Raw genomic sequence first — 57,671 nt, forward strand, 5'->3', positions numbered from 1 at the left:
AAAAGTTCGTCTGCTCTCGCTGACTTTTTTACACCTAAATTATTGTTTTTCTTTGTACTCTCAAAGTTTTTATCACTATATGAAATTTTTAATGTTTCACAACAACCATTATATTATACAACAACATTTTTTGGTTGTCAACACTTTTTTAAAAAATTTTTTATTAAATTTTTACAAAAAAAGTGACCCAGTTTTCACTGGGTCTTTATTATATCAGTTATTCGAGTGCTTGTCAATACTTTTTTTTAATGTTTTTTGTATAAAATCTTATATTTTTATAAATTAATGTAATTATTTTTATACATAACAAAATTGTGGTATAATAACTCTGTAATTAAATTTACAATAATATTTAATTTAGGAGGATATTATGAAAAAATTTATTAAGTTACTATCTTTAGCTTTAGTTATTACAATTTCAACTTCAGCTTGTTCAAATAAAGGCGTAAATCAAAATATCAAAAAGACTAATCAAGAAGCAGAAAGAATTGCGAAAGATTTAGAAAAGCAAGAAAAAGAGCTAGAAGATAAAGCAAAAAAGCAAAAAGAAATTGAAGAGCAAAAGAAAAACAAAGTAAAACAATATGAACAAGAAATAGAAAATGAAAAGAAGATTAGAGAAGAAGAAGCCGCTCAAGGTGTAACTGTTTCCAATAACAAAGATTATGACTGGTATATGGATCAAAATGTAACAGGAAAATATCACATGGATAATTGTGTTCCTACTTGTACCGCTATGATTTTAAAATTTTTAGATCCAAATAGTAATGATACTGGAGAATCTCTTAGAAATGAATATCTAGCAGATGGTAAAGGATGGATTCCTGATATAATGTTAGATGCATTAAAAAAGAGAAATATTAAATATGTAACATATAATTTTAAACGTGGAAATATGAGTGATATGCCAATAAGAAAATATGTTAAGGATGGTTATATTGGAATGTTTTTTGCAGATATGACTAAAATATCCGGAGCTCGTAATAATCCTTCAACTATCGGAAAGAGCCATAACGATCCACAAGTTGTTCGTCATACTTTTATTGTTAAGGGATATAAATATATAAATAATGAACTTTATTTTGAAGTATATGACCCTGACTCAGGATCTAGAAAATATAAAAATGGTCAACTTGTTGGAAAGGACAGATATTATAAAGCTAGTGAAGTTACAAATGCTATAGTTTGGCCTAACATCTTATTTTTCAAAAGCAAATAGTTAATTTGAAAATTTATTTTAAATAGTAGATAAGCCATTTAGAACGTTTCTAAATGGCTTTTTTTGTGAAACAACAAGGTTCCAGGTACCACCGATGTGAAGCATCCTAGAAAGTTGTAGTTCTTATTTTTATTCATTTATTTTAAATCTACTTTTTTAATATTCGGATTTTTAATATTTATAAAATCAAGTAAATTTTTTCTAAATTTATTTTCATCATCCGTTATATAAAATATATTATTATTGTTTTTCAACTCTTCATTTAATAGATTATTTTTTTCTAAATATCTTTTCATTTCTACTACTGTTTCTTTTGCAGGGTTTACCAAATTTATATTATCACCAACTATCAATTTTATTGTATTTTCTAATATAGGATAATGAGTACAACCCATAACTATAGTATCCACATCTTGAGATATCAATTCATCCAAATAAAATTCAGTCATATCCAATGCTATTTTCGAATCTGATAAACCATCTTCAACAATTGGTACAAATAAAGGACAAGCCTTTGAATAGACTGCATTTTCCAGATTTTCTTTTTTTATATTTTTTTCGTAAGCTCCACTTAAAACTGTGGCATTAGTTCCAATTACACCAATTTTTTTGTTTTTTGTTACAGCACTTGCCATTCTACTTCCGGGAACAATTACTCCTAGTATATACATATCAAACTTTTCTTTAAGCATTTCAAGTGCAACTGCTGAAACAGTATTACAAGCTATAATTAGAGCCTTTATATCCTTTTTGTTCAAAAATTCTATACATTCTTCAGAAAATCTTTTAATTGCCTCTTCACTTCTATTGCCATAAGGAACTCTAGCTGTATCTCCAAAATATACTATTTTTTCATTTGGAAGAACTTTCATCAATTCTTTTACAACGGTAAGTCCACCAATTCCAGAATCAAAAACTCCTATCGCTCTATTATCCATTCTATCTCTCCATTGTCTTTACTTTATAAGTATTTTTATACACTTTTTTAAAAAACTCATAAGCATCATTTATATCTTTATTATTAAATATCCCGAAAACAGTTGGTCCTGATCCACTCATAAGAGATTTAACACAATTAAATTCATACATTTTATCTTTGATATTTTTAATTTCAGGGCAATATGAAATTGACACTTCTTCCATTTCATTATATAAATTACTAAAAAATTCATCATATTTTCTATTTTTATATGTACTTATGAGTTTATCTACTCTTTCACTATTACCACTTGGAACTATTTTCGAATAAACATAAGGCGTTGAAATTTCAACTCCATTATTTACAATAAGAATATCTGTAGTCGGTAAACTTCCAAGAATTTCAAGTTCATCACCTATTCCCTTAGTTCTAGCAGTTTTACCAACAAGCAAATATGGAATATCAGCTCCTACTTTTCTTCCTATCTGTTTTCGATCTTCTAAACTCATTTTAAGTCCTAAAAGTTCATTAATCATCTCAATTACAACTGCAGAATTGCTACTTCCTCCTCCAATTCCCGCAGAAACTGGTATATTTTTATCAATATGTATTGAGAAATTTTCATTAAATTTATATTTTTCTTTCATAACATAATAAACTTTATAAACCAAATTTTTCTCATCTAAAGGAATTTCTTTAGAATTTGAGGTAATTTCAAATTTATCAGATATTTTAACTTCAACTTCATCATATAAATCTATCATTTGCATAATTCCATCTATATTATGATATCCATCTTCTCTTTTTTCAATTACATCTAAAGTTAAATTTATTTTTGCATAAGATTTCCTTTTCATAAAATCTCCTTTATATTATATAAATCCATAGTATACTTTTAGTTATTTTACCACAATTTTAATTAAAAGACAAAAATTTTAAGCTATCATGCTTTTACTATACCTTTTATTATAAAATGAGGTAAAAATTTAGAAGCTAAAAAAGAATTTTTTTTGAATATTTTTTCAAAAAAATTTATAAAAACTATTGACTTATTTTAAAAAGCGTGATATACTTTTGTTAAGTAAAATTTTAGCGCTTAGCATTAAAGATGTTTTACTTTAAAGAATAACATAACCTATATTACTCATTATAATTTCAATGAGTTACTCTCTCCAAATTGCGGTGTACCCCCAAATCACCGTAAAACTTAAAAGAAAGCTTAAAGCTTTCTTTTTTTGTTTAATTTATATAGTAAAAAAAGTTCTGTAAAAATGAGCTAAATCTCAAAACAGAACTTTTTTTATTTTATTCCCCCATCAATGCAGCTCCTAAAGCACCAGCAAATCTTCCTAATTCGTGCGTTTCAACTTTTTTACCTAATAATTTTTCTAAAAGCTCAACCATATAAGCATTATTCGAAAAGCCACCCGTTAAGAAATACAAATCCGCTTCATTTCTGAATTTTCTAGTTTGACCAACAACCTTATTTGCAATTGAGTGAACAACACCACTCGCTATATCTTCTTTTGCTCTACCTTGTCCCATAAGAGAAATAATTTCAGATTCTGCAAAAACAGTACAAGTTGAACTTATAGGAATTGGCGTTCCTACTTTGGATAATTCAAACATTTCATCCAAAGTAACTCCTAATCGATTACTCATAATCTCCAAAAATTTTCCTGTTCCTGCCGAACATTTATCATTCATTATAAAATCACTAACTAAACCATCTGTTATATTTATAATTTTTGTATCTTGTCCACCAATATCAATTACATCACAATCCCTTTTCAACAAATAAATTGCACCTTTGGAATGTGTAGTAATTTCTGTAACAACTCTATCTGCATACGGAACTGAAACTCTTCCATATCCAGTAGCTACAACGAATGAATTATCAACATCAAATCCATTCTCAACTAAATTATTGTAAATTTCTCCAGAAGTTTCTTTACTATTCCAACCTGATGGCATCAATATTTTATAAAGTATTTCATCTTTATCCTTATCATAAACAACAACTTTTGATGCCGTCGATCCTATATCTATTCCTATATTCATTATATCATCTCCAAAAACGCTTCAATTCTAGTTGAAACCTGTCCAACATCCGTCATAGAATAATCAGATTCTATATACATATAAGGCTTGCCTTTCTTCTCTGTTACAAACTTTTTAACTTTTGTAGATTCTACAGCAAATGTATGGCAAGCTTGAAGTACAATTTCTATAACTGCATCTACTTGATATTCATCTATCAACATATCCAAGTCCCTAAATCTCTTTTCATTAGGTGACATAACAGAACAACTTAAGTTAAGATATTTTTTTGCAATCGCGTCAATTGGATTATCCATATTTTCATCAATTAGTTCAAGTTTTTCACGAACACCAGAGCAATTTTCATAAACTACAATATCAGCTCCTGCTTCCTCAATTTTAGTCAATATTTTTTCACGAATTCCTCCTACCGGACAACCAGTAATTAAAATTCTTGGCCTTTTGCTCTTCTTACCTTTCAGTTCGTTTTCCCACATTTCGTAAACTTCTTTAGTTTTTTCAACAATACTTTTGTTTTTTTCTTCTCTATTAAAATTAAAACCAAAAGCATCTTGAGTTCCACTCATTGTAACTCCACTTAAAGGTGAGGGGTTTAGCTTTCCAAGTTCAAAAAAATTTCTTAAATTTTTTCTTTCCTGATTTCCCATCTTTATTGCATCCCAAAGTTTTTCTTCAGTTATTTCCACATCAAAAGTTTCTTCCAACTTTCTTTTTAATTTATAAATTTCATTAGTCCAGAGTTTCAATGATAACTCATCATTATTATTTTGGGGTAATTGCATTACATGAACATTTTTAAAATCTCCCATAAGTTCGTACATTTTTTTCTTTCCGTCACAAGTTGTTTCTCCAATTACAATATCAGAAAAATAAAAATATGGGCAAGTGTCGCTTACAGCAAAACCATAACTTGATTTTATGAGTGGGCAAAGATTCTTAGGCAAATCTCTTTCGGCGTATTTTATAGAATCTTCAGTTGTGGCACATAAGCTAACCGGAATGAGTCCGGCAGCATAAATCACTTCTTGAGGAGTGTATGTACAAAATATACCAGCAACCTTTTGACCAGATTCTTTCAATTCTTTCATCTTTAAAAAACCATTTTTTCTAGTTTCATTAAAATCCTCAAATTTACTAGGAAGTTTAATTTTAGTTGTTTCTTCTTTCATTTTAACTCCTTTCTAGTTTTATAAGTATACATAAAAGCAACTACTTAGATTATATATTATTTGCTTTAAAATGTTAAATTATTTTTTCTTATTAAATAATCATTATTCATAAGATAAATCTATTATAAGCAAAAAAGACAAGTCGCTGACAAACTCATCTCTTTTGCTTATAGGGAACATTATATAATCAAACTATCGTCAATATAAATATCAACTTAAATTAAGTTGTAAAGTTAAGAACATCTAAAATATGCTTTCTATGTTCTATAAACTCATCACTATTTCTATTTCTAGGATATTCCATATCTATCTTTATATCTTCCTTTATAACTCCAGGTCTTGGTGCCATAACAATAACTCTAGTTCCAAGATAAATTGCCTCGTCCACATCATGTGTTACAAGCATAAACATCATATTTTTATTACTTTTCCACATTTCTATTAGTTCATGCTGAATATTCATTCTTGTAAAAGCATCCAAAGCACCCAAAGGTTCATCTAGCAAGAAAACTTCAGGCTCAGTTATCATAGTCCTTATGAGTGCAACCCTTTGAGCCATTCCACCTGAAAGTTGATGAGGATAGAAATTTTGAAATTCTTCCATTCCTATCATCTTGATAAATCTATCAACTTTTTCTTTATTTTCTTTTAATTTCCCTGACATCCTAAAACTAAATTCTACATTTTGTCTAAGTGTCAACCAAGGAAATAAAGTATGTTTTTGAAAAACCATTCCTCTATTAACATTCGTTCCTTCAATTAATTTATCATTTAACTTAAGCTCCCCAGTAGTTACAGGAATTAATCCAGAAACTAATCTTAACAGGGTAGATTTTCCACATCCAGAAGGTCCTACTATACAAACAAACTCTCCTTCTTCAACAGTTAAATTTATATCGTGAAGAACTTCGGTGATACCCTTATTATCAAAATTTGGAAAAATCTTTGTGACATTCCTTAATTCTAATTTTCTCTTTTCCATTATTGTATCACTCCTTCTTGCCATTTAAGAACTTTCTTTCTAATATATCCCAAAGCAAAATTTACTATAACAAATATAATACAAATTATAATTATTGCACCGTACATATTAGAGAATTTCGCCCAACCCCTTTGCCAAGTTATATACCAACCCAGCCCAGATTCAACTCCTATCATTTCAGCAGCTAACAATGATACACAGGCCGTACTCATACCCATCACTAAACCTTGAAAGATATGTGGTAGTGCGGATGGAATTGCTATATTTAAAATTAACTGTCTTTCACTAGCACCCAATGTCCTCGCTGCTTCATAATAGGCTACATCGATATTTTTAATTCCCGTATAACTAGACATTGTTACTGAAAACCAAACCCCAAGTGCAATTACTATTACAGCACCTTTGAAAAGAGAACTTGCGAATACCATTATTACAGGAATCCAAGTAATAGATGGAATTGCTCCTAATAATTTCATAAAAGGAGAAATCCAATAACTTACAATTTTACTATAACCACAAGCAATACCAGTTATAAGTCCAATTAAAACTCCCCAAAAATAACCAGTAAATAATAACTTCAATGAATTTTTAATACAATCTAGCAAATAAGCTCTATCAGTTAACATTGCATTTAAAATATTATCTACCCAAGGAAAATAAGGTAGTAAAAGTGAATTTGTCTTTAGGGTTGCATAATCATATAAAATAAGCAAAATATAGACAAATGTAGCTAGAGGAGCAATATGTCTAATTTTATAATAAACTCTCTTTATAAAGAATGATAAAATTCCAAAAATTAAAAATAAAGCAAGTTGTACTCCCAAAAATATGCCATAAACATCAGTTATTCCATTTTCTCCATAATTAGGAACATAATAAAATTCTAATAAAGCCATTACTATAGCTATTACAGGCAAAAATATAATAATTTTATCAAATAATTTATTTAAATTGCTTTTTGGCTTCTGTTCTATTTCCTTTAACTGTTCCTTAGTCAAGTTTTTTACATCAATACTCATATTTACTCCAAATTATTTTTTCATAGGTCTCCAAATTTCCGCTAAAGTTTCCTTTGAATTAGCTTCTGGTTTTATTAATTTAAATTCTGCATAATCTTTTAAAACATCTGTCAATGATTCAGTAGTTCTCTCATCAGTAACCTTAAAATTATATGTTTCTAAAAATTTTTGGTCAGAATCAGCATTTCCTGAACCCCAATTGTTTTGATTAATTACTTGTGCAGCTTCTTTTTTATTTTCTTCAATCCAATCACTAGCTTCCTTATGAGCCTTCGTAAGTTTTGCTGCAGTTATAGGATTTTCTTCAACAAATTTTTTATTTAAAATAAGTACACAGCAAGGTTCGATTTTAAAATCATCATCAGTAGTTATTGAACGAATCGGTCTAATAATTCCTTGATCAACAAACTTTTGTGCAAACTGATCTGAAAACATCGCTGCATGAATTTCTCCATTTTGCATAGATTGAATAGTTGCAGCAGTTTCTACATTTTTAAATTTAACTTTTGAATAGTCAACCTTATCTCTTGATAAAAATCTTAAAGCTATATTATGGTCAGATGCTCCAATTCCATCATGAATAGCAACCTCTTTTCCAATTAGATCACTTGTTTTTTGAATATCTGAATCTTTTAAAACAAAAAGAGATTTACAACCAGTATGCGCTCCCCTTGTAAATACCATATTAGTTCCGTTTACCGCAGGAACAACAGAAGTAGAAATATGGTCTGTAGTCGCATCTAACTTACCTGTACCAATAGCATCTGCAACAGATAATTGTAAGTTTTTAATCTCACCTTCTAAACCTTGTTTAGCCAAAAATCCCTTAACATGAGCAATTCCTAAACCAGAAGTACAAAGTCCCCCGTTGTATCCTAAAATGATTTTTGTTCCATAACGTGGCTCTTTTTTCCATTTTTCCTCTAAATCAGGATCATTCAAATCAACATCCGAGATGGTCATCTTACTTTCATTTTTTTCTTCTTTCTTTTCAGAACTTTGGCTGTTATCAGCCCTCTTTGCAGTATTTCCACATCCTGAAACACTAAATAGCATAGCTGATAATAACAATAAACTAATTCCTTTCTTATTCATAAACACCCTCCATATAAATAATCGTCAAAAAACTTTGTTAATTTATGTAATAATCTTTTTTATAATTTAAAATATTTTTGACTAAATAAATTATAACATCTTAAATAATTAAGTCAACAATTTATTTATATTAATTTTTAATAGTAAAAGTCCTATTTATTAGTAAATTTTATGAAATAGTTTTACTCAATCAATAATACATTATTAACATATCATAATATATAATAAAAAAGAGTTATAATTAAACAACTCTTTTTTATTAATAATTACTATTTATTTTTGATTAATTGGTTTCCAAACATCTTTCAAAATATCTTTAGCTTCTTTATTTTTATCTATCAAATCAAACTTTTTATAATCTCTAACTATATCATTTAAGGATTTTTCAGTTTGTTCATCTGAAATTCTAAAGCTATAAGCATTTAAAAAGTAAATATCTGTATCTCTATCACCAGAACCCCAGTTATTTGCCTTTACAATGTCAGCTGTTTCTTCTTTGTGATCTTCTACCCATTCACTTGCTTGTCTATGTGCCTCAGTAATCTTTGCAGCAGTAATAGGATTTTCTTCAACAAACTTTTTATTTAAAATTAGTACACAGCATGGTTCAATTTTAAAATCATCATCCCAAGTTATTGAACGAATTGCTCTAATTATTCCTTTATCAATAAATTCTTTTGCATATTGATCTGACAATACACAAGCTTGTATTTCACCGTTTTTCATAGCTTGGATTAAAGCTGCACTTTCTACTGGTTTAAATTTAACCTTAGTTTGATCTACATTATCTTTTGCAAAAAATCTAAGACTTATATTGTGATCACCTGAACCAATTCCGCCATGAACTCCAACAGTTTTTCCTTCTAAATCTTTTGTTGACTTAATATCTGAATCTTTCAAAACAAACATAGTTCTACATCCTGTATTTACAGCTCTTGTAAAAGTTATGTCTAAACCATTAACAGCAGGAATAAGTGATGTTGAAATATGTTCAACCATAACATCAATTTTCCCTGTTGCTATCGCATCTTTAGGTTCTGGATTATTAACAACTTGAGTTTCTAATCCTTGTTTTGCAAAATATCCCTTTGCATGAGTTACCCCTAAAGTAGAAGCACAAAGTCCACCATCAAAGTTTATAATTATCTTTCTTCCATAAGCTGGTTCTTTTTTCCACTTTTCTTCCAAATCAGGATCATTTAAATCAACTTTTCCAATAGTCAATTTTTCTTTAGTATCATCAGTTTTTGTAGTAGTTTTATCATCAGCTCTCTTAGCCGTTTTTCCACAAGAACATAGAACTAATGCAGAAACTAATAATAAAACAAGATTTCTTTTTTTCATAAAATTCCTCCATTTAATAAAATAATTTTTAAATTTTAACTATCTATTTTATTTAATTATATTTGTAATAATTACTTAAGTCAATAATTTTATTATATTAATTTCTTATACAAAAAGCTCTATTTATAAAGATTTTCTATATAAAAAGCACTGCATATGCAGTGCTTTTTATCTTGTGTAATATAATAATATAAAACTTATTGGTTATTTTTTTAAAACCAGAATATTCTTAAATTCTTCAGAATTTTCCTTTATTCTATTTGCATTTCCTACAACTACAAAAGTATCTTGTTCTAATACTTTACCTATTATTTCTGAAAGTCCCTTTAAATCTTCTAATCTTGCATTTAAAAGCTCCTCTAGATAGATTTCTAATTCTTTTTCATCTGACCCAGTAATATACATAATCATAGAAGTATAACCTTTATGTTTTGGTGTAAGTAATGGATTAAAATCTTTTACCATTGAAATTTTAAAACTTTCTAAATCTTCTTCTGAAAGTTCCATTTCTGAAACAAATTCCCCTACTGTTGAAAAAATTTCTTTTGTAGATTTTAAATTAGGATCTCTATAGCTGAACATAATTATTTCACTATCTCTAGTTATACTAAATCCAGCACCATAAGCTCCGCCTATCGCTCTGATATTATTATGCATATGAGTAGTACTCAAAATTTTAGAAAGCAATGCAAAACTTCCTGAATACTCTATACCGTACTTTTTCATATCCCCCGCAAAAGTAACATAATTTACATCAGATGATGTTGCAATTCCTTCTTTTAAATTCTCTTTTTCAAATGTAAAATCATAAGGAGAATCTTCTATTTTAGGAAACTCTTTTACAAGTCCAACAAATTCTTTTTCTATATTATCAAAATTATCCTCTGTTGTTGTTATATTTACAATTGTTTCGTTTAACTTAAACATCCTATTGTAAACAAATTCCATTTTTTCAATCACATTATCAATTTTTTCATCAAAATTCTCAGCTAAATCCTGAATAAATCTCAAATAATCAATACCTTTAACTTTTTCATCATAATAAGCCTTATTTGAATAATATGATTTTGCTCTGTTTATTCCGTAAAGATGACCAGCTCCGATAATATCTTGTTCCAATTCACCTTTTATAGCTAAAACTTCTTCTTTTATTCTATTCTTATCTGTAAAAATTGTTTCTTTTAATAAGACTTTTACAAGCTCTGCAGTTTCTTTAAGTTTTTCAGAGAAAAATTTTACACTTACAACAAATTTTGGAACAAATTTTTCCCTATTTTTTGAATTTGTCAAAGTTGCAATTGTAGTTGAAATTCCTCCACAACGTAAAAATGTTTCAACTGTAAAATCTTTGTAAGACATTGATTTTTTATCCAAAGATTTTAATAGATTTTCGATTAATGATAAATATACTATTTCATCTTTTGAGATATGTTTTAAATCAAAACAAATATCTACATAGTTAATACCTGAAGTAAAAATATCATGTTTTAAAACTGTTATATCTTCCACTTTATCTATGTCATTCGGAATTTTTAAAGTTTCCTTATCAATATCTTCAATTTTTAATTTTGGAATTGTAGCTTTTTGTTCATCAGAACTTTCTGTTTGTTGATATTTAATTAAATTTTTAGTATTTTCAATTATTTTTTCAACTTGAATTTTATTTAATGAGTCTTTATATCTCTTTAACCACTCTTTTTGAGCCAAATCTTTTTTGTCATTAAGTCCAGCACTCGGCGGAAGAACAATAAATGCCTTATGATTGTTATTTAAAATCTTTTCTTCAATAATTCTTTCTAACAATCTATTATTTAGAATTTCTTCTCTAATTTCTGATAAAGCATCATCAAAAGCTAAAGATTCCATAGGATTTTTACCATACAACCAATTGTCACAAACATGTAACATACATTCTATTCCAGCAGTTGTAGAATTTAAAAGTTCTCTTACAGAAAATTCTGTTCTATTCAATACCGCAATTAGTTTTTCTTTTTCAATTCCTTTATTAACAACATCTGTTAAAGTTTTTTCTACAACTTCCTTAAATTTATCTAAATTTTCCCTTTCTGAATTTGTAACATAAACCCCAAAACTTGAAAATTTTGTAGATTCCATAGAAATCGAAGAAACATCTTCGCATATATTTTCTTTAAAAAGAGCTTCTTTTAAATACGCACCTTGCATCTCAATCAAAATTTCATTTAGTAATCTTGATATAATTCCGTCTTTTAATCCATCACTTTCTCCAAAGCAAGAAACATAAGCTAAGAATGTCTTATTTTTAGTATCTTCATCTTTTGAAACTGAATATTCATCAAAGACATTTTTAGGTTTATCAAAAGGTACTTGACTTCCTTCAAAATTATCAAGTTCTTCTTTTTCAAAGTTTGAAAGATATTCTCTATCCAAAAATTCAAGTCTTTCTTCCATGTCACAATCCCCATATAAATAAATATATGAGTTTGAAGGATGATAGTATTTTGAATGAAAGTCACAAAAATCTTCATAAGTTAAATTTGGAATTTCATAAGGTTCTCCCCCTGATTCTTTAGCATAAACAGTATCAGGACAAAGGGCATTATTTACTTTATAATAAAGAGTTGTTTCAGGAACAGAATAAGCTCCCTTCATTTCGTTATATACTACACCTTTAATATTAAGTTCATCTTCTTCATTTTCAAGTTCATAATGCCAACCTTCTTGCATAAAAATCCTTCTATCAGATTTCATCGCAGGATAGAAAACAGCATCCATATATACATCCATCAAATTTTTAAAGTCTTTTTCATTTCTACTAGAAACAGGATAAACAGTCTTATCAGGAAAAGTCATAGCATTTAAAAATGTTGCTGTACTTATCTTTACCATATCCATAAAAGGTTCTTTTGTTTGGAATTTTCTTGAACCAGATAGTACACAATGTTCAATTATATGGCAAATTCCTGTGTTATCTTTAGGAATAGTTTTAAATCCGATACTAAAAGTTTTATTGTCATCATCATTTTTCATCAAAAAAACTCTAGCACCGGTTTTTTCATGTTCAAGTAAAATACAGTCAGAATTTACATCCTTTATATATTTTTCTTGAATTAATTTATATCCTTTATACATATTCCCTCCTATTTTGTAATGAATTCCAAAACCGCCTCTGCCGTTTTTTCCATATCGGAAATAACTAAATATTCTTCAATCGTATGAATTTTGTACATTCCAACTCCTAAAATTACAGAATGGAATCCATTTTTTAAATAAATATTTCCGTCACAACCGCCACCAATTTTAATTGGTTTGGCTGTAATCCCAACTTTTTTATATGCATCTAAAACTCTATTTAATAAATTATTTCCATCAATTTGTTTTAATGGTGGATAATCGTATTTAACTTCAATATTACATTTAACTTCAAAGTCTTTTGCAGTTTTTTCAAAAATATCTATATAATTATCAACATTTTCTTTTGCTTCAATTTCATTCAAACATCTAACTTCCATCTTGATTTTACAATCTTTAGGAACTACATTTGTAGGAAATTCAGATATTATGCTACCTATATTTGAAGTAGTATGGTCATTTAATCTTCCTATCTTCATCTTTGAAATAGCATTACTCATAGCTATAATTGCACTTCTTCCCTTTTCAGGTTCAATTCCAGCATGTGCTGAAGCTCCTTCATAATGAACATTTATCTTATACATACAAGGTCCTTCAACAGCTACAAGATCTGATCCACCACCATTATCTAGTACAAGCATATCTTTTGCAGGCATAAATTCAGATGGAATTTCTTCCCATTTAATTGATTTTGCTCCCAAAAGTCCGATTTCTTCAGATGGAGTTATAACTGCAAATATATCATTATGTGGTAAATTATTTTCAACTAAATTTTCAAAAGTTTCTAAAATAATTGCAACTCCACCCTTATCATCTCCACCTAAAGTTGTTTCTGTTCTTGTTTTAACAAGTCCATCCTCAACATAAACATCTAAATCTTTTGAAGGTTCAACGACATCCATATGAGCTGAAAGAGAAATAGGTTTAAGTTTTTCATCATCACAATTTTTTTCAAGTTTTGCAATGATTACAGGAGTGTTTCCACCATATTCTTCAGAATGGTCATGCAAAATATATTTAATCCCAAGTTTGTCTAACTTTTTAGTTATATACTTCATAACATTTATTTCATTTCTTGAAGGTGAGTAAATCTTTACTAAATCTAAAAATGTATTCAAAAGTCTTTCTTTATCCATATTAAATCTCCTTTAACATTTCAATAATATTTTCCAGTTTCATTCCTCTACTTCCCTTTACCATAATTAAAGTATTTTCTGAAATGAGTTCTTTAACTTTATTTACGACTTCTTCATTAGTTTCAAAATAGAAAAGATTATTTACATTGAAATTTCTATTTGCTCCATTATAAATTTCCTTAGCTAAATCTCCAATACATATTACATAGTCAATCTTATCTCTATCTATTTTTTCACCAATAGAAAAATGTAATCTTCTCTCATCCTCTCCAAGTTCCAACATATCAGAAAGAATTAAAATCTTATTTTTATAACCTTTCATAGTATAAACAGTTTCAATACAGGAAGTTAAACTCTGAGGATTTGACTTATAACAGTCATTTAGAATATCAAAATTAGACAAATGCATTAGTTCCATTCTCATTCCAGTAAGCTTTACTTTTGATAGACCTCTTACAATATCTTCATAACTCATTCCCATAAGCCCTGCTATTGTAATTGCTACTGAAACATTGTAGATTTGATGTTTTCCAATAAATGGAATGCTATAAGCATACTCTCCGATTGAAAAACTACTTCCCTCTTCATCAGAACGAATAGGTCTTATAATCACATCAGAATCTTCTCTTGTCCCTATTTTTATAATCTTTTGATGAATTGTATATTCTTTTATTACTTCCCTTAAAATATCATCATCATTGTTATAAATAAATATTCCGTCAGGCTTTAATCCTTCTAAAATTTCAAACTTTGCTCTTGCAATATTCTCTTTAGTTTTAAGTTCTTGTAAGTGGCTATCACCAATATTTGTGATAACTGCTATATCAGGTTTTGCAATATTTGTAAGAGTTTTAATATCTCCAAAATGATCCATTCCCATCTCTAGAACAACGGCTTCATCATCTAAGTCCATTTCCATAATAGTTTTAGGAACACCAATATCATTATTAAAATTTTTTGCAGTCTTATGAACTCTATATTTTTCTTTTAAAATTGCGGCTAAAATATCCTTTGTACCTGTTTTACCATTTGAGCCTGTTATTCCAATAACCTTTGCTCCTGTCGCTTTTAAATAACTGCTTGCGAGTTTTTGATACGCTTGTAATGTATCATCAACAACAATAATTCCAGCATCAAGATAAGGAGTAGGATGCTTTTTATCCCATAAAGTAGCAACTGCTCCCTTTTGAATAGCATCAAAAGCAAAATTATGTCCATCAAACTTTTCTCCTACAAGCGGAATAAATAAATTGTGAACTTGAATATCACGAGTATCTGTAGAAACTCCCTCTACAACATTATCTTTCATACTTGTAGTAACCAAATTTCCACCTACTATTTTAGCAATTGTCTCCAAAGTTGCTTTTAACATAATTACCCCCTATTTGTAGTCAAAGAATCTTTTTCTTTTTTATTCTCAACGGCAAGTTCAATCAACTCATCTAAAAAGTCGCTATAAGTCTTCCCAAAAGTTTTCATATACATTGCAGGCGCCATAGATACAGCAGTCATTCCAGGAATTGTATTAATTTCATTAACTAACATTTTTCTATCGCTATCTCTTACAAAAATATCAACTCTAGCAAAGCCCTTACAATTTGTAACTGCATAAGCTCTCTTTGCTACTGATTGAATTTCTTTAATTTCTTCTTCAGTTAAATCCCAAGGTATAATGTGGTCTGTTGTTTCATCCAAATATTTTGCTTCATAATCAAAAAATTCTCTAGTAACTTTAACCCCACCAGGTAAACTAGCTTTTAAAATATTATTTCCCATTACTAAAACTTGAAGTTCATCTCCAATAACAGCCTCTTCAACTAAAACTCTATTATCATATTTAAAAGCTTCAATAAGAGCAGGTTCAATCTCTTCTTTTTTAGTTACCTTTGTAACTCCAACACTTGAGCCAGCATTACAAGGCTTCACGAAAGAAACCTCACCGATTCTTTCAAGAATATTTTTTATTTGCAAATCTTTATTTTTATCAAACTCATACTTTGTAACTAAGTAATATTCAGGTTGTAAAATACCATTACCTGCAAAAACATCATTTGCAGTTCCCTTATCCATGCAAACAGCAGAGGATAAAACATTATTTCCCACATATGTAAGATCCATTATATCAAAGAAACCTTGAATAGTTCCGTCTTCTGAAAATGTTCCGTGCATCGCAGGGAAGAAAATAGCATTTTCATTTACAAAATCATTTACAAAAAAACTTGAAATAGAGTCCGCAACATTTCCGCTCCCTTCTACAACCAACTCTTTTTCATTTTCAATATTTTTTGTGTTTTCTCCCAAGTAATTCCATCTTCCACATTTATCCACATAAATAGGAAATATCTTATATTTCTTTCTATCTAAATTATTTATAACGGACTTAGCAGTTAAAACTGAAATTTCATGTTCTGCGCTTTTTCCACCATATAACAAATATAAATTTTTCATAATTAAAACCCCTTCTTTATAATATAAATATCACCTTATAGTATACCATAAAATGAGATTTTTTCATAATTCAAGAATTATTTTTCATTAAAAAAGTGATTTGAAAACAAATCACTTTTTTAAAATTAATATTATATTTTAAATTATCTGAACAATAATCAATAAACATCTAATTTTCAATTTTTCTATGTGATATTTTAAATTTTCCATCTCTTGATTTCATAAAATATGAATGTACAAGATATAAACCAAAATTTAACACCAACATCATAATTGCTATATATGTTATTGGATGCAATCTATCAGCTACATCTTTAAAAATTGGCGGTTCTGACAGAAATGCATAGTTACAGTTTGTAAGACTGTTGAAAATTACAATTGCTATATGCAAAATATTTGTAAAAACAAAAACTTCTGTATATTTTTTAAATGAAATTTCTATTTCTTCTACAAAGAATATATAACAACTTATCCAAAGTAACAAAGTATGTCCAACGAAGAAACTTATCCAAGTATAATGTGGAAATATAAATCTGTCTAACTCTGGTGTTATAAGAGCTACAACAGAACCAACAAATCCTAGATATATACCAATTCTTTTGGATTTATCATTATTAAAAAACACACCATATATCAAGCATATAATTGCAACTCTACAATCATATAGAGGTAAACTTGTCTCTATTGAAAAAGCTCCACTAAATATATACCAAGTATATAGTATTATTTGTTGAAATAATAATACTATAACTAAAAATTTTAAAATATTTTTATTACTATTTTTAAATTTATCTCTATATTTATAAATTAAAATTGCACCCAAAAAAGCAATTAACATTAATACAATATGAGTAAATCCGTATTTTTCAATGTCATAGCCCTCAGGTTCTGATCTAAAAAAATAAACTAAAAAATTTATTATTCTTTCTAAAAAATTCAAAACTATTCTCCTTTAGTAAAAGACCAAGCATTTTTCATCTGAGATTTTAATCTCTCATAACTCCACTTTTCACTTGTATTTGTGGGACTATTTGGGTCGTTTATTATGAACATACCATCTTCATCAACACTAACTAAAACAATATAATGTCCTATTGAAGAAAAATCTCCAGGTCCTACATTTGCAATTATTGGTCTTCCGCTTTTCAACTCCTTTTTAAAAACTTCTTCATCAGTTTTCAAGTCTTTAACTTTTAATCCATATTTTTTTGGAACTTCTGTAAAATATTTCCAACCTGTTCCTGAACCTTCAGCATATTCTTCATACTTTGCCAATTCCACAGGAGTTATCGAATTATCTTTTAGAAGCCCCGCAACAACCATCGCCATCGAAGTTGGTCCACAACCATTTATGGCAATATTGTCATCAGTGTATTTCTTTTGTCCCCAACGTCTATCCCATTGTAAATAATACGGAATATCTCTTTTAAAATCAACACTTTCTCCAGTAAAATTATCCACTGTTCTATTTTCAAGTTTATCTTTTATAAAAAGTTTTGCAGATGGATTTCTATAAAGTAAAGCTAGATATGGATAAGTTAGTTTATCCTTACTTTTTAAAATTTCTTGAATATCTGAATCTTCACTGTTAGCAAGTCCTTCCATAACAGTTTGTTCTGTTAAAATGCTTCCTTTTTCACCAGTATTAACTTTTGTTGAAAGTTTAGACACATCAATTCCATTAGCATTTAAAGTTTTTGTATTAGTTTCAATCTCTTTTACTGTATTAACTAAAACGTCATCTTCTTTTTTTGCAAAAACAAAATTGAAAAATACAAAAATCCCAAATGTATATAATACAAGATAAACACCAAATTTAACAAATTTATTTTGTAAATTTAAATTCATAATCTACTCCGCAATTGCTAACATTTTTTTAGCCTGATCGCTTGTGATAAGAGCATCAATCATATCAGAAATATCTCCATTTAAGAAACTATCCAATTGATAAATAGTCATATTTATTCTATGGTCTGTAACTCTTCCTTGTGGAAAATTATAAGTTCTTATTCTTTCAGATCTATCGCCTGACCCTATTTGCGATTTTCTTGCATCAGCAATATCCTTATTTTGTTCTTCTTGATACTTTTCATAAAGTCTTGATTTCAAAATTTTCATTGCCTTTTCTTTGTTTTTAAGCTGTGATTTTTCATCTTGACAAGTAACAACAACTCCTGTAGGAATATGAGTAATTCTTACAGCAGAGTCAGTTGTATTTACACATTGTCCACCATTACCACTAGCTCTATAAACATCAATTCTAAGGTCATTTTGATTTATTACAACATCAACATCTTCAACTTCAGGTAAAACTGCAACAGTTGCAGCAGAAGTATGAATTCTTCCACTTGATTCTGTAGCAGGAACACGTTGAACTCTATGAACGCCACTTTCATATTTCAATTTTGAATATGCTCCATGACCTTTAACTAAGAAAACAACTTCTTTAATTCCTCCAACTCCTTGTTCAGAAATACTCATTATTTCTGTTTTCCATTTTTGTTTATCTGCGAACATTCTATACATTCTAAGAAGATCTTCTGCGAAAAGTCCCGCTTCATCTCCACCTGTACCAGCTCTTACTTCCATAAATACATTCTTTTCGTCATTAGGATCTTTTGGTAATAATAAAATTTTAAGATCTTGCTCTTCTTGTTCAATACTATCTTCTAATTCAGAAATTTCTTCCTTAACAAGTTCTTTCATTTCATCGTCCAAACTTTCCTTTAACATCTCTTTATTTTCTTCAAGTTCTTTTTTATGTTTTGAATACTCTCTATATTTTTCAACAATAGGCTTCATATCGCCATGTTCTTTAGCAAGTTTTTGCCAAACATTCATATCTTTCATAATTTCAGGATCTATAATTTTCTTTTCAAGCTCCTCGAATTTTTCAACTAATAGTTCTAATTTATCAAACAAAGTATATCTCTCCTTTTTTAATAACAATTAACTTTAATTTATCTTAACAATTTATTTTTATTTATAATATGTAGCTTTATCAATAGGCATAAAGCTATTAATTATATCATAACTCCTTTACGATAACTTTTTCTATGGTAGTTATGATGAAATGTATATAGCTTTATCAACAGGCATAAAGCTATATACATTATAGCACACTTACTATACTATTGTAAATTTTTTCACCAAAAATCTACTAAAAATCAGAAGAAATCCCGACACATAAGTATCGGGAATGTAATTATTGCTAACAATTTTTTATTATATTAATTTTTTCTCCTGTAAATTCTAAAATGTAGTCATACATTTTTACATTTTCTTCTGAATAATTGTGAGAAATATTAATAAATCCTAAGTTTTTATCATTTAAAATCATTTTTTCAATTATTGAAATTGAATTTTTATCAATATTGCTCATAGCTTCATCAAATACCAAAAAATTACTATTTCTAAGTAAAGCTCTAGCAATTATTATTTTTTGTTTTTCACCACCGGAAATTGAAAGATTTAATTCATTTAAATTTTCATTTCTATTTTCTATAAGTTTTTTATCCAAATTTACTTTATTTAAAATATCATAAATCAAATTATCCTCAAAATTTTTAAATAGAGTTATATTTGAAACTATATTTTCATTGAATAGGAACGAATTTTGTTCAACATAGACAAGATTTTTTGAAATATCAGGATAATCCTTTATATTTTTACCATTTATCTTTATATTTCCACTATAATTTTCAAGCTCCCCGAACAGTAATTTCAAAATCGTACTCTTTCCGGAGCCGTTTTGACCTCTAATAAGATATTTTTTCCCGCTTTCAAAAACATTTGAAAAATTATCAATAATATATTTATTTTGGTTATAAGAGAAACTTACATTTTCAAATTCAATTTTCTCAACTCTCTCTCGCTTATTTTCTTCAAATTCATGGTCAGACAATGTTTTAAATAAATCATTTTTTACCTTCTTTATAGAAAATACAGTTATCAAATAGCTGGAAATGGTATTAATCGGATATATTAACAACTCTGATAATTGCAATATTGCTATAAAAGCTCCGATAGTTTCTTTTCCACTAATAATTGAACTGATTACAACATAATAAATTAGAAACTGGGATATAAATGAAATTGCCCCCATGCTAATTTCTAGAACTGCATTTTTTATGCTATATCTATAAGCATATTTTTGTTCATCAGATGAAATAGATTCCATTTTATCATTTATATTTTTTTCTACGGAATATCTTTTTATAGTGCCTATTCCCTCAACAATATCATAAAAAGCTGTATTTAATCGTCTTAGTCCTAAAATGCTCTTTTCCCTTATTCTTTGCATATCTATTTCAAAAAAATAAGGAATTAGAATTGATATAATATTTGTTCCTAGAATAATAAATGATGCAAGAATATTCAATGAAAACAGCAAATACATATACCAAATAATAGATACTGCTTGAAATATAATATGTGGTATTGTTAAATAGTATTCTTCTACAACAGATTCTATCTCATTATTATAAATAGAATAAAGCTCTTGAGGATTTTCTCCCTTTTTACCTTTAAACAAAATTCCTCTGACAAAAAGATTTCTAAGTCTCATATATAATAATCTTCTATACTTAGCATTCAACAATTTGCCAATAAATTCAGAACACAACACTAATACTATTAGTAGAGCATATTTTACAAAATATCCAAAAATTTTATCAAATTGTTTTTCTGTAATACTATCTGTAATTTCCTTAATTACCATTGGCATATTAGCATTTGAATAAACTGTAAAAATACTAAAAATAACAATTAATATAGAATATAGATAAATATTTTTTTTTAATTTTTTCATAATAACTAATACTCCATAAATTTCAATTATACAAAATAATTTTTCAATATTTTACATAATCATTGTATCATAGTAAATGAGTTTTTTCAACGATTTAATAGTTTCTTATCTTTGTCTATAATATAGCTCTTGAATAAAAAAATAGCTATGCAAAAATTTTACATAGCTTATTTTCTATAAATTTTAAGTGTGGTATTTACATTCTAATAATATGATTGTGATTAGTGTGTTTTTACTTTTTATTTTAAATTTAATAAAATAATTATATTAAGAAGTAAATGCAGTTATTGTATACCCTTTATAATATAAATTATTTATTTTATAAAAATTAATTCAAAAACTATAGATAAAATAAATTTTTTTAACTTGACAGCTAATTGTAATTAGCTTATAATATAATTAAGCTAATCATAATTAGCTCGAGAGGAGGATTTATGAATACTAAAGATAAAATAATGTATGAAGCCTTAAAACTTTTTGCTCAAAAAGGATACTCTGATGTTTATGTAAAGGACATTGCAATGATGGTTGGTATTAAGGCTCCTAGCTTATATAAACATTTTAAAAGTAAACAAGAAATTTTTGAGAGCTGTATAGAAATATTTTATAAAAAAATGAATGAGAAACGAGATCTACTTTTATTGCCTAGAAATTCTAGCAACAGCGATATGTATATAAATAAAAAAAGAGAAGATATAATTAAAATCGCAAAGGAATTATTTGAGTTTTATATTTTAGATGAAATCGCTTCAAATTTTAGAAAAATGTTAATAATAGATCGTTATAGAGAAAGTCAAATCAATGATTTGTATGAAAAAATCTTTTTAGATGAACCCATAAAATATCAAACACAAGTGTTTTCTCAATTAATCCCACCTAAAAAACTGAAATCTACCAGTGCAGAAGATATAGCTAAAATATTTTATTCCCAAATCTATTTTTTACTTCAAAAATATGATTGTAAAAAAGAAAGTTTAGAAGATGGAAAAAAAGAACTTGAACACTTTATAAACCTATTTTGTGATACTTTGGAGTTGTGATGAAAAATTTAAAAATATTATTTATTATTTTAATTATATGTATATTTTTTTATACTATGATTATGAGTATTAAGCTTAACAATGATTTAAAAGAGGCTATTGAAAAATTAAAAAACTATCAACCAAGTCAAATGATTCTATCTTATGGAAATATAGAATATCTTGACAGAGGAAATGGAGAGGTATTATTAGTATGTCATGGAATTTTTGGAGGTTTTGATCAAGGTTATGAAAGTTTAAAAGATTTAACTAAAGATTATAGAATATTGTCCCCATCACGTTTTGGATACCTCAACAGTGATGTATTAGGAAAAGGAACTCCTGAAGAACAATGTAAAGCATATATTGAGCTTTTAGATAAATTAAATATCGATAAAGTATTTATTGTAGGGACTTCAGCAGGAGGAACTGTAGCAATTCGTTTTGCACTGGACTATCCAAATAGATGTAAAGGACTTATTCTATATAGTTCTGCAATGCCTGAGACAGAAAAACCTAAGAAAATAAATTTATATCAAGCACCTCCTAATTTTTTATGTAATAATCTTCCTATGTACTTGATTAGTCCATTTTTTAAAACTATTATGGGAATGGAAAGCAATGTAGTTAAAACAATGTTACCAATTGATAAAAGAAAAAAAGGAGTAAAAATAGATGGAGAAATTACTAATCCAGATATGGCAGTGAATTATGATAATTATATTATTGAAGAAATTGAAATTCCAACATTAATTTTTCAATCAAAAGATGACAAAATAACAAAATATGAAAAATTTATTACTTCTGTAAAAAGATTTAAAAATAGTACTTTGAAAATATTTGAAACTGGCGGACACCTTTTATTAGGACATGAGAAAGAAATTAATGAGGCAGTAATAAATTTTATTAACAAAAATAAATAATGAACAATAAAAAATGAGGGTCTTAAAACCCTCATTAAAAATATCAAATTATTTTTTTTCGCCTTCTGATTCTTTTACATTCTTAACATAATTTTCAGCAGCTTTTCCTAATTTAATAACTTCTTCCTTGTCAATTTTGTCTTCTTTAACTGAAGAAATTAGATTTTCGTATTTCTTTTCAATACTTTCTTTGTCTGCATCACTTAAATTTGGAATTTTTAATTCAACTGATTTTTGTTCTTCTAATGCTTTAATAGTTGAATTTTTTTCTTCTTCAGAAGCTTTTTCCATTTCCTTCTTTTCTTCTTTCTTTTCTTCTGTTTTTTGTTCTGCTTTCTTGTTTTCAGCTGGTTTTGATTGACAAGCAACCATTGATCCCATTAAAAATAAAGCCATAGCAGAAATTAAATATTTTTTAATTTTCATACAAAACCTCCTAAAAATCTCTATCCATAGTGCATTATACTATAAGAAAACATTTTTGTCAATGAATTTAGCTTATTTTTTCAACTAATTCTACAATTTTATCAACTGAAAATCCATTTGCTATATCTTTCATATTCAAAGCCATGTATTCTACCCTTCTCCTATTATTATAGAATTTTTTAACTTCCTTTACAACAGCGTCAATACCGTTTGCATATACACCTATTTCTTCTTCAACAATGAAATTTTTATTTTCTTCCTCGTGACCTGGTATAAAGAAAGGAATTATAAGCGGTATATTTTTAACTATTGCCTCTGAAACTGTAAGTCCTCCGGGTTTTGTAATTAAAATCTGATTTTCTTCCATTAGTCTTGCAATTTCATTTGTATAGCCTAAGATTTCAAGTCTATTTTCATCTATAAACAAACTATATTTTTTTTCTAGCTTTTCTTTTAATTCTTCATTTTTACCACAAACCATGGTAAGTCTAATATCATTTGAAATTTCTAATATAGGCATTATATACTCCGAAAAATCATTCATTCCCAATGTTCCAAATATAGTTAGGATATTAAAACCATCTTTCTTTTCATAATGTCTTTCTTTAAAACTATCACTTATAGGTATTCCAAAAGCACAAATCTTATCTTGTTTTATTCCGTAATCAATCATTCTATTTTTTGTAAATTCACTTGCTACAATATAATAATCAACGTAATCACTAAAATACATCTTATGTGTAATAAAATCTGTAATTACAGAAATAAAAGGAACATCATAATATTTTTTTTGCTTAATATGTTCCATAATTCCAATCGCAAAAACATGAGTACCTATAACTACATTAGGTTTTTTTTCTTCTAAAATAGGTAATATTTTATTACTCAACATATTTAAAATTGGTTTTGAAAAAACATTTTGTGATTGAGTTATATTAGTTCCCTTGTATATTAGTCCATAAATTTCAGGAGTTTTTGTTACAATACCTAAATATCCTCCAACGAGTAAACTATCCAATTTTTCAGAAATTTCTTTTAGTAAATCTATTTCTTCTACATAAAACCCCTTTTGTTCAAGCTTTTCTCTTATATTATTAGCAGCTTTATTATGTCCACCACCAAAAGATGCTGTTAAAATTAAAGCTTTTTTCATATTAATCCTCACTTTATAGAAAGAGTCGGAAAGTTTCTTCCGACTCTAAATATTATTCTTCAACTTCTTCCGCGATTTCAACTTCTTCAGTTTCAACTTCAGATTCGATTTCAGTTTCAGTTTCAGTTTCTTTTGCTTCATCTGATTCAGCACTTTCTTTTGATTCATCAAAAATATGATCTTCTTCTGATTCAGCATTTTCAAGAGCAGCTTCTCTAGCAAGTCTATCTTCTTCTTCCATTGTTTCATAATCAATTTCGATTGATTTATAAACTTTCATTCCAGTTCCAGCAGGTATAAGTTTACCTAAGATTACATTTTCTTTTAATCCTATCAATCCATCTGCTTTTCCTTTGATAGAAGCATCAGTTAAAACTCTAGTTGTTTCTTGGAATGATGCTGCTGATAAGAAACTTTCAGTAGCAAGAGATGCCTTAGTAATACCTAATAGTACATTATCAAAAGTTGCTGGCATCTTATCTTCTTCAAGCATTTCTCTATTGACAGCTTCAACTTCTCTAAACGGAACTAAACTTCCCTCTAAGAAATTAGTATCTCCTGAAGTATCGATTTTAACTTTAGAAAGCATTTGTTTTATAATGATTTCAATATGTCTATCATCGATATCTACCCCTTGATTACGATAAACTTTTTGAACTTCCTTAGTGATGTATTCTTGAACACCTGTTGGACCTTTAATAGCTAAAATGTCATGTGGATTTATAGAACCTTCAGTAAGCATATCTCCTGCTTTAATTTCTTCTCCATCTTTAACTTTAATTCTAGCACCATAAGGTATTGCATAAATTCTTTCATCACCATCATCGGCAGTTACAACTATATCATATCTCTTCTTATTATCAACTAATTTTACAGTACCATCAATTTCAGTTATATAAGCAAGTCCTTTTGGTTTTCTTGCCTCGAAAAGTTCTTCAACACGAGGAAGACCTTGAGTAATTCCAACACCGGCAACCCCACCAGAGTGGAATGTTCTCATGGTAAGTTGAGTACCCGGTTCCCCGATAGATTGAGCAGCTATAATTCCTACAGCTTCCCCAATATTAACTGGATTTCCTGTTGCAAGGTTACGTCCATAACATTTTGCACAAACACCATGTTTAGATTTACAACCTAGAACTGAACGAACTTTTATTTCTGTAATTCCAAGCTTTTCAACTTTTTCAGCCAATCCTTCAGTAATCATTTCATTTTTATGAATTAATATTTCTCCTGTAGTAGGATTTAATACATCTTCAAATGAATGTCTTCCTACAATTCTGTCTGCAAGCTTTTCAACTATAGCATTTCCGTCTTTAAAGTCTCTAGCTAATACATATTCATCTGTACAACAATCATCTTCTCTAACAATTACATCTTGAGAAACATCTACAAGTCTTCTTGTTAAATATCCAGAGTCAGCTGTTCTAAGAGCAGTATCTGAAAGTCCTTTTCTTGAACCGTGAGTTGAAATAAAGAACTCTTGTACAGAAAGACCTTCTCTAAAGTTTGCTTTGATAGGAATTTCTACGATTCTTCCAGTAGCAGAACTCATAAGTCCACGCATTCCAGCTAACTGTCTAATTTGGTTAATATTACCTCTGGCTCCTGAGTCAGCCATGATTGAAATACTATTTGTAGGATCTTGCTTTTCAACAAGAATCTTTGTAATATCTTCAGTAGCCTTTGTCCAAACAGAGATTACATATTCATATCTTTCTTGTTCGGAAACTAAACCATCTCTAAATAATTCTTCATAAACAGCAATTTTCTTTTCTGCTTCTTTAAGAATTTCCCATTTTTCTTCTGGAACTATTACGTCATTCATTGAAATTGAAATAGCTCCAACTGTAGAATATTTATATCCTGTAGATTTAATATAGTCTAATACTTCAGCAGTTTTAATATTTCCATGTTTTCTAAAACACTTATCTACAATCTTACCAAGCATTTTTTTATCTACAAGTCTATCTATTTCTAATGAGAATTTATCTTTACTTCTATCAACAAATCCTAAATCTTGTGGAAGATGTTCATTAAATATAAATCTACCAACAGTTGATTTTACTATTTGACTTTCTCCTGTTTCTTCATCTCTATACAAGATATTAACAGTATCATGAATTTTAACATTATTTGTAGAATAAGCCTTAAACATTTCGTCATAATCCATAAATGAACGAACAGCTTCTTCTTCAACAGTTCCACTTGTTAAGTAATATGAACCTAATACCATATCTTGTGTAGGAGTTGTGATAGGCTTACCATCTTTTGGAGCCAAAATATTATTTGTAGAAAGCATCAAAAGTCTTGCTTCTGCTTGGGCTTCAGTTGATAAAGGTAAATGCACAGCCATTTGGTCACCGTCAAAGTCGGCATTATATGCAGTACAAACTAACGGATGTAATTTTATTGCTTTTCCTTCAACTAAAACCGGTTCAAATGCTTGAATACCAAGTCTATGAAGAGTCGGTGCTCTGTTTAAAAGCACAGGATGATCTTTGATAACTTTATCCAAAATGTCCCAAACATTTGAATTTAATCTTTCTACATATTTTTTTGCACTCTTAATATTATGAACAATTCCGTCTTCAACTAATTGTTTCATAATGAAAGGTTTGAATAATTCAAGAGCCATTTTTTTAGGAAGTCCACATTGGTGGAATTTTAAATCTGGTCCTACTACGATTACTGAACGTCCTGAATAGTCAACACGCTTTCCAAGTAAGTTTTGTCTAAATCTTCCTGTCTTTCCCTTTAACATATCTGATAAAGACTTAAGCTCTCTATTTCCTGCTCCTGTTACGGCTTTTCCATGTCTACCATTATCTATTAATGTATCCACAGCTTCTTGTAACATTCTCTTTTCATTTCTCATGATGATTTCTGGAGCATGAATTTCAATAAGTTTTTTCAATCTGTTATTTCTATTTATAACACGTCTATACAAATCATTTAAGTCTGAAGTTGCAAATCTTCCACCTTCAAGTTGAACCATAGGTCTTAAATCAGGTGGAATAACAGGAACGACATCAATAATCATCCATTCAGGTCTATTTCCTGATTTTCTGAAAGCTTCACAAACTTCAAGTCTTCTTGAAAGTCTAATTTTCTTTTGACCAGTTGCATCAACAAGACCTTTTTTCAATTCATCTGAAAGCTCATCTAAATCTATATTTTCTAAAAGCTCTTTAATTGCTTCAGCACCCATTCCAACTCTGAAATTTTCTGCACCAAATTTTTCACAAGCTTCTCCATATTCCCCTTCAGTTAGTAATTGTTTAACATAAAGGTCAGTATCTTTTGCATCAAGAACAACATAATTTGCAAAATATAAGATTTTTTCAAGTGCTCTTGGGCTCATATCTAATATAAGACCCATTCTTGAAGGTATTCCTTTAAAATACCATATATGAGAAACCGGAGCAACAAGTTCTATATGACCCATTCTCTCACGTCTTACTTTAGACTTTGTGATTTCAACTCCACATTTTTCACATACATTTCCCTTGTATTTTATTCTTTTATACTTACCACAATTACATTCCCAGTCTTTTACCGGTCCAAATATTTTTTCACAGAAAAGACCATCTTTTTCAGGTTTTAAGGTTCTGTAATTTATGGTTTCTGGTTTTTTAACTTCTCCTCTTGACCAACTTCTTATTTTATCAGGTGAAGCTAAGCCAATTTTCATTGCATCAAAATTATTTAATTCCAACAAGGAGTCCACTCCCTTCCTCTATGTTATTGATCAATATCTTCTTCTATAAATATTTCGTCTTGTTCTACTTCTTCTGAACTACTTTTTTCTTTTTCATCTTTATCTTCTAAGAAACTAAGGTCAAAGCCATCAAAATCTTCTTCCTTGTTTCCAGATTGATCATAGAATGAATCAAAGTCAAAATCTTCTTCCTCTTCTTCTTTGGCATACTCTTCATTTAAAACAAGTTGAGCCTTAATTTCATCGGAATTTTCTCTAAGTTTGATTTCTTCTCCTTCTTCATCAATCAATTTAACATCTAAACATAATGATTGTAATTCTTTCATAAGAACTTTGAAAGATTCAGGAATACCTGGTTCAGGAATATTTACACCCTTAACAATTGATTCATAAGTCTTAACTCTACCTACAATGTCATCACTCTTAACAGTTAGCATTTCTTGTAAAGTATGACTTGCGCCATATGCTTCCAATGCCCAAACTTCCATTTCTCCAAATCTTTGTCCACCGAATTGTGCCTTACCACCAAGTGGTTGTTGTGTAACCAAAGAATAAGGTCCGATAGATCTAGCATGGATTTTTTCATCTACTAAATGGTGAAGTTTTAACATATACATATAACCAACAGTTACAGGATTGTCAAATTCATCTCCAGTTCTTCCGTCTCTAAGTTTTATTTTTCCTGATTCAGGACAACCAGCAAGCTTTAATGCATCAAGAACATCAATATCACTTGCTCCGTCAAATACAGGTGTTGCAACTTTCCAACCAAGTCTTTTAGCTGCAAGTCCTAAATGCACTTCAAGTACTTGTCCGATGTTCATACGAGAAGGTACCCCTAATGGATTAAGAACGATTTGTAAAGGAGTTCCATCTGGTAAGAATGGCATATCTTCTTGAGGCATAATTCTTGATATAACCCCTTTGTTACCATGTCTACCACACATTTTATCCCCTACATTAATCTTTCTCTTAGTAGCTACATAAACTCTAACCACTTCATTAACTCCAGGTGGTAATTCATCTCCATTTTTTCTACTATAACATTTAACATCTACAACAATACCAGTTTCTCCATGAGGAACTCTTAAAGAAGTATCTCTTACTTCTCTTGCCTTTTCTCCGAAAATAGCTCTTAAAAGTCTTTCTTCAGCACTTAACTCAGTTTCTCCCTTAGGTGATACTTTACCAACTAAGATATCTCCTGAATTAACTTCAGCACCAATTCTTATAATACCATTTTCATCCAAGTTCTTTCTCATATCTTCACCGATATTTATAACATCTCTTGTGATTTCTTCAGAACCTAATTTGATTTCTCTCGCTTCACATTCATGTTCTTCAATGTGTAATGAAGTTAAAACATCATCTATAACAAGTTGTTCATTCAACAACATCGCATCTTCGTAGTTATAACCTTCCCAGTTCATAAATGCCATTAAAATATTTTTACCTAATGCGATTTCTCCATTTTCTGTTGAAGGGCCATCGGCAATAATATCTCCTGCATTAATTCTGTCATTTTCATTAACTATAGGTCTTTGATTGATTGTTGTTCCTTGGTTTGAACGTTTAAATTTAAGTAATCTATATTTATCAACTACATTATCTAAATCTCTTTTGATATGAATTTCATCACTATCAGCTTTTGTAACAATTCCTGAATTTTTAGCAACGATAACAACACCACTATCTCTTGCCGCTTTATGTTCTATACCAGTTCCTACGATAGGAGCTTCAGTAACAAGTAGAGGCACTGCTTGTCTTTGCATGTTTGAACCCATCAACGCACGAGTTGCATCGTCATTTTCAAGGAAAGGAATCATTGCTGTACCAACTGATACTATTTGTTGAGGAGAAACGTCCATAAGTTGAATTGTATCTCTTGGATAAATATCATTTTCGCCGTTAATACCACGACCACTTACTCTTTCGTTTACAAAACGTCCATTTTCATCAAGTGGTTCATTGGCTTGAGCGATAATAACTTCATCTTCTTCATCAGCAGTTAAATAAACAATGTCCTTTGTAGCAATTCCATTATTTACAACACGATATGGAGTTTCAATAAATCCATATTGATCAACTCTTGCATAAGTTGTAAGAGAAGTAATTAGACCGATGTTTGGACCTTCTGGAGTTTCTATCGGACAAATTCTTCCGTAGTGACTTTCATGAACGTCTCTTACTTCGTATCCTGCTCTATCTCTACTAAGACCACCAGGTCCTAATGCTGATAATCTTCTCTTATGAGTAAGTTCTGCAAGTGGATTGTTTTGATCCATGAATTGTGATAATTGTGAAGAACCAAAGAATTCTTTTAAAGACGCAACAAGAGGTCTTATATTAATAAGTCCTTGAGGCGTAGCAAGGTCTGGATCTTGAGTTGACATTCTTTCTCTAACAACTCTCTCCATTCTTGATAAACCAATTCTAAATTGATTTTGTAAAAGTTCTCCAACAGCTCTAACTCTTCTATTTCCTAAATGGTCAATATCATCACAAATTCCAAGACCATAGAATAAGTTAAATTCATAACTTACAGTAGCTTCAATATCATCACGAATAATATGAGTAGGAGAAAGCTCTTTAACTCTATTTCTAACAGCTCTCTTAACTTGTGTTTCATATTCTTCGCCTTCATATTCTGATGCAGCATCTAAAATTTCCATCATAACTGGATAGTAAATTTTTTCCGAAAGTCCATTGCATGAAATATCAAATCCCAATTCAAACGCACTAATATCAACAAAGTGGTTACCAACAACGATAATCTCTTTGTCTTCAACTTTTACATGAACTCTCTTATATCCTGCATTTTCAATTTTTTCAGCAAGTTCTTCTGAAATATAATCTCCAACACTTGCAATTTTTTCCATTTCACCAAATTTATCGGTCTTGAAAATATCTTCAGCTAAAATTGTTCCTATTAATCTATTTCTTAAAGCTAATTTCTTATTAAATTTATATCTACCAACTTTTGCAAGATCATATCTTCTAGGATCAAAAAGTAAATTATGTAATAAACTTTCCCCACTTTCAACAGTAGCAGGATCCCCTGGTTTTAATTTTCTATAAATTTCAAGAATAGCTTCTTGATAACTCTTTGTTATATCTTTTTCCAAAGTAGTATGAAGTTCTTTAATATCTCCGAAATTTTCAACCATTTCTTCATTTGTTTCATATAACAACGCCCTAATCATAGTTGTTATAGGCAATTTTCTTGTTCTGTCAATACGAACACTTACAACTCCGTTTGTGTCGGTATCATATTCTAACCAAGCACCTCTGTTTGGAATTACTGTTGAAGAAAATAACTTATTACCTGACTTGTCAATTTCTTCTCCATAATATACACCCGGACTTCTAACAAGCTGACTTACGATAACTCTTTCAGCCCCATTAATAATAAAAGTCCCGTTGTCAGTCATCAATGGAATTTCTCCCATAAACACTTCTTGTTCTTTAACTTCACCTGTATTATTGTTTGTTAAACGAACATCAACTTTTAGAAGTGTAGAATAGTTCATATCCCTATCCTTACATTCTTGTTCTGAATACTTTGGAGCATTTTCTAAACGATAATTTAAAAATTCCAGATTCATAGCTTCGGAATAGTCTCTAATCGGACTAATATCGTCAAAAACATCTCTAATTCCTTGCTTAATAAACCAGTCATAACTATCAGTTTGAATGGCAATTAGGTTTGGAAGATCCAAAACATTTTGAATTTTTGAATAACTAACCCTTTCTGTGATTCCATACTTTTCAGTATGTGTCATAAAACTTCACCCCTTTGAAAAATTAAAAAAAGATAAAAATACATATTATCCCACTATTACATTATTATCTTTAAATTTTAACAGATTTTTTATAAAAAGTAAAGACTTTTTTTGGAATTTTTTCATTTTTTTAAACAGAAATTGACCTTTGAACCTGATAATTTTAATTTCATATTATGAATTCTTTAATTAAATACTATATTATGGTATAATATAGTTGTAAATATATTGTTTTGATAGTTCAATAAATTACTATTTAATATTAATCTAAAGGAGGCAATTATGAGAAAAAAATGGATGAATTATTTAACAATCACTATAATAGTATTTTTAATTATATTTCATTTCAAAGAGCTTTCTACTATAACATTTGTCTGTTTTGGAATAGTATTAGCCTCTCATTTATACGATTTATTTAAAGATAAATTTTAATTTAATTTCAGAATCAAAAAAGGAAGTAATTTTTATCACTTCCTTTAAATAATTTTTTATTTCTTTTCTAACTTTGACTCCAGTTCTTTTATTGTATTATTTAATTCATCTATTTTAGACAACATTTCTTTATTGTTTTTATTGATTGTTTTCTCCACACTATAAATTGAAAACACAATTGCACAACATTGTATAGATATTAATGCCAAAATTGTTATTTCTGAATTAGACATATAAACACCTCTATTCCTTATAATTTAAAATATTATTATAAATACTCTTACAATTCTTATACCTAAATTATATCCATTTAATTTAGGAAAGTCAATACTATATTACATATTTATATAAATAATATAAAATCAACACTCTTCCCACAAAAAATAGTGGTACTAAAATTCTAAATTTAAGTTTTTTAGTTTTATGTCTAAATATTTGCATGGATAAAAAAGCTCCGATTGAGCCTAATAAAAAAGCTGATAACAATAAGCTATTCTCTGAAATTCTATTCTTGCCTTTTATAGCTTTTCTTTTATCAATATAAAATATTGTAAAAGATATTAAATTCATTATAAAAATTATAGAAATCAATAATTTATAGTTGTATAACAAACCGTCTAAAAGCAAATATAATATAAAAAATATCCTCATATACCCTCCAAAATAAGAACCCCACCCTTCCACGATGCTTCGGATCAGGTTGGTGCCCTGGAACCTTATTGTTTCACAATAAAAAGTCGCAACTCAAAAGAGCTACGACCTTATTTAATTAGCTTCGATTATATTTTTTAATGTATGCCAAGCAAGAACAGCGCATTTAACTCTTGCAGGCATTGTAGAAATATTTTGAAGAGCTACAGCATCCTTAAGTTTTTTAAGCTCATCACCCTCAAGTCCTTCTGTAATCATTGCCAAAAATGTTTCACAAAGTTCTTTTGCTTCGTCTAAAGTCTTTCCCTTAATTAAATCAATCATAAGAGATGTTGAAGCTTGGGAGATTGCACAACCTACTCCAACATAAGAGGCATCTTTGATTATACCATCTTCAATATCTAATTGTAATGTAATTTCATCTCCACAACTTGGGTTATGACCTTTTTCTTCGTGAGTCGGATGTTCCAAATATCTTTTATTTTTTGTATTTCTACTTTCTTCTGTTATTATCTCAGTATAAATTTCTCTAATGTCCAAGATGTAATATTCTCCTTACTTCTTTTAATTTCTCAATGAAATATTCTACTTCTTCTTTAGTGTTATAGAAAGAAAAACTTACTCTACAAGTTGCATTTTCATTCAAATATCTATGCAAAGGCTCTGCACAATGATGACCACTTCTTATTGCAATTCCAAAGCTATCAAGTATTGAAGATACATCATGAGGATGTGCATCTTTTACATTAAAAGCTATAACTGGACATCTGTTTTCTTCAGTTGTAGTATAAGTCTTTACGAAATCTAGCTTTTTCATTTCTTCAAAAGCAAAATTCATAAGTTCTCTTTCCAATTTTTCTATATAATCAAATCCCAATTCTTCTAGGTAGTCAATAGCAGAACCAAGTGAAGCAACTGCTCCTACATTTTGTGTTCCCGCTTCAAAACGACCTGCCGGTAAAAGATATGTTGAATGGTCCTCATAAACATATTCAATCATATCTCCTCCATAAAGGAAAGGATCCATCTCTTTTAAGAGGTCAAACTTCCCATAAAGCACACCAACGCCCATTGCACTTAACATTTTATGTCCTGAAAAAACTAAGAAATCAACATCTAATTCTTGGACGTCTAATTTTTTATGTGCAACAATTTGAGAAGCATCAACTAAAACTTTAGCTCCATTTTTATGTGCTATTCCAATAATTTTTTTGATGTCAGGCATTGTAGCTACTACATTTGAAGCAGCAGTTATACATACTAATTTTACTTTATCAGAAATTTTATCTTCAAAAGATTTCATATCCAATTGGAAATTATCATCAAGATAAATATAATTAAGTTTAGCACCTGTTTTTTCTTTTAAAAATTGCCAAGTACATAAATTACTATGATGTTCCATAATACTAAGCATTATTTCATCATCTTTTTCTAATTTATTAAGATAACAATAGGCAACTAAATTAAGTGCTTCACTAGCATTTTTTGTAAAAATTATTTCAGTACTTCTCTTTGCATTAAGAAAATTCTTAACTTTTTTTCTAGTTCCTTCATAAATATCAGTCGCAGACATACTTAAATAATGACTGCCTCTATGAGGACTTCCATTTTGATAAGAATAGTAATTTGTTATAGTATCAATAACAGCTTGTGGCTTTTGGCTTGTAGCTGCATTATCTAAATATATAACTTTTTTTCCAACTTTTTCTTCGTTCAAATATGGAAAATCTCTTCTAATATCAAGAATAGTTTTAGTCATATTATACCTCCGAAAGTTTTTTGGATAAAGTTGTATAAACTCTCTTTCTTATTTCTTCATTATCTATCAAGTCAATAGTTTCAGCAAATTTTGATTCTAAAATCAATCTCTTTGCTTCTGATTCGCTAAAACCACGGCTCATAATGTAAAATAGTATATTTTCATCAATTTTCCCCGCACTCGCTGCATGAATTCCTTCAACATCATCTTCAGTACAAAGCAAAATCGGAACTGCAACATTTCTTATATCATCTGAAAGTAATGTTACATATTCTTGTTCAGAACCTTTAGAAGTAGATGATCCACGCTTAAAGTCAATAGTTACTCTACAAGTCTTTTGAGCTTTGTCAGCTAATGCTCCCTTAATCGCCAAATCATAATTTGTAGCACGTCCTCTTTGAGTTGCCACATAATTAAAATCTAATTTTTGTTCGTTTTTGCCGAAATAAATAGAATTTACATTGACATTTGAATTGTTATCAACGAGATCTCCTATATAGGAAACATAATTTTCTCTGCCTCCTAAATCGACTTGAACAAATTCAACATTTGCATTTTCTTTAACTTTGTAATAAACGCTTTGAATACTCAAAACATCTAAAGAAAATCTTTGAGAAATATAAATTTTTACATCACTGTTTTCTTCCGCTTCAACTTCTATAATAGAATGTCTAAAACCTTTAATATTTTCATCTGAAAAATAGTCCAAAGTCAAGTTTAAAGTTGAATTTTTTTCTGCTCTTATTTTTATAATATCAACTAATTGATTATTTTCTTCATTTAATTCTAACGAAACAACTTGATTTAAAGAATTTTCTTTTGTTGAAACAAAATCCAATTTAAGATTTGTAAATTCATTTAATTTTTCAGTTATTTCATTTGAAAAAGAAAATTTTTCATAAGAAAAAATAAGATTTTTGCTTTCACTCTTAATTAAAGAATACTCTTTTGGATTTAAATTAGGTAATTGTACTTCTGTATTATTAACTCTTGTTGCATTCCAAGTATTACTTGGTATAAAATTTCCTCTCATACAGACACCCCCTAACCAATAGTTCCTTCAAGTTCTAGATTAATCAAAGCATTCATTTCAACAGCATATTCTAAAGGTAATTCCTTTGCAATCGGTTCAGCAAAACCTCTAACAATCATGGCTTTTGCCTCTTCTTCAGGAATACCACGACTCATTAGATAGAAAATTACATCATCGTCAATTCTACCAATTTTTGCTTCATGACCTAAGTCAATATCTGATGTTTGAATATCTATTACAGGGATTGTATCTGATTGAGATTCTTGATCCAACATCAAAGATTCACAAGTTACAGTTGATTTACAACCTGGACAATTTGGTTTTACACTTACAAGTCCTCTGTAAATAGCAACTCCATTACCCTTTGATATGGATTTTGAATTTATTGATGAGCTTGTTCTTGGAGCAGCATGAATAACTTTTGCTCCTGTATCTAAGTACTGATCTTTACCTGCAAAAGTGATTCCTGTAAATTCACTCTTTGCTCCTTCTCCTCTCAATACACTCATCGGATATAGTAAACTTACCTTTGAGCCAAAGGATCCAGAAACCCATTCAATAGTTCCATTTTCATCAACAATTGCTCTTTTTGTATTTAAGTTATACATATTTCTTGACCAGTTTTCAATTGTAGAATATCTTAAAGTTGCATTTTTCTTTACAAAAAGTTCAACCGCTCCAGCATGAACATTTAAAACATTATATTTTGGAGCTGAACAGCCTTCAATAAAATGACAATAAGCTCCTTCCTCAATGATAATTAAAGTATGTTCAAATTGTCCCGCACCCGGTGCATTAAGTCTGAAATATGATTGTAAAGGAATACTTACATTAACCCCCTTTGGAACATAAACAAAGGAGCCACCACTCCAAACTGCATAGTGTAAAGCAGCATATCTATGATCTTCAGGTTTTATGCAAGTCATAAAATATTCTTTTATTATATCAGGATATTCTCTTACGGCAGTTTCAAAATCAGTGTAGATTACACCTTGATTTTTCATTTTTTCAGTTAAGCTATGATAAACAACTTCACTGTCGTATTGAGCTCCAACCCCTGAAAGTTCTCTCTTATATTCAGCTTCCGGAATTCCAAGAGCATCAAATGTACCCTTAATATCTTCAGGTAATTCATTCCAATCTCCACTCATTTTCGCATCCGGACTGATATAAGTTGTAATTTCATTTATATCAACAGGAGATAAATCAGGTCCCCAATTTGGATTTTTAGACTTTTCAAAAACTTCCAAAGCTTTAAGTCTTAAATCTAACATCCATTCTGGTTCATTTTTCTCCTTAGAAATTTGTTTAACAATATCACGAGTTAAGCCTTTTTCTGTTTTTGAAGAGTATCTTACCTCGTTTTTTATATCATAGACACCTCTGTCCATTTCTTCTACTTGTGTTTTTTTTCTTTCTGATGTCATAACTACACCTCTTGTTCAATCCATAAATAACCTTCTTTTTGAATTTTATCAATCAAAGAAGCATCTGATGTTTTAACAATTTTACCATCATATAAAACATGAACATAATCCGGTTTAATTCTTGATAATATTGCTCTATGATGAGTTATGATTAAAATTGATTTATTTTCATTTTTAAATTTTTCAACATTTTCTGAAACAATTCTAACAGCGTCAATGTCAAGACCTGAATCTGTTTCATCCAACATTACAAATGTAGGATTTAACATTACCATTTGTAAAATCTCTGTCTTTTTCTTTTCACCACCTGAAAAACCAACATTCAAATATCTTTGAGCATAGGAAGTATCCATTGTTAAACTTTCCATTTTTTCTTCAAGCTCTTTTTGAAACTCAACAACACTTTCTTTTTCTCCTGTTATTGACATTCTTGCAGCTCTAATAAAATTAGAAACAGTAACTCCAGGTACTTCTTCAGGATTTTGAAAAGACATAAACATTCCAAGTTTTGCTCTTTCATCAGCTCTTAATTCATTTATGTTTTCGCCCTTGAAAAATATGTCGCCTTTTGTAACTTCATAGTTTGGATGAGCCATAATTGAATTAGTAAGAGTAGATTTTCCTGCACCATTAGGTCCCATAATAACATGAACCTTTCCTTCAAAAATATCTAAATCTATACCTTTTAAAATTTCTTTATCTCCAACATTAACATGAAGATCCTTTACCTCTAATATTTTCATATATGTTACTCCTTATAGTAGTTTTATTTAGCATAATTGTAATACCCCATAGAGCAAGACAATAAACTAATATGTACAATTCACCAAATACTAAAGGCTAGAAATTTCTAACTAATAAAATAGTCAAAAGACCATCATCGGAATAAGAAACTATAGCTTCATCAACCATAGAGCCTAATGCATCTATATTTGATATGTCACTTGAATTGCTTCCTAATCCTATTAAATTATCATAATAATTTTCAAACTCAGGAAGTCTTGCAGAATTCGAAATTCTATTTAATTCTTCTAAATCTTTTGGCTTTATTTTAACATTTCCCTCAGCAATAACTCTTAGGGAATCTTTTTCTATTTTAAAATCTATTTTTAAATTTTGAACTCTTTTACTAAAATAATAATGAACAAGTCCACTAACTATTAACTTAGCACAATTTTCTTCATTTTTTATTGTATTCAAAATTATTCCTCTCCTTTATTATAAAAAAATCTCGAATTTCTAATTGACTCAAAAATTGGAACTAATGTTGCCGCTACAAAGCCTCCTGAAAAACCATTGTTATAAAGGTTTAAGCCTCCATGCAAGACACCAACACTAGAAACAATTGATACATGGCAGAAGCCTGCAAATATTCCAGCTATAAAACCATACTCTCCAGCAACCGGAGCTAAATTTGTTGCAAATAAAATAGTAACTGTTGCAGAAACACTATGTGGATCATAAATATTTAAAAAGTACGCAATTAATGTTCCTACAAGAATAGGTAATACATTTCTAATATGTTTACCGAATATTCCAAAACCAAAAATGGTAAATATACCACCAAGAACCGGTCCGTTTAAAGGTTGATTCATAATTAACACATAAGTAGTATATATAATTCCAAGTGCAGACATATTAATCATGCTGACACCTCTACCATAAATATTCCCAAAATCAGATGGAGCCCTACCACTATTCTTTAATAAATTTCCTAAATTTTTAAAACTAAATCCATTTAGATAAAATCCTAAAACAAAAACTATAGTAAAAAATATATACATTATAATTGCAATTCGTAAATTTCCAGCACTTACAACATTTACATTTTTTACTTCTAAATTAAAAGATTTAAAAACTCCTTGAATGAAAAGACCAATAACTCCACATGTAAAACCAATATTATATAGGCTGTAACCTTGATGGAAACGTAAAAATGATGCAGAGAGTGCAGGAATAATCATTCCAATAAAAATCCCAACTGAATAAGAAATAAGTAATCCTTTAAAAAACGGAAGTCCAATTCCAAAACATAAATAACTTACAACCGGACCTAGAGCAGTACCAAACAGACTATTCATTGTCAAAGTATTAAATTTTAAACCTTCGATTTTACCATAAAGGTAAACTCCAAAAGTTATTGGAATTGTATTAAATAGATTTTTTCCAAAAAGAGAAAAACCAAAAAGCGTAAAAAGTGCTGCTATAATAGGACCTGTCAACAATTGTTGTCTTTTCCACAATACAAAAGACGCAAGTAACATAAGAAGACCAGCATTTAAAAATGTTGCTCCTATTCCTCCTACTGCCATGTAATCAGTAAGTAAATGACTTGGAGATTTTAAAATATTAATATATCCGTATAAAATTTCTTTAGGACTGTCAAAAAGAAAGCCTACAGACATCGCTAAAATAGAAAATACAAATATCGCATCATATCTATAATGGTTTTTTACATATATTTTTTCTCTACTCAACACATTTCCTCCAAAATTTTCTCACATATATTGTATCATATTAGAAAAGAAATGTGAATAACTAAAGTACTTAAATATAAAAAAGATTATAAAATTTAGTGTCGACAAAAAAATTATTTATTTTCTTATCGATATTTATTATTAGTAACAAGCCTTAAAAATTATATTTTAAATAATTATATACCTTAAAGACGTTTTCGTCGTTAATTAAATTATACAACTTATGTTAATAATTTTCAAGAATTATACTGAACTTAATTATATATAATATTTTACATTATTTTCATATTTATATATAAATTCTTAATAATAAAGTTATATGAACTAAAAAACTATATAAATTAATGTAAAACAAGCCTGCTTTTTTAGGTTATTTTATTATGAAGGTATTGAAAAAAATTTATATTTGTTTATAATAGATAATAGAATTTGTATTTGTGTTTTAAATTACACAATATAAAATGGAAAAGGAGATGAAAATTTATGAAAAAGAAATTAATTGCTTTATTCTTAACAGGTTTACTTGTCGTAGGTTGTGGAAAACAAGAAGCTAAAAAAGAAGGATTAAGTCAAGAAAAAATCGAACAAATCAAAAGTAAATTAGGCAATGAAGTTGAAATGGATTCAAAAAAAATATTGACTAAAAAATTAAAACTTCAAGAATTAAAAGATGAAGAAGTAGCTGAAATGATAAAAGTTTATGATTTTAACTATAATCAAAATGCACTTAATGCAGCAAAAAATTATAAGAAACAAGCTGAAGAAAAAGGAACAGAACTTACAGAAAAAGATTTAAAATCATATTTAACAGAAGAAAAAGAAACTACTGGTGGTTTTACTGATGATGAAGTAACTTATGCTATTTCAAAAACTGATCTTAATAACTCACCTTTAGTATTAAAAAGCAAAGACGATACTTGGGAGGTAAAAGGAAAGTTCAAATTAAAAATTAATAGCGTAAAAACTACAACTGAAAGAAATAGATTTACAACTAAAAAGCCCGCTAAAGTTGTTTATATAATTTACTCCTATGAAAATTTAGGCTATAAAGGTAAAGGACAAGATTTATATATAAGACCAGCTTTAGTTGTTGATGAAAAAGGGGAAAATGCAGATACATATCCATTGAATGTAGAAAAAAAGGTATCACCTACTCCAATCGGTTCAAAAACAACTGGACAAGAATGTTATGGCTTAACTAATGACAGTAAAAAAATAAAGATTAAATTTGAACATAATGATGATTCAGATTATAACAAAAAATATAAAGTAACATATGAACTTGATATAGAAGATTAATACTACATTATGGAACAAAAAAGCAAGTTATTTTAACACTAACTTGCTTTTTTTTATTGTGAAATAACTAGGTTACCAGATACCCACCCGATGTGAACCATCGTTAAAGGGTGGGGTTCTTATTGCGAAGCAACAAGGTTCCCGGGTTCCCACCCGATGCAAAGCATCGTGGAAGGGTGGGGTTCTTATTAAATAAATTCTTCTTTATATTCATCTAAATACAAAACATTTACCATATTTGACCAATTTAGTATTGACCCTATAAAATCTTGAATATCCAATCCAGGCATTTCATAAGTATTTTCATCACAAACCGTTCCAGTTGCATCTTCTATAAAATAGACCTTAAAATTTTTATCAGCAGCAACTATAGACGTAAACAAACAACAATATTCAGTATTAAAGCCACAAATAACCAATTCTGTGATGCCTTCATTTTTTAAAATTTTTTCAAGATTAGTATTGAAAAATGAGTCCGGCTTACTTTTCTCAACTATATATTTTGCATTTATATCAAAATTATCTATTATTTCAATACCTTCACAATTTTTGTATAAAGGGCTTTCAACATTTTCATCAAGATGTTTTGTAAAAATAATTGGCATATTCTTACATTTAAAATCCTCAATCAACCATCTAATTTTATCTATTTCATTACTACAATCTCTTTGACTTATTATCCCTTTCTGTAAATCAATTACAAGTAATGCTCTCATATATTACCTCCATTAAAATAATTACTCTATACTTATTCCATTTGATAAATCAAAAATTGGTATTGCTATTGCAAATACAATGAATGCTACAAATAAGGAGATTAAAACTATTATTAAAGGTTGTAAATACTGTAAAATTTTATCAACTGAATAATTTATTTTTGAATCATAGTATTCCGTTGCACTCTCTAGTATTTCAACTAAATTTTCACTGCTTTCTCCTATTGCAAGCATGTTTATAAATGCGAGATTAAAAATCAATTCGTCATTTAAAGATGTTGAAATTAAATTACCGCTTTTTATTTCTAAAATCGCCTTTTCCAAATGTTCTTGTATAAATACATTTCTAGTAGAATTTTTTATTATCTCCAAGCTATCAACTATATTTATATTTCCATTAAGCAAGATAGTAAAATTTTTTGCAATTACAGAAGTTATATAGTTTTGATAATGCGATTTTATATATGGAATTTTAAATAGCAATTTTCCAAAAAATCTTCTAACTTTATATTTTTTTAAAATTAGTTTTAGAAATAGGATAAAAACCAAGATTCCTAAAATAATATAAAGATAATTATATTTAACAAAATCAATGCTTTTAACTAAAAACTTTGTAATAGCAGGTAATTCAATATTGCTATCTTCAAAAATATCTAAAAATGTCGGTATAACATTATTCAAAAGAAAAATTAAAACTATAACTGTAACCGACAATAAAATAAAGGGATAAGTTAATAAACTTATAAGTTTTTGTTTAAGTTTATACTTTTTTTCATAGTACAAAGATAGATATAGAAAAACTTCAGATAGTCTTTCCGAACTTTCCCCTGATTTTATCAAAGATAAAAATAAATTGTCAAATTTATTGACTTTTAAAAAGGAGTTATATAAATCATGTCCCTGCAATAAATTTTCATAAACTTCTGAAAAAATTTTCTTTAAATTTTTATTTGGCGAAGTTTTTGAAAGCAAGTTTATAGTTTCTGCAGTATTAATATTTGATTTTAAAAGAAGTCCTGCCTCTTTTAAAGAAATACTTAAATCTAATAAATTGTGTTTATTTCCTATTTCCATATTCAAAATATTAAAAACTTTTTCTTTAAAGCACATTTTAAAATTCTCCTAATGAAAATAAAATTTTATTTACTTCCTCAAAACTCGTTATTCCATCTGCAATTTTTCTTAATCCGTTTTTATATAAACTTTCATTTCCGTTTTTCTTAAAATATTCGTAAAGTCTTACACTATTACAATTTCCATTTATTATTTCTTTTATTTCATCATCTAAAATTAAAGATTCCAAAATTAAAGTTCTACCAATATATCCTCTATTACAATGTTCACAACCACATTTTTCATAGATATATTCAGGTGTTTCAAGATTATTTTTCTTAAAAATCTCTTTTTCAAAATTTGTTAAATCTCTTTTAATTTTACATTTTGGGCAAAGTTTTCGAACCAGTCTTTGAGATAGAATTGCTATTACACCCGAAGAAATAACATAATTTTCTATTCCTAAATTCAAAAGTCTTATTATTGCCGAAACCGTGTCTGCAGTATGCAAAGTCGTAAAGATAAGATGACCTGTTATTCCCGCTCTTAGAGCAATATTTGCAGTTTCTCTATCTCTCATTTCTCCAACTAAACCGACTTCAAAATCTTGTCTTAACATCGCCCTAAGACCTGTCGCAAAGTCAAGTCCCAAAGCCGAATTTATATTTATTTGATTTATTCCACTAATTCTAACTTCAACCGGATCTTCCAAAGTAATTATGTTGATATTTTCATTTTGTAATTTTTTTACAAATGAATACAATGTAGATGACTTTCCACTTCCCGTAGGACCACTTATAATTAGAACTCCGTTTGGACTTTTTATTATATTTTCAATTAATTGTCTTTCTTCATCATATAATCCTAGATTTTCTATGTCAATTTTAAAATTTCCAGCATTTAAAATTCTCATTACAATTTTTTCGCCCAAAATTACAGGAACTGATGCAACTCTAATGTCAACTAAATTTCCATTAAAATCAAAATCCAGTCTTCCATCTTGTGGCATTCTCTTAATTGTAATATCCATTTTTGAAATAATTTTTATACGAGAAATAATGATGGGAGCATTAAAACTATTTATTTGATGGACATCAATAAGTTCTCCATCTATTCTGTATCTTATATAAAAATTATCTTCTCTAGGTTCAAAATGTATATCTGAAGCATTATTTTTAATTGCATTTAAAATAACTTCATTTACAAAACTTTCCACATTTTCGATTTTTTCAACAAAATTCTTTTCCATAATTTCCTCTAAACAAATTTTCTTATGGCTTTTGCAACCCCGTCATTTTTATTCGTATCAGTTATATAATCAACATTTTTCTTAACATTTTCCATTGCATTTCCCATTGCAACAGAAAGTCCACAAATATTTAACATAGGTATATCATTTTCTCCATCGCCCATTGCAATAGTTTCTGATATATCTATATTATTTAGCCTGCATATTTCTTTTAAGCAAGAGCCTTTATCCGTATCTTTTGCCATTAACTCAAGAAAAAAAGGAAGAGAAAAAGAAATAGTGTATTCATTCTTTATTGTATCAGTAAATTTATCGTCCAATTCTTTTAATACATCATATTCCTGACAAATTCCTATTTTCAAAACTTTTTCTTCCAATTTATTATCTTTAATATATTGTTTTACATCTTTAACTCTAGCTATTTCAGGATTTATAAATTTAGAAATAATTTCAACATATTCATCTTTTGAATCTTTGGTAAAAATAAAATCCTTCAAGAAAATAATAGGTGAAAAACCGTTATTTTCAATAATATCTAAAATATCAAAAATATACTTTTTTTCTAAACTCTTTACAAATTTTGGAACTTCACTATAAGTTGTAGAAATCAAACTGCCGTTTAAAGCTCCATAGTAAGTATCTAAATTTAAATTTTTTAAAATTTCTTTTACTGTAAATTCTTCTCTACCTGAGATAAATGCGATTTTTACACCTTTACTCATAGCATAAAATAAGCTATCTTTAACTTCATCAGATATTTCATGATTTTCGTTAAAAGTAGTGCCATCCATATCAAGCGCTATTAACTTATACATAATTTTCTCCTTTATATAAAAAAGGGACTTCCCAGTCCCTTTAAATCTATTCAACCGTAACAGATTTTGCTAAATTTCTTGGCTTATCAACATCATTTCCCTTAGCCAATGATGCATAATAAGCAATAAGTTGACTTGCAACAACCGAAATTATAGGCATTAAAATTTCTATAGTACCTGGAATTAATATTCTTTCATCAGAAACATCAAGATTGTTATCTAAATGAGTTATTTCAAAAACTTTAGCTCCTCTAGCTTTAACTTCTTTTACATTTGAAATAATTTTTTCATATAATCTTTCTTGAGTCGCAATTACAAAAACAGGTGTACCGTCCTCAATCAATGCAATAGTTCCATGCTTTAACTCTCCAGCTGCAAAGCTTTCAGTATAAATATATGAAATTTCTTTTAATTTCAATGCACTTTCCATAGCAGTATAGTAGTCAAGACCTCTTCCTAGATAGAAACAAGTAGTCTTATCCTTTAATTCTAATGCAATTTTTTTGTAAATTTCTGTATCTTTTAATAATAATTCTATCTTACTAGGCAATTCCTTTAAATGATTAATTATATTCTTATATTCATCGTCAGAAATTGTTCCTAAAATTTCTGCAAATTTCAAAGCAATCATATATAAAGCTGTAACTTGTGTTGTATATCCTTTAGTACTTGCAACAGCAATTTCAGGACCTGCCCAAGTATAGAATACATTGTCAGATTCCCTAGCTATTGAAGAACCTACAACATTTGTGACACTCAAGATAGTTGCTCCTTTTGCTTTAGCTTCTCTAAGAGCAGCTAAAGTATCAGCAGTTTCTCCGGATTGACTGATTATTATAACCAAAGTTTTATCATCAATCATTCTGTCGGAATATCTAAATTCAGAAGCAACATCAACAATTACTGGAAATCTCAAAGCCTTTTCTAAAATTTCTCTACTTACAAGACCTGAATGGTATGCTGTACCACATGCAACAACATAACATTTATTGAACTTTTTCAAATTTCCTTCTAATAAACTTTCCATTCCATCTAAGATTAATTTATCATTTTCATTTAATCTTCTACGGAAAGTTTCTTCAATTACTTTTGGTTGTTCGTAAATTTCTTTTAACATAAAATGATCATATCCGTCCTTAGTAGCTGATTCAACGGACCAATCAATATGTTTAATCTCTCTTTTTACAACATTATTTTTTTCATCATAGATAGTATATTTTCCATCTTTAAAATGAATTAAATCGCCGTTTTCAAGATAGATAACATCTCTTGTATATTTTAAAACTGCAATAACATCTGATGCAATATAAAATTCGCCATCTCCAATACCTACAATCAATGGACTTTCTTTTCTTGTTCCAATAAGTTCCTTAGTATCTTGTCTTAAAATGCCAAAGGCATAACTACCCTTAACCTTTTCTCTCATCTTAAAAACAGTACTCAAGAAATCTCCATCATCCAAGTCTTCCAATAATTGTGGAATAACTTCAGTATCAGTTTCAGATTTAAAAACAAAATTCTTCTTTAAAAGTTCTTCTTTCAAAAGTAAATAATTTTCTATTATTCCATTATGAACAACTGCAAATTTTGAATTCATACTCAAATGTGGATGTGAATTTTCATTTGACGGAATTCCATGTGTAGCCCATCTTGTATGACCTACTCCAATATTTGAAATTTTATTTTTATATTCACTTTCTAATTTTTCTCTTAAATTACTAATTCTTCCAACAGTTTTAACAACATCTATTTTATTATTATCTAAGAACGCAATTCCTGATGAATCATATCCTCTATATTCTAAAGTTTCAAGTCCATTTAAAATTATATCAATGGCATTTGAACTGCCAATATATCCAACAATACCGCACATAAAATTTCCTCCTAACAATAATTTTACTGCTACTTATTCACATATTTTATCATATTTTACAATTATTTTCAAGTGACAAACTAGCTTAGATTGATAATTCAATTATCTTACTATTCTATTGATGTAAAATTATTAAAGTTGAATTTACATAATAATCATAATAAAGGCAACAAAAAAACAGTAAAACTTTTAATTTACTGTTTTCATTAATTAATACACTTTTTCAAATACTTCACATACCATTGGAGCTTGTTCATAAAATTCTTTCCCTGAGTTTTTAAATTCTTCCTTAAAAAATTCATCATGAACTCTTTTCCAATACTCATAACTCCTATCGCCCTCACCTTCAAGAAAAGCATGATTAGATGATATTAAATTATATTCTAAAATATATACCTCTCTTGTTATTGTAATACATATAGGCTCCCCTGAACCATCTAAAATAATATTGTATTCACCAACCTTTGGAATATCTTCATCTTCTTCATATAGCTCATAAGCTCCAGTTGTGGCAGTTTTAATTCCCCTATTTACTAAATCAGCTAACTCATCAGCCATTTCTTTGGTATTTCCAAAACTCCACGCTTCATATTTTGTATCTATAGGAATATTTTTTTCCTTACAAAATTTTTCCCAATATTTTTTAATTTTATCAGACATAATCTTTAACCTCTAAAAGTTATTTTATAATTGCTATTAAATATTCCAAACCGTAAAAATTTCCAGAAGAAATTTCAACAAATGCATCTTTTGGAATTTTTCTACTTACATATACATTATACTCATCAACTTCAAAAAAATCAAAAGAATTTGTATTTTTTGGTATACCAATCGAAACCGACGGTTTTAATTCCGTTGGGCAATTTCAGTTGCTCCAACCTTTAAACTCAACAATTATATCTCTTTGATTTTCTCTTAAAAGTTTCACAGCTTTATTATTTACAACAACTTTAATAAAAATCACTCCTAACAAAAAAGGCTGAATTAACAGCCTTTTAAACAATTATTCCATTAACTACTAAATTTTCCATAAAAAGAAAACTCATAGTTGAAACATTAACAGTATCATTAACTGCTTTAATTCCATTCATAAGATACACATCAATTCCATCTACATTTTCTAATGTGTATTTTTCTACATCTAAAGGTCTACCTAATGAAGCCATTGGTTTAAAAACAGTACCACTTCAGGAACTACAACCTTTAACATCAACAGTTATAACACTGTTATTTTTGCTATTCAAAAATTTTTTTGCTTTTTCATCAATTATAATTTTCATAATACTCTCCTATAATGTTCTATAAGGAAAATATACCCATCACAAAAGTTATATAACTTTTTATCAAAATATTTTTCGAATTATATTTTTATAAAGATTATCCATTGGAGCAAAAAATTCTTTATTATTAAGATAACTCAAATCTCCAGTAATATTTTTAAAAATCATCGTTTCCGCATGTAAAAATTGACTTCTTAAATTAAAATTATCTCTAAAAAACTTATTAACTTTTGCATTTCCATATTTAATATCACCAATAATACAAAATCCCTTACTACTTAAATGACTTCTAATCTGATGTGTTCTTCCAGTAATAAGCTTTATTTTAAGCAGACTAAAATCATCATTATTTTGTTCTACATAAACTTCTGTTATAGATTCTTTCCCATTTCTAGAAATTGAGGATTTGTTTTTTTCTTCATCTTTTTCAAGCTTTTCATTAATTACAAAATTTTTCTTAACCTTTCCGCTTACTATGGTTTTATAATACTTTTCAATAGATTTTTCTTTTATTTTATTTAACTCTCTAAGGGCTTTAGAATTTTTAGCTCCTACAACAAGACCTGAAGTATTCCTATCTAGTCTGTTGATAATCGCAGGAACAAAGGTCTTTTCAGCTCTTGGATTATAATCTCCCTTTTCAAGCAAATATCCAATCATAAAATCCACTAAATTATTTCCATAATCTTCTTTAGATGATGCATGGGACAATAAATTTTTAGGTTTATTCATAACAATAATATTTTCATCTTCATAAATAATGTCTAGTTTTTTTGAATAAGAATATTTTTTTGATTTCGAAACAATCAGTTTTTCAAGTTCTTCCTCATAAATAAAAATATTAATCACATCATTTTCAGCTAAAATATAACTTGAGTCAACCTTTTTTCTATTAACTTTTATCTTTTTTGTTCTCAAAAATTTTTGAATCATAGAAGTACTTGCATTATTCAAATATTTTTTTAAAAATCTATCGATTCTTTGTCCAGAATCATTTACATTAACTTCAATATCTCTCATAATTATCTCACTTTTTTTAAATTTCAATTCAATTAAAACAAATTATAAACCATATAATTTTTTATGTCAATGAAAAAAGAGCAGTTATATTACTCTTCTAAATTTTTTAGATAATCATAAATAAAATTTTTAAGAACTACTCTGTTCTTAGAAAATGAATTTTTTGCAGTTAATATTTCTCTTCCTAAAATTAGACTGTTCATAAAGTCTGTTAAAAAATCATATTCATAATAATTAAAGGAAAAACCAAACTTTTCATAAATTTTTTTTAACTCAATGAAAGTTTCTTCTTTCAATTTCAAGAATAATTTTTCTAAATTTTCATCGTATTGCTTCTCTTGAAGAAACATAACGTAAACTTTAGAAAGTTCATTATCATCTAAAATTTTATCCGTCATCATTTCGGCGACAGCGTCATATTTGTTCAAATTTTTATTAGTTGTCAAAAAATTATCTACTATATTATATCTATATTCACAACCATCTTCCATTAGGTCATAGAGCATATCAGAAGTACTTTTATAATATCTATAAACTCCACCCTTACTCATTTTGCTCTCAGCAATGACATCTTCCATAGTTGTGTTATGAAATCCCTTACTAAGAAATACATTTTTAGCAGCATATCTTATCTGCCATTTTCTTTCCTCTGCAGGTAATCTTTCATTACGCATATACTCTCTCCTTTAGTTCTTCATATGTAAAAAAATCCACCCTTATATAATGTGTTATATCGTAGAAGGGTGGATTTTATAATTATCTACTTATCTATTTTTCTGCTTTTGATTCTTCAATAATCTTTTCAGCAATATTTGTAGGGACTTCTTCATATCTATCAAATTCCATAGTAAAGTCTCCTCTTGCTTGAGTCATTGATCTTAAATCTATAGCATATTCAAAAAGCTCTGAATGTGGTGCTTCTCCAATAACAAGTTGAGTTCCATCTTCAAGCATTTCCATACCTAAAACTTTTCCTCTTCTCTTATTCAAGTCACCCATTACATCACCCATATAGCTTTCTGGAATTCTAACTTCAACTTTCATTATAGGTTCAAGTAAAACAGGATTAGCTTGTTCCATACCTTTTTTAAATGCTAGAGATGCAGCAATTTTAAATGCCATTTCGTTAGAGTCAACTGGATGATATGAACCATCATAAAGAGTTGCCTTAACATTTACAACAGGATATCCCGCTAAAATTCCTTTTTCAAGACTATCTCTGATACCTTTTTCAACAGCTGGGAAGTAATTTCTAGGAACAGCTCCTCCAAAAACTTCTTCAGCAAATTCAAACTCTTCTGTAGTTGGTTCAAATCTCATAAATACATCTCCGTATTGCCCTGCACCACCAGATTGCTTTTTATGTTTTCCTTGAACATCAGACTTTCCTTTAATAGTTTCTCTATATGCAATTCTTAAAGGAACAATATTTGTTTCTACACCATAAACATTTTTTAGTTTATCTAAAACAATTTGAAGTTGAACATTTCCTTGTCCACCGATTAAATGTTGTTTTGTTTCTGCATTTCTTTCAGAAACAAAACTTGGATCTTCTTCATGTAATTTATGAAGAGCTTGAGAAATCTTATCTTCATCATTTTTAGATTTAGGTTCAATTGCAAAATAAAGATTTGGTTTAGGATACTTAATCTTCTTATAAAGAGTTTTATTTACTTTATCACAAATAGTATCACCTGTTTCTGTTAAATTAAGTTTTGAAACAGCTCCAATATCCCCTGCAATAATTTCTGATGTTTCTATTTGAGTTTTTCCTCTTAAGAAGAAAAGTCCAGCAGCCTTATCTAATTCATCTTTTGTTGAATTAAAAATTTCAGTATCTTTAGTAATCTTACCACTCATCACTTTGAAAATTGAAATTCTTCCAACAAATGGGTCAACAATAGTCTTAAAAACAACTGCTGAGAAAGGTTCATTAACATCAATCTTTCTAACATTATCATCTTCATTTCTAAAGCCTCTTTTTGCTCTTTCATCATTTGGAGCAGGCATATAATCAGTAATAACATCAAGTAACATATCAATTCCGGCTCCTGTTGTAGCAGAACCACAAATCAAAGGAACAGCAGAACCATTTAATAATGCACTTGTAACACCCTTCATAAATTCTTCATGACTAAATTCTTCTCCATCGAAAAATTTTTCCATAAGTTCATCATCTGTTTCTGCTACAACTTCCACTATTGTGTCATAAACATGATTTACTTCTTCAATTCTTATTTCAGGGATTTCAACTTCTTTTCTTTCAAATCCATCATATTCATAAGCTTTTTTATTTAAAACGTCAATAATACCTTTAAAATTTTCCCCTTCGCCTAAAGCAAGTGTAAATGGAATAACTTTTTTACCAAAAGCTATGTGTAAATCACTAACTACTTTCGCAAAGTTTACATTTTCTTTATCCATTTTATTTACAAAAATAATTCTTGGTAATTCAATACTTTCAGTATATTTTAAGACCTTTTCAGCTCCTACTTCTATACCATTTTGTGCATCTAAAACAACCAAAGCAGCTTCAGATGCTCTTAGAGAACTATAAACTTCTCCACTAAAATCAAAATACCCCGGAGTGTCAATTAAATTTATCTTAAAGTCTCTCCATTCAACTGGTGCAATAGCAGTTGAAATAGAAACTCCTCTTGAAATTTCTTCTTTATCAAAGTCAGTTACGGTATTTCCGTCCTCAATCTTACCAAGTCTTTTCAAATTGCCTGTTTTATAAAGTAAAGCTTCACAAACTGAAGTCTTACCACTGGCACTATGTCCGACTAACGCAAGATTTCTAATCTTTTCTGTAGAATATGATTTCATATCTAATTCCCCCTAACATATTGTAAAATAGATAAATTAATACCTTAAAGATATTATAATATGGAAATGTTTTCAAGTCAAGTTTTTTTATAAAAAAACTATTATAAAAGCAAACATAAAAAAGAGCGAATATTTTTCGCTCTTAAGTTTATGCTACTTCATTTACTTTTTCAGCCATTTTCTTAATTAGTCCTGGATGAATTGCATTTGTAGGACATTTATCCGCTGCTTGTAAAAGTAAATCTTCGTCTAAACCATGTTTGTAATTTAGAACAGCCAAATTGTTTTCGATAACAAATGCTTCAGGATATACTCTTGCACACATTTTACAACCAATACATCCAACTTTACAAGCATTTTTAACAACATTTCCAGCTGCAAAACTCTTACATTTTACCATAACTGTTTGTTCATAAGGAACTAACTCAATTAAGTTCTTTGGACAAATTTCTATACATTTGTTACATGCTGTACAATTTTCTTTATTTACAACTGCAATCCCATTTATCATATCTATTGCATTGAATCCACAAACATCTTGACAAGTACCGCAGCCTAAACATCCATAAGCACAAGTCTTGCTTCCCCCTTGCATTGAGTTGTTTACTCTACAATCTCTAATGCCAGTATATATGTATTTTTCTTTTGCAAAATCTTTATCTCCTTGACACATTACACAAGCTACCATTCTTTGAACTTCGCCAGCTTCAGTTCCTAAAAGTTTTGCAAGTCTTACAACTAAGTCAGCTCCACCAACAGGACAAGCATTTATTCCTGCAGTTCCTTCCGCAATTGCTTTTGCAAGACCATCACAACCCGGAAATCCACAAGCACCACAGTTTGCTCCTGGTAATTCGTTTCTAACTTGTATAACTTTTTCATCTACTTTTACAAAAAATACTTTTGATGCAAATCCAAGTATCAATGCAAATACAATACCTAAAATACTAAGTAACAAAACTGGTATCATTATATCATTCATAATCTCACCTCTATACTAATCCCGCAAATCCATAAAATGCTAAAGACATAAGTCCAATGGTAATTAATGTAAGAGGAACTCCTTCAAGATTTTTAGGAACTTCTGTTACTTCCAATTTTTCTCTTATAGAAGCCAAGCAAACAATAGCTAATAAAAAGCCTAGAGATGCTCCTAAACCATTAAATATTGTTTCTAACAAATTATATTCTTTTTGTATATTTGTAATTGCAACCCCTAAAACTACACAGTTTGTTGTTATAAGTGGTAGGAAAACCCCCAAAGCATTATAAAGATTTGGACTCATTTTTTTAAGTACCATTTCAACAAATTGTACTAAAGTTGCTATTACAAGTATAAACACGATTGTTTGTAAATATTCAAGACCTAAAGTATCCAATAACGTCTTTTGAATTACCCAAGTTACAGCACTTGAAATAGTAATTACGAATGTAACTGCCATACCCATACCAAATGCAGTTTCAACTTTATTTGATACACCAATCAGTGGACAAATCCCCAAGAATTGTCCTAAAACATAGTTATTTACTAAAATTGATGCAACTAAAATTTTTAATATCGTAGCCATTAGTTACCTCCTTCTTTTTTAGCATTAACTTTTTTACTTAACATATTGAATCCTGCTACCAAAAGTCCAAGAATAATGAAAGCTCCTGGAGCTTGTGTGATAACACCAATACTTACATAATTTTTCCCAAGAATTGGAAATCCTAACCAAGTTCCATTACCTAAAACTTCACGAACACTTGCTAGTACAATCAATGCACAAGTAAATCCAATTCCTTGTCCTACTCCGTCTATCATTGATGAAAAAACTGAATTTTTTGATGCAAAAGATTCTGCTCTTGCTAAGATTAAACAGTTTACTACTATAAGTGGTATAAAAAGTCCTAAACTATCATAAAGTGCAGGTATGTAAGCTGATAAGAACATTTGTACCAATGTTACGAATGTAGCTATAATTACTACATAAGCAGGTATTCTCACTTTATCTGGAATAAATTTCCTAAGGCTCGAAATTACAATATTTGAACAAGTTACTACAAATATTACTGATGAACCCATACCTATCGCATTTACAACACTTGTTGTTACGGCTAAAACAGAACACATACCAACAAGTTGAACGAGTACAGGGTTGTTTGAAAATATACCATCAAAGAAAATCTTTTTTAATTTCATATCATCCCTCCTACTTTGCAAGTTCTTGTAATGCATCTATTGCTGCATTTAGTCCATTTAAAACTGCATTAACACTTATTGTTGTTCCTGTTATTGCTTGAATATCATTATCTGCATCTGGATGTAAATTTTTTACTAGATGTTCAGTAACTTTGTTTCCGACAACACTTTTTGCATATTCATCAGTCGTTACTCTACTTCCAAGTCCAGGTGTTTCACTATGTTTTAAAACTTTAAACCCAACTATAGTTTGACTTTCGGTATTTACAGCCATAAGCATTGAAATATCTCCACCATAACCATTTTTTCCTAATGTTTTAAAAACATATCCCACAGTTTTATCTGATTTCTTCGCAACTTCTATTTTTTCTATATTTTTTATCTTTGTTTTTATTGTATTAAGTTTTTCTTCTTCTAAAGTTTCAAACTTATCTGCATCAGAAAAAACTTCCTTCAAAGCTGCCTCATATTGAGCCTTTTCTCTTGCTTTAATAACCGGAGAAGTAAAACTATTTGCAAACGCAAGGACGAAACCTGCAATTGCAGTAATTATAAACAATCTGACTGTCAATTTAATAGTTTCTTTCATTACTTTTTAACTCTCCCTTCTCCAAAAACTTTAGGGACACAATATTTTTCCAAAAGTGGTGTTAAGATATTCATAAATAGAATAGAATAACTTACACCTTCAGGTAAATTACCAAAGTTTCTTATAAGTGCGGTAATTATACCACAACCCATAGCGAAAAATATTTGAGCTTTTCTATTAACGGGAGCTGATACATAATCAGTAGCCATAAAGAATGCCCCTAATATAAGTCCACCCATTAAAAGTTGAACTGGCAAATCAGCTATTGCTGTTCCTGTAAGAGCTAAAACAACTGCTGTTGTAGATATAAATACTAGTGGAATTCTAAGTTGAATAACTCCTCTGTATAATAAATATCCAGCTCCAATCAATAAGCATATAGTTGAAACTTCACCGATACAACCTCCTCTAACACCAATAAATGCTTCAAGGAAATTAACTTGAGTTCCCTTTGATAAAGGTGTTGCAAAAGTTGTAGCATCTAGTGAAGAATAAGTTGATGAATTTATTAAATTTGAAATTGTTGTATTAGGTGCAGCATAATTTGCCATTGCTGTTGGGAATGACGCCATTAATGCAGCTCTTGCAGCAAGCGCAGGGTTCATAAAGTTCATTCCCAGTCCACCGTATAATTGTTTAACAATTATAATAGCGAACATACTTCCAAGTGCAACCATCCAATATGGAATTGTAGATGGCACATTGAAAGCTAAAAGCATTCCGGTAATTACTGCTGAATAATCTTTTATAGTAATTGGTCTATGTGTTAATTTTTCATAAACATATTCAGAACCTACAGCAAAAACTACAGATACTAATGTAACTAATAATGCTCTTAACCCAAAGAAATAAATTCCAGCAAGTAATGTTGGTATCAAAGCTATAACAACATCTCTCATAACAGTACTTACTGTTGCTTCACTTCTTAAATGAGGAGATGATCCAACAAATAATCTCATTTGTGGTTCTTCGTTACGTCCTCCTCTTGCGAATCTTTCTCTTCTTTCCCTTGTAGGTCTTTCTTCTGAAGAATCTCCAGCTTCAGCAGATCTCTCTCTTCTTTCTCTTGCAGGACGTTCTGCCCTCTCTCTAGGTCCTCTTGGAGTTCTTTCTCTTCTTTCTCTTGCGGGTCTTTCTGCCTTCGCTTCTTCACCTGATTCTGAATTTTCTACAGTTTCAGAACTTGTTGATACATCATCAGATGCAACTCTTGATCTTCTTTCCCTTGCAGGACGTTCTGTCCTCTCTCTAGGTTCTCTTGGAGTTCTTTCTCTTCTTTCTCTTACAGGTCTTTCTGATTTTGTTTCTTCAGTAGTTGAAGCTGTTTCAATATTTTCACCTTCAACTTCTTTTACTTCTTCAACATTTTCAGTTATGACTTCAGTTTCTTTTGTATCTATATCTGTTCCCTTTTCCAATTCAGAAGGGACTTCAACTTTTAAATCTTTTTCGTCCATAGTACCCTCCTTATTCTCTCTTTCCTTTACCTTGTTTTCTAACTTCAGCTTTTCCAAGTCTAATAGTTTCAACTAAAGGTCTATTTGACGGACAAATATATGAACAGGATCCACATTCAATACAATCCATTAAATGTAATTTTTCAGCTTCTTCAACTCTATGCTTCAAAGTATATAGCTGTAAATACAAAGGCTGTAAGTATACAGGGCAAATATCAACACATCTACCACATCTTATGCAAGGACTTACAGCTTTAGGAGCGCTTTCTTCCTGAGTCATAAAAAGTAGTCCACCCATAGGTTTACCTGTAGTTACATTAGGAGTATATTGAGTTTCACCCATCATTGGTCCACCTGAAATAATTTTTCCAGGTTCACTTTCATATCCTCCAATAAATTCTACAATATCAGAAACTTTTGATCCTACTCTAACCATAACATTTTGTGGATCTTTTAGTGCATGTCCTGTCATAGTAACCAACTTTTCATATAGAGGTTTCCCATGTAAAACAGCATCATTAATAGCAATCGCAGTATTGGCATTTATTACTCTTATTCCAACCGCAGAAGTAGAAGCTCCTGAAGGTACAACTATTCCGGTTGTAGCTTGGATAAGCCTTTTTTGATCACCTTGAGGATATTTAGTCTTTACAACACTTACTGTTACCTCAGGATAAGATTTTGATGCTTCTTTTAACTTATCAATAGCAAGTGGCTTATTATCTTCAATACCTAATATACCTTTTTTTGCCCCCATTGCTTTCATTGCTAATAAAAGTCCCATAACAACTTTTTCAGGATATAATTCCATCATAAGTTGATCACTTGTTAAATATGGCTCACATTCAGCGCAGTTTATTATTATGTAGTCTGTAACTTGTCCTTCTCTAGCAGTTAACTTAACATGAGTAGGAAATCCTGCACCTCCAAGTCCGACAATTCCGGCTTCTTTTATGGCGTCTATTATGTCTGTCGCGCTTACTTCATCAATTGTTAAATTCTTTTCTTCATATCCCAATTCGTCTAAACCATCATTTTCGATAGTTACTCCTTGACACATAACACCTGTTGCAGTCATAATCTCATCAATAGATTTAACTTTTCCACTAACACTTGAATGAACATTTGCAGAAATAAAAGCTGAAGCTTCACCAATTTTTTGCCCAACTTTTACTAAATCATTCTTGCTAACC

General features: G+C 29.0%; 50 protein-coding genes (1 of these 50 running past the window's edge). 5 read left to right on the plus strand and 45 right to left on the minus strand.

Going from position 1 to position 57,671, the window contains the following annotated elements:
- Window positions 1-370: 370 nt before the first annotated feature.
- Complete coding sequence (locus tag VJI77_RS06830; protein WP_323988850.1) at window positions 371-1,219, plus strand: hypothetical protein; 849 nt, start codon at window positions 371-373, stop codon at window positions 1,217-1,219.
- A gap of 137 nt (window positions 1,220-1,356) precedes the next feature.
- On the opposite strand, the gene murI is transcribed toward VJI77_RS06830, so the two are convergent.
- From murI to VJI77_RS06910, 16 genes are all read right to left on the minus strand, one after another.
- The gene (gene murI, locus VJI77_RS06835; protein WP_323988851.1) at window positions 1,357-2,157 is read right to left on the minus strand and encodes a glutamate racemase; all 801 of its coding nucleotides are present in this window, start codon (window positions 2,155-2,157) and stop codon (window positions 1,357-1,359) included.
- Between the two features lies 1 nt (window position 2,158).
- Window positions 2,159-2,995, minus strand: coding sequence for a 4-(cytidine 5'-diphospho)-2-C-methyl-D-erythritol kinase (gene ispE / locus VJI77_RS06840; RefSeq protein ID WP_323988852.1), 837 nt, complete (start codon window positions 2,993-2,995; stop codon window positions 2,159-2,161).
- A gap of 448 nt (window positions 2,996-3,443) precedes the next feature.
- Window positions 3,444-4,199, minus strand: a complete 756-nt coding sequence (locus VJI77_RS06845) for an acyl-CoA dehydratase activase (RefSeq protein ID WP_293440928.1) — start codon at window positions 4,197-4,199, stop codon at window positions 3,444-3,446.
- A complete protein-coding gene (locus VJI77_RS06850) occupies window positions 4,199-5,368 on the minus strand; it encodes a double-cubane-cluster-containing anaerobic reductase (RefSeq protein WP_313961492.1) in 1,170 nt (389 codons plus the stop codon). Before VJI77_RS06850 ends, VJI77_RS06845 begins: the two co-directional genes overlap by 1 nt.
- A gap of 220 nt (window positions 5,369-5,588) precedes the next feature.
- On the minus strand, window positions 5,589-6,350 hold the full coding sequence (locus VJI77_RS06855) for an ABC transporter ATP-binding protein (RefSeq protein ID WP_313961491.1): 762 nt from the start codon (window positions 6,348-6,350) through the stop codon (window positions 5,589-5,591).
- Complete coding sequence (locus VJI77_RS06860; RefSeq protein ID WP_313961490.1) at window positions 6,350-7,369, minus strand: ABC transporter permease; 1,020 nt, start codon at window positions 7,367-7,369, stop codon at window positions 6,350-6,352. Before VJI77_RS06860 ends, VJI77_RS06855 begins: the two co-directional genes overlap by 1 nt.
- Before the next feature lie 12 nt (window positions 7,370-7,381).
- Window positions 7,382-8,464, minus strand: a complete 1,083-nt coding sequence (locus VJI77_RS06865) for an ABC transporter substrate-binding protein (RefSeq protein ID WP_323988854.1) — start codon at window positions 8,462-8,464, stop codon at window positions 7,382-7,384.
- A 273-nt stretch (window positions 8,465-8,737) separates the two neighbouring features.
- Window positions 8,738-9,808 carry an ABC transporter substrate-binding protein gene (locus tag VJI77_RS06870; protein ID WP_323988856.1) on the minus strand — a complete coding sequence of 357 codons (1,071 nt, stop codon included), beginning with the start codon at window positions 9,806-9,808 and terminating at the stop codon, window positions 8,738-8,740.
- A gap of 204 nt (window positions 9,809-10,012) precedes the next feature.
- Entirely contained in the window at window positions 10,013-12,919 is a 2,907-nt protein-coding gene (locus VJI77_RS06875; RefSeq protein WP_323988857.1) for an insulinase family protein, read from the minus strand.
- Between the two features lie 8 nt (window positions 12,920-12,927).
- Window positions 12,928-14,055: a M20/M25/M40 family metallo-hydrolase gene (locus tag VJI77_RS06880; RefSeq protein WP_323988859.1), complete on the minus strand. Its 1,128-nt coding sequence runs from the start codon at window positions 14,053-14,055 to the stop codon at window positions 12,928-12,930.
- Between the two features lies 1 nt (window position 14,056).
- Window positions 14,057-15,427: a UDP-N-acetylmuramoyl-tripeptide--D-alanyl-D-alanine ligase gene (locus VJI77_RS06885; protein ID WP_323988860.1), complete on the minus strand. Its 1,371-nt coding sequence runs from the start codon at window positions 15,425-15,427 to the stop codon at window positions 14,057-14,059.
- A 2-nt stretch (window positions 15,428-15,429) separates the two neighbouring features.
- Window positions 15,430-16,503 (minus strand): D-alanine--D-alanine ligase family protein, encoded by a 1,074-nt coding sequence (locus VJI77_RS06890; RefSeq protein ID WP_323988861.1) that lies wholly within the window; start codon window positions 16,501-16,503, stop codon window positions 15,430-15,432.
- A gap of 169 nt (window positions 16,504-16,672) precedes the next feature.
- A complete protein-coding gene (locus VJI77_RS06895) occupies window positions 16,673-17,443 on the minus strand; it encodes a YwaF family protein (protein ID WP_323988862.1) in 771 nt (256 codons plus the stop codon).
- 2 nt (window positions 17,444-17,445) lie between these two features.
- Window positions 17,446-18,351, minus strand: coding sequence for a C39 family peptidase (locus VJI77_RS06900; protein WP_323988863.1), 906 nt, complete (start codon window positions 18,349-18,351; stop codon window positions 17,446-17,448).
- Between the two features lie 3 nt (window positions 18,352-18,354).
- Window positions 18,355-19,425 carry a peptide chain release factor 1 gene (prfA, locus tag VJI77_RS06905; protein ID WP_323988864.1) on the minus strand — a complete coding sequence of 357 codons (1,071 nt, stop codon included), beginning with the start codon at window positions 19,423-19,425 and terminating at the stop codon, window positions 18,355-18,357.
- A 289-nt stretch (window positions 19,426-19,714) separates the two neighbouring features.
- Window positions 19,715-21,313: an ABC transporter ATP-binding protein gene (locus VJI77_RS06910; protein ID WP_323988866.1), complete on the minus strand. Its 1,599-nt coding sequence runs from the start codon at window positions 21,311-21,313 to the stop codon at window positions 19,715-19,717.
- 434 nt (window positions 21,314-21,747) lie between these two features.
- On the opposite strand from VJI77_RS06910, the gene VJI77_RS06915 reads away from it, so the two are divergent.
- Window positions 21,748-22,353, plus strand: coding sequence for a TetR/AcrR family transcriptional regulator (locus tag VJI77_RS06915; RefSeq protein WP_323988867.1), 606 nt, complete (start codon window positions 21,748-21,750; stop codon window positions 22,351-22,353).
- Window positions 22,353-23,255 (plus strand): alpha/beta fold hydrolase, encoded by a 903-nt coding sequence (locus tag VJI77_RS06920; protein ID WP_323988869.1) that lies wholly within the window; start codon window positions 22,353-22,355, stop codon window positions 23,253-23,255. The genes VJI77_RS06915 and VJI77_RS06920 overlap by 1 nt, the downstream gene beginning before the upstream one ends.
- A 48-nt stretch (window positions 23,256-23,303) precedes the next feature.
- Here VJI77_RS06920 and VJI77_RS06925 read toward each other — a convergent pair whose 3' ends face one another.
- The 4 genes from VJI77_RS06925 to rpoB form a co-directional block, all read right to left on the minus strand.
- Entirely contained in the window at window positions 23,304-23,681 is a 378-nt protein-coding gene (locus tag VJI77_RS06925) for a hypothetical protein (protein ID WP_293440427.1), read from the minus strand.
- Window positions 23,682-23,748: 67 nt separating this feature from the next.
- Window positions 23,749-24,834 carry an MGDG synthase family glycosyltransferase gene (locus VJI77_RS06930; protein WP_323988870.1) on the minus strand — a complete coding sequence of 362 codons (1,086 nt, stop codon included), beginning with the start codon at window positions 24,832-24,834 and terminating at the stop codon, window positions 23,749-23,751.
- Window positions 24,835-24,886: 52 nt separating this feature from the next.
- Complete coding sequence (gene rpoC / locus VJI77_RS06935; protein WP_323988892.1) at window positions 24,887-28,555, minus strand: DNA-directed RNA polymerase subunit beta'; 3,669 nt, start codon at window positions 28,553-28,555, stop codon at window positions 24,887-24,889.
- A 23-nt stretch (window positions 28,556-28,578) separates the two neighbouring features.
- A complete protein-coding gene (gene rpoB, locus VJI77_RS06940) occupies window positions 28,579-32,337 on the minus strand; it encodes a DNA-directed RNA polymerase subunit beta (RefSeq protein WP_323988871.1) in 3,759 nt (1,252 codons plus the stop codon).
- A gap of 282 nt (window positions 32,338-32,619) precedes the next feature.
- Between rpoB and VJI77_RS06945 the strand changes: the two genes are divergently transcribed.
- Window positions 32,620-32,769, plus strand: a complete 150-nt coding sequence (locus VJI77_RS06945; protein ID WP_293440433.1) for a hypothetical protein — start codon at window positions 32,620-32,622, stop codon at window positions 32,767-32,769.
- A gap of 56 nt (window positions 32,770-32,825) precedes the next feature.
- Here the strand turns inward: VJI77_RS06945 and VJI77_RS06950 are convergent, their stop codons facing one another.
- From VJI77_RS06950 to VJI77_RS06990, 9 genes are all read right to left on the minus strand, one after another.
- A complete protein-coding gene (locus VJI77_RS06950) occupies window positions 32,826-33,002 on the minus strand; it encodes a hypothetical protein (RefSeq protein WP_009354353.1) in 177 nt (58 codons plus the stop codon).
- A gap of 97 nt (window positions 33,003-33,099) precedes the next feature.
- Window positions 33,100-33,420 carry a DUF1294 domain-containing protein gene (locus VJI77_RS06955; RefSeq protein WP_323988872.1) on the minus strand — a complete coding sequence of 107 codons (321 nt, stop codon included), beginning with the start codon at window positions 33,418-33,420 and terminating at the stop codon, window positions 33,100-33,102.
- A 114-nt stretch (window positions 33,421-33,534) separates the two neighbouring features.
- The gene (sufU, locus tag VJI77_RS06960; RefSeq protein WP_293440437.1) at window positions 33,535-33,960 is read right to left on the minus strand and encodes a Fe-S cluster assembly sulfur transfer protein SufU; all 426 of its coding nucleotides are present in this window, start codon (window positions 33,958-33,960) and stop codon (window positions 33,535-33,537) included.
- Window positions 33,950-35,179 carry an aminotransferase class V-fold PLP-dependent enzyme gene (locus VJI77_RS06965; RefSeq protein WP_323988874.1) on the minus strand — a complete coding sequence of 410 codons (1,230 nt, stop codon included), beginning with the start codon at window positions 35,177-35,179 and terminating at the stop codon, window positions 33,950-33,952. The genes sufU and VJI77_RS06965 overlap by 11 nt, the downstream gene beginning before the upstream one ends.
- A 1-nt stretch (window position 35,180) precedes the next feature.
- The gene (locus VJI77_RS06970) at window positions 35,181-36,212 is read right to left on the minus strand and encodes a SufB/SufD family protein (protein WP_323988876.1); all 1,032 of its coding nucleotides are present in this window, start codon (window positions 36,210-36,212) and stop codon (window positions 35,181-35,183) included.
- 11 nt (window positions 36,213-36,223) lie between these two features.
- Window positions 36,224-37,639, minus strand: a complete 1,416-nt coding sequence (sufB, locus tag VJI77_RS06975) for a Fe-S cluster assembly protein SufB (protein WP_323988877.1) — start codon at window positions 37,637-37,639, stop codon at window positions 36,224-36,226.
- A 2-nt stretch (window positions 37,640-37,641) separates the two neighbouring features.
- Window positions 37,642-38,382: a Fe-S cluster assembly ATPase SufC gene (gene sufC, locus VJI77_RS06980; protein ID WP_293440441.1), complete on the minus strand. Its 741-nt coding sequence runs from the start codon at window positions 38,380-38,382 to the stop codon at window positions 37,642-37,644.
- 97 nt (window positions 38,383-38,479) lie between these two features.
- The gene (locus VJI77_RS06985; RefSeq protein ID WP_009354411.1) at window positions 38,480-38,839 is read right to left on the minus strand and encodes a hypothetical protein; all 360 of its coding nucleotides are present in this window, start codon (window positions 38,837-38,839) and stop codon (window positions 38,480-38,482) included.
- 2 nt (window positions 38,840-38,841) lie between these two features.
- Window positions 38,842-40,119 carry a DUF1576 domain-containing protein gene (locus tag VJI77_RS06990; protein ID WP_323988878.1) on the minus strand — a complete coding sequence of 426 codons (1,278 nt, stop codon included), beginning with the start codon at window positions 40,117-40,119 and terminating at the stop codon, window positions 38,842-38,844.
- Between the two features lie 480 nt (window positions 40,120-40,599).
- Here VJI77_RS06990 and VJI77_RS06995 point away from each other — a divergent pair, with 480 nt between their 5' ends.
- Window positions 40,600-41,415: a hypothetical protein gene (locus VJI77_RS06995; RefSeq protein ID WP_313961469.1), complete on the plus strand. Its 816-nt coding sequence runs from the start codon at window positions 40,600-40,602 to the stop codon at window positions 41,413-41,415.
- A 188-nt stretch (window positions 41,416-41,603) separates the two neighbouring features.
- On the opposite strand, the gene VJI77_RS07000 is transcribed toward VJI77_RS06995, so the two are convergent.
- From VJI77_RS07000 to rsxC, 16 genes are all read right to left on the minus strand, one after another.
- Window positions 41,604-42,131 (minus strand): isochorismatase family cysteine hydrolase, encoded by a 528-nt coding sequence (locus VJI77_RS07000; RefSeq protein ID WP_323988879.1) that lies wholly within the window; start codon window positions 42,129-42,131, stop codon window positions 41,604-41,606.
- Window positions 42,132-42,152: 21 nt separating this feature from the next.
- A complete protein-coding gene (locus VJI77_RS07005) occupies window positions 42,153-43,241 on the minus strand; it encodes a type II secretion system F family protein (protein ID WP_323988881.1) in 1,089 nt (362 codons plus the stop codon).
- Window position 43,242: 1 nt separating this feature from the next.
- Window positions 43,243-44,433 carry a GspE/PulE family protein gene (locus tag VJI77_RS07010; protein WP_323988882.1) on the minus strand — a complete coding sequence of 397 codons (1,191 nt, stop codon included), beginning with the start codon at window positions 44,431-44,433 and terminating at the stop codon, window positions 43,243-43,245.
- 8 nt (window positions 44,434-44,441) lie between these two features.
- Window positions 44,442-45,248 (minus strand): HAD family hydrolase, encoded by an 807-nt coding sequence (locus VJI77_RS07015; RefSeq protein ID WP_323988884.1) that lies wholly within the window; start codon window positions 45,246-45,248, stop codon window positions 44,442-44,444.
- 46 nt (window positions 45,249-45,294) lie between these two features.
- Complete coding sequence (gene glmS, locus VJI77_RS07020) at window positions 45,295-47,121, minus strand: glutamine--fructose-6-phosphate transaminase (isomerizing) (RefSeq protein ID WP_323988886.1); 1,827 nt, start codon at window positions 47,119-47,121, stop codon at window positions 45,295-45,297.
- A 210-nt stretch (window positions 47,122-47,331) separates the two neighbouring features.
- Entirely contained in the window at window positions 47,332-47,781 is a 450-nt protein-coding gene (locus VJI77_RS07025; protein WP_323988887.1) for an ASCH domain-containing protein, read from the minus strand.
- Window positions 47,782-48,116: 335 nt separating this feature from the next.
- Complete coding sequence (locus VJI77_RS07030) at window positions 48,117-48,401, minus strand: CC/Se motif family (seleno)protein (RefSeq protein ID WP_264175399.1); 285 nt, start codon at window positions 48,399-48,401, stop codon at window positions 48,117-48,119.
- 63 nt (window positions 48,402-48,464) lie between these two features.
- Window positions 48,465-49,421 carry an RluA family pseudouridine synthase gene (locus VJI77_RS07035; RefSeq protein WP_323988888.1) on the minus strand — a complete coding sequence of 319 codons (957 nt, stop codon included), beginning with the start codon at window positions 49,419-49,421 and terminating at the stop codon, window positions 48,465-48,467.
- An 89-nt stretch (window positions 49,422-49,510) separates the two neighbouring features.
- Window positions 49,511-50,095 (minus strand): TetR/AcrR family transcriptional regulator, encoded by a 585-nt coding sequence (locus tag VJI77_RS07040; RefSeq protein ID WP_323988889.1) that lies wholly within the window; start codon window positions 50,093-50,095, stop codon window positions 49,511-49,513.
- A gap of 94 nt (window positions 50,096-50,189) precedes the next feature.
- Complete coding sequence (gene fusA, locus VJI77_RS07045) at window positions 50,190-52,250, minus strand: elongation factor G (protein ID WP_293440461.1); 2,061 nt, start codon at window positions 52,248-52,250, stop codon at window positions 50,190-50,192.
- Window positions 52,251-52,398: 148 nt separating this feature from the next.
- Window positions 52,399-53,232, minus strand: coding sequence for an RnfABCDGE type electron transport complex subunit B (locus VJI77_RS07050; RefSeq protein WP_293440463.1), 834 nt, complete (start codon window positions 53,230-53,232; stop codon window positions 52,399-52,401).
- Between the two features lie 10 nt (window positions 53,233-53,242).
- Window positions 53,243-53,818, minus strand: a complete 576-nt coding sequence (gene rsxA / locus VJI77_RS07055) for an electron transport complex subunit RsxA (RefSeq protein WP_293440465.1) — start codon at window positions 53,816-53,818, stop codon at window positions 53,243-53,245.
- Window positions 53,818-54,432: an electron transport complex subunit RsxE gene (rsxE, locus tag VJI77_RS07060; RefSeq protein WP_293440467.1), complete on the minus strand. Its 615-nt coding sequence runs from the start codon at window positions 54,430-54,432 to the stop codon at window positions 53,818-53,820. The genes rsxA and rsxE overlap by 1 nt, the downstream gene beginning before the upstream one ends.
- 10 nt (window positions 54,433-54,442) lie before the next feature.
- Window positions 54,443-55,021: an RnfABCDGE type electron transport complex subunit G gene (locus tag VJI77_RS07065; RefSeq protein WP_009355019.1), complete on the minus strand. Its 579-nt coding sequence runs from the start codon at window positions 55,019-55,021 to the stop codon at window positions 54,443-54,445.
- Window positions 55,021-56,478, minus strand: coding sequence for an RnfABCDGE type electron transport complex subunit D (locus VJI77_RS07070; RefSeq protein WP_323988890.1), 1,458 nt, complete (start codon window positions 56,476-56,478; stop codon window positions 55,021-55,023). Before VJI77_RS07070 ends, VJI77_RS07065 begins: the two co-directional genes overlap by 1 nt.
- Before the next feature lie 10 nt (window positions 56,479-56,488).
- A protein-coding gene (rsxC, locus tag VJI77_RS07075; protein ID WP_009354505.1) for an electron transport complex subunit RsxC crosses the window boundary here: on the minus strand, window positions 56,489-57,671 show its 3' portion. The gene runs 143 nt beyond the window's last position; only the last 1,183 of its 1,326 coding nucleotides appear in the window; its start codon lies beyond the right edge, outside the window — the gene reads right to left on this strand; its stop codon occupies window positions 56,489-56,491.

The organism is Parvimonas sp. D2, assembly GCF_035282635.1.
Lineage (GTDB): Bacteria > Bacillota > Clostridia > Tissierellales > Peptoniphilaceae > Parvimonas.

Bases quoted from the DNA above. Each gene is read 5' to 3' on its own strand.
- VJI77_RS07010 (WP_323988882.1), bottom strand. From the start codon at position 44,433: ATGGAAAAGAATTTTGTTGAAAAAATCGAAAATGTGGAAAGTTTTGTA.
- VJI77_RS06845 (WP_293440928.1), bottom strand. From the start codon at position 4,199: ATGAATATAGGAATAGATATAGGATCGACGGCATCAAAAGTTGTTGTT.
- VJI77_RS06910 (WP_323988866.1), bottom strand. From the start codon at position 21,313: ATGAAAAAATTAAAAAAAAATATTTATCTATATTCTATATTAATTGTT.
- VJI77_RS06885 (WP_323988860.1), bottom strand. From the start codon at position 15,427: ATGTTAAAAGCAACTTTGGAGACAATTGCTAAAATAGTAGGTGGAAAT.
- VJI77_RS07015 (WP_323988884.1), bottom strand. From the start codon at position 45,248: ATGTATAAGTTAATAGCGCTTGATATGGATGGCACTACTTTTAACGAA.
- rpoB (WP_323988871.1), bottom strand. From the start codon at position 32,337: ATGACACATACTGAAAAGTATGGAATCACAGAAAGGGTTAGTTATTCA.
- murI (WP_323988851.1), bottom strand. From the start codon at position 2,157: ATGGATAATAGAGCGATAGGAGTTTTTGATTCTGGAATTGGTGGACTT.
- VJI77_RS06995 (WP_313961469.1), top strand. From the start codon at position 40,600: ATGAAAAAGAAATTAATTGCTTTATTCTTAACAGGTTTACTTGTCGTA.
- VJI77_RS06830 (WP_323988850.1), top strand. From the start codon at position 371: ATGAAAAAATTTATTAAGTTACTATCTTTAGCTTTAGTTATTACAATT.
- VJI77_RS07000 (WP_323988879.1), bottom strand. From the start codon at position 42,131: ATGAGAGCATTACTTGTAATTGATTTACAGAAAGGGATAATAAGTCAA.
- VJI77_RS06920 (WP_323988869.1), top strand. From the start codon at position 22,353: ATGAAAAATTTAAAAATATTATTTATTATTTTAATTATATGTATATTT.
- VJI77_RS06950 (WP_009354353.1), bottom strand. From the start codon at position 33,002: ATGTCTAATTCAGAAATAACAATTTTGGCATTAATATCTATACAATGT.
- rsxE (WP_293440467.1), bottom strand. From the start codon at position 54,432: ATGAAATTAAAAAAGATTTTCTTTGATGGTATATTTTCAAACAACCCT.
- VJI77_RS07050 (WP_293440463.1), bottom strand. From the start codon at position 53,232: ATGAATGATATAATGATACCAGTTTTGTTACTTAGTATTTTAGGTATT.
- VJI77_RS06860 (WP_313961490.1), bottom strand. From the start codon at position 7,369: ATGAGTATTGATGTAAAAAACTTGACTAAGGAACAGTTAAAGGAAATA.
- VJI77_RS07035 (WP_323988888.1), bottom strand. From the start codon at position 49,421: ATGAGAGATATTGAAGTTAATGTAAATGATTCTGGACAAAGAATCGAT.
- VJI77_RS06875 (WP_323988857.1), bottom strand. From the start codon at position 12,919: ATGTATAAAGGATATAAATTAATTCAAGAAAAATATATAAAGGATGTA.
- VJI77_RS07005 (WP_323988881.1), bottom strand. From the start codon at position 43,241: ATGTGCTTTAAAGAAAAAGTTTTTAATATTTTGAATATGGAAATAGGA.
- VJI77_RS07025 (WP_323988887.1), bottom strand. From the start codon at position 47,781: ATGTCTGATAAAATTAAAAAATATTGGGAAAAATTTTGTAAGGAAAAA.
- VJI77_RS06880 (WP_323988859.1), bottom strand. From the start codon at position 14,055: ATGGATAAAGAAAGACTTTTGAATACATTTTTAGATTTAGTAAAGATT.
- VJI77_RS06865 (WP_323988854.1), bottom strand. From the start codon at position 8,464: ATGAATAAGAAAGGAATTAGTTTATTGTTATTATCAGCTATGCTATTT.
- VJI77_RS06915 (WP_323988867.1), top strand. From the start codon at position 21,748: ATGAATACTAAAGATAAAATAATGTATGAAGCCTTAAAACTTTTTGCT.
- ispE (WP_323988852.1), bottom strand. From the start codon at position 2,995: ATGAAAAGGAAATCTTATGCAAAAATAAATTTAACTTTAGATGTAATT.
- fusA (WP_293440461.1), bottom strand. From the start codon at position 52,250: ATGAAATCATATTCTACAGAAAAGATTAGAAATCTTGCGTTAGTCGGA.
- sufC (WP_293440441.1), bottom strand. From the start codon at position 38,382: ATGAAAATATTAGAGGTAAAGGATCTTCATGTTAATGTTGGAGATAAA.
- VJI77_RS07070 (WP_323988890.1), bottom strand. From the start codon at position 56,478: ATGGACGAAAAAGATTTAAAAGTTGAAGTCCCTTCTGAATTGGAAAAG.
- VJI77_RS06930 (WP_323988870.1), bottom strand. From the start codon at position 24,834: ATGAAAAAAGCTTTAATTTTAACAGCATCTTTTGGTGGTGGACATAAT.
- rsxA (WP_293440465.1), bottom strand. From the start codon at position 53,818: ATGGCTACGATATTAAAAATTTTAGTTGCATCAATTTTAGTAAATAAC.
- glmS (WP_323988886.1), bottom strand. From the start codon at position 47,121: ATGTGCGGTATTGTTGGATATATTGGCAGTTCAAATGCCATTGATATA.
- VJI77_RS06855 (WP_313961491.1), bottom strand. From the start codon at position 6,350: ATGGAAAAGAGAAAATTAGAATTAAGGAATGTCACAAAGATTTTTCCA.
- sufB (WP_323988877.1), bottom strand. From the start codon at position 37,639: ATGACATCAGAAAGAAAAAAAACACAAGTAGAAGAAATGGACAGAGGT.
- VJI77_RS06870 (WP_323988856.1), bottom strand. From the start codon at position 9,808: ATGAAAAAAAGAAATCTTGTTTTATTATTAGTTTCTGCATTAGTTCTA.
- VJI77_RS06925 (WP_293440427.1), bottom strand. From the start codon at position 23,681: ATGAAAATTAAAAAATATTTAATTTCTGCTATGGCTTTATTTTTAATG.
- VJI77_RS06890 (WP_323988861.1), bottom strand. From the start codon at position 16,503: ATGAAAAATTTATATTTGTTATATGGTGGAAAAAGCGCAGAACATGAA.
- VJI77_RS06965 (WP_323988874.1), bottom strand. From the start codon at position 35,179: ATGACTAAAACTATTCTTGATATTAGAAGAGATTTTCCATATTTGAAC.
- VJI77_RS07065 (WP_009355019.1), bottom strand. From the start codon at position 55,021: ATGAAAGAAACTATTAAATTGACAGTCAGATTGTTTATAATTACTGCA.
- VJI77_RS07040 (WP_323988889.1), bottom strand. From the start codon at position 50,095: ATGCGTAATGAAAGATTACCTGCAGAGGAAAGAAAATGGCAGATAAGA.
- VJI77_RS06970 (WP_323988876.1), bottom strand. From the start codon at position 36,212: ATGAGAGGAAATTTTATACCAAGTAATACTTGGAATGCAACAAGAGTT.
- VJI77_RS06945 (WP_293440433.1), top strand. From the start codon at position 32,620: ATGAGAAAAAAATGGATGAATTATTTAACAATCACTATAATAGTATTT.
- VJI77_RS06850 (WP_313961492.1), bottom strand. From the start codon at position 5,368: ATGAAAGAAGAAACAACTAAAATTAAACTTCCTAGTAAATTTGAGGAT.
- VJI77_RS06900 (WP_323988863.1), bottom strand. From the start codon at position 18,351: ATGAATTTAAATTTACAAAATAAATTTGTTAAATTTGGTGTTTATCTT.
- VJI77_RS06955 (WP_323988872.1), bottom strand. From the start codon at position 33,420: ATGAGGATATTTTTTATATTATATTTGCTTTTAGACGGTTTGTTATAC.